This window comes from Micromonospora sp. NPDC048063, assembly GCF_043202855.1.
In the GTDB taxonomy this organism is placed as follows: Bacteria; Actinomycetota; Actinomycetes; order Mycobacteriales; family Micromonosporaceae; genus Micromonospora.
The window spans coordinates 222,583-278,404 of the sequence record NZ_JBIDBG010000009.1; the positions used below are offsets into that span (position 1 = coordinate 222,583).

A 55,822-nucleotide genomic window follows, 5' to 3' on the forward strand; every position below is an offset into this window, starting at 1 on the left:
CCTGGTGGTCGGGGTGCCCGCGATCGGGGTGCTGCGTACCGGCCTGGCGTTGGTCGCCGGGCAACTGGGCGGCGCCCTGCTGCTGGACGCGCTGGTGCCGGGCGGGCCGGGCGTCCGGCTGCCGGTGCTCGCCGGCGCGCTGCTGACCCTGCTGGCCGCGCTGATCGCCGGTTGGGGCTCCGCCCGGTCGCGTACCCGCGCCGAGGTGCCGTCCGCCCGTGTGGCGGCGGACGAGCGGCCCGGAGCGGGTGGCAGACTGGTGGGGTGAGTGAAACCGAGACGATCCGCCTCCGCCCGCGCCGCATCCGGGTGGTCTGCTGGACCTCGGCGGCCGTGCTCCTCGTGGTGTTCAGCCTGGTGGCCACCTCGCTGACCGGGGCAACCGGCAACGGCTACGGCAGCTTCCAACGCGGCGACCAGGTCGCGATGGTCGGTCTCGGCGTGTTCGGTGCCCTCGGCTTCCTGCTCTTCACCCGGCCCCGGGTGGAGGCGGACGGGCGCGGTGTGCGCGTGCGCAACGTCCTCGGCTCGTACGAGCTGCCGTGGGAGGTCGTCCGCGGGGTCCGCTTCGACCGGGGCGCGCCCTGGGCGAGCCTGGAGCTGCACGACGACGATCTGCTGCCGATGGTCGCCCTGCAGGCCGCCGACAAGGAGCTGGCCGTCGAGGGGGTCCGCGCGCTGCGCCGGCTGCACCAGGCGCACCAGGCCCGCCTCGCCGAGGGCGCGACCGGCCGCTGAGCCGCCGCCGGCGAGGCCGCTGGCCCGCCCCCGGGGGTGCCCGGTTTGGGGGCGCTCGGGCGAGGGTGTAGTGTTGTCGAGTCGACCAGGCTGTCTCCGCGTGCGAGCAAGTCGCCCGTGACCAGACAGCCATGAAAGAGGAGCGCCTGCTCCCACCCGAGTCGCCGCCACGGTGGCCGGGTCCGGTCACCGGTTCCGGGCACGTCCCGGCGCCGGATGCGCGATCATGTGATTGTGCCGACCGGTCGAGCGGGCCCTGGCATGCGCCGGGGCCTTCTGCTTTCCGGGTCGGCTCCCATCCGGGAGCCGCGGGGTCGGCCACGCAGGAGACTTTGACTCGAGGAGGCCCCATCAGCGTCGAACCACGCGTGAACGAGCAGATCCGGGCACGTGAGGTCCGACTGGTCGGCCCCGAGGGTGAGCAGGTGGGCATCGTCCCGCTGGAGCGCGCCCTTCAGCTGGCCGCGGACGTAGACCTGGACCTGGTCGAGGTTGCGCCGATGGCGCGCCCTCCGGTGTGCAAGCTCATGGACTTCGGCAAGTTCAAGTACGAGAGCGCACTGAAGGCGCGCGAAGCGCGGCGTAACCAGCAGCAGACCGTCATCAAGGAGATGAAGCTCCGGCCGAAGATCGACCCGCACGACTACGAGACCAAGAAGGGTCACGTGGTGCGGTTCCTCAAGGCCGGCGACAAGGTCAAGGTGACGATCATGTTCCGCGGTCGCGAGCAGAGCCGCCCGGAGCTGGGTTACCGGCTCCTGCGCCGGCTCGAGTCGGAGATCTCGGAGCTGGGGTACGTCGAGGCCGCGCCGAAGCAGGACGGCCGAAACATGATCATGGTGCTTGCGCCGCACCGCGCCACGAAGGCCGCCGCAGTCGCCGCGACGGCCGCCCGGGGCGGGCCGCGGGAGCGGGAAGCCGAGGGCGCCGCCCCGGCCGGCGAGACCGCAGCGGCCGGTGACACCGGCACAGTCGCCGAAACCAGCGGCGAGTAACAGGGGAGAGACGTTCCACATGCCGAAGATGAAGAGCCACACGGGGATGGGCAAGCGGGTCAAGGTGACCGGCAAGGGCAAGATCGTTGCCCAGCAGGCCGGCCTCCGGCACAACCTGGAGAAGAAGCCCTCCACCCAGACCCGTCGGCTGACCGGCACCGTCGTGCTGGCCAAGGCCGATGTCAAGCGCATCAAGAAGCTGCTCGGCCGCTGACGCGCGCCACCTGACGTAAGAAGGAGTTGAGATGGCACGCGTCAAGCGGGCTGTGAACGCCCAGAAGAAGCGCCGTACCCTGCTGGAGACCGCGAGCGGCTACCGCGGTCAGCGCTCCCGCCTCTACCGCAAGGCCAAGGAGCAGGTGCTGCACTCGATGCAGTACGCCTACCGGGACCGTCGCGACCGCAAGGGCGACTTCCGGCAGCTGTGGATCCAGCGGATCAACGCGGGCGCCCGCGCCAACGGGATGACCTACAACCGCCTGATCCAGGGCCTGCGCCTGGCCGGCATCGAGGTCGACCGCAAGATCCTGGCCGACCTGGCCGTCAACGACGCCGCCGCGTTCGCGGCGATCGTCGAGCTGGCCCGGGCCGCGGTCACGGCCGAGGGCACCGGCGGCGCGGCGGCCCAGGCCGCCTGATCCCCGCGCACCAGCAGATCGAGGCGTCTCCCATGCAGTCACCATCGCGCGGGAGACGCCTCGACGCTGTCTCCGGCCCCTTCACCCCGCGTACCCCCAGGGTGGTCGCCGCCCGCCGGCTCCAGCGCCGGCGGGACCGCGAGGCCACCGGCCGGTTCCTCGCCGAGGGGCCGCAGGCGGTCCGCGAGGCCCTGGCCCGCCCGGGGGTGGTCACCGAACTCTTCGGTACGCCCACCGCCCTCGACCGGCACGCCGACCTGGCCGCCGGCGCCGCCCGCGCCGACGTGCCGGTCTCCGAGGTGACCGACGAGGCCCTGGCCGCCCTCGCCGAGACCGTCGCCCCGCAGGGCCTGGTCGCCGTCTGCCGGCACCTCGACGTGCCCCTGGAGCGGGCCCTGGCCGGCGGGCCCCGCCTCGTCGCGGTGCTCGCCGAGATCCGCGACCCGGGCAACGCCGGCACCGTGCTGCGCACCGCCGACGCCGCCGGGGCCGGCGCGGTCGTCTTCGCCGGCGACGCCGTCGACCCGTACAACGGCAAGTGCGTCCGGGCCTCGGCCGGCAGCCTCTTCCACGTCGACGTGGTCCGCGCGCCCGACCCGCTGGACGTGGTCGCCGCGCTGCGCGCCGCCGGCCTCACCGTGCTCGCCACCACCGGCTACGGCGAGGACGACCTCGACGACCTCGCCGACGCCGGCCGGCTCGCCGCCCCCACCGCCTGGCTGTTCGGCTCCGAGGCGCACGGCCTGCCGGAGGCGCTCACCGGCGCCGCCGACGCCCGCGTCCGGGTGCCGCTGCACGGGCGCGCCGAGAGCCTGAACCTGGCTGCGGCCGCCGCCGTCTGCCTGTACGCTTCAGCGAGAGCGCAGCGGTGACCGGACACCGGTCCCGCGAGGCACCCAGCAGAGGAGAGCATCCGCCCGTGAACGCGCCACGGCGTTCGTTTAGCCAGCCCGCCGGTGTCGGCGGGCGGCGGGCCTGACCTGCTTTCCGCGCAACTCCCACCGGCGGGCTGCGGCACAGCCGCGCGTCCGTAGACTCGCTTCGCCGCCCCCGTGAGGGCTGGCGCCGCCGTGAGGGAGTGCCCGTACGCCATGAGCTACCGCAACGATCCGTACGACCCGAAGCAGGTCGCCCTGCTCGACCCGGCCGCCCTGGCCGAGGCTGTCGCCGCCGCCGAGAAGGCGTTCGCCGAGGCCGGTGACCCGGACGCGCTGACCGCGCTGCGTCCGGCGCACCTCGGCGACCGGTCCCCGGTGTCGCTGGCACGCCGGGAGATCGGCGCGCTGCCGCCGGCCGCGAAGTCCGACGCCGGCAAGCGGGTCAACGAGGCCCGCCGCGCCGTCGAGGCCGCCTACGCCGCCCGCCAGGAGGTCCTGGAGCGGGAACAGGCGGAGCGGGTGCTGGTGGAGGAGCGCGTCGACGTGACGCTGCCCCACGACCGGCGGCCCCGGGGTGCCCGGCACCCGATCAGCACCCTGATGGAGCAGATCAGTGACCTGTTCGTCGGGATGGGCTACGAGGTGGCCGAGGGGCCCGAGGTCGAGCTGGAGTGGACCAACTTCGACGCGCTCAACATCCCGGCCGACCACCCGGCCCGCGGCCTGATGGACACCTTCCACATCGCACCCGCCGACGGCACCGCCGGGACGGCCGGCGAGCCGGCGGGTTCCGGCCTTGTCCTGCGCACCCACACCTCGCCGGTGCAGGCGCGCACCATGCTGACCCGCAAGCCGCCGATCTACGTGATCGTGCCGGGGCGGGTCTACCGCACCGACGAGCTGGACGCCACCCACGCCCCGGTCTTCCACCAGGTGGAGGGCCTGGTGGTGGACAAGGGCATCACTATGGCGCACCTGCGCGGCACCCTGGACCACTTCGCCCGGGCGATGTTCGGCGAGGGCGCGAAGACCCGCTTCCGGCCGCACTACTTCCCGTTCACGGAGCCGTCGGCGGAGTTCGACGTCTGGTTCCCGGAGCACCGCGACGGCCCGCGCTGGGTCGAGTGGGGCGGCTGCGGCATGGTCAACCCGCGGGTGCTGCGCGCCTGCGGCATCGACCCCGAGGTCTACTCGGGATTCGCGTTCGGCATGGGCATCGACCGGACGGTGATGTTCCGGCACGGGGTCAGCGACATGCGGGACATGGCCGAGGGCGACGTGCGGTTCACCCGCGCGTTCGGGGCCGGGGCGTAGGCGATGCGGGTACGAGTTACGGAGACGGTGGTCTGAGTCATGCGAGTTTCTGTCAGTTGGCTGCGGGAGTACGTCGACCTCCCCGCCGACCTGCCCGCCGGCGACCTGGAGCAGGCCCTGGTCGACCTCGGCATCGAGGTCGAGTCCGTCGTGGACCTGCGGGAGACCGTCACCGGTCAGCTGGTGGTCGGTGAGGTCCGGGAGATCGAGGAGCTGACCGGCTTCAAGAAGCCGATCCGGTTCTGCCGCGTCGACGTCGGGGACGCCAACGGCACCGGCGAGCCGCAGGAGATCGTCTGCGGGGCCCGCAACTTCGCCCCGGGCGACCGGGTCGTGGTCATCCTGCCCGGCGGCGTGCTGCCCGGCGGCTTCGCCATCGGCGCGCGCAAGACCTACGGGCGCAACTCCAACGGCATGATCTGCTCCGCGAAGGAGCTGGGCCTCGGCGACGACCACTCGGGCATCATCGTGCTGCCCGAGGACACCCCGGCCAAGCCGGGCGACGACGCGCGGCCGGTCGTCGGGCTCGACGACGTCGTGGTCGAGCTGGAGATCACCCCCGACCGGGGGTACGCGATGAGCCTGCGTGGCCTCGCCCGCGAGCTGTCGCACACCCTCGGCGTGCCGTTCCGCGACCCGGGCCTGGCGCCCGCTCCCGGCGGCACGGAGGCCCCGGCGTACCCGGTCGAGGTGCGGGACACGGTCGGCTGCGACCGCTTCGCCGCCCGCCTCGTGCGCGGCGTCGACCCGACGGCGGCCACCCCCGGCTGGATGCAGCGGCGGCTCACCGTCGCCGGCATCCGCAGCATCTCGCTGCCGGTCGACATCACCAACTACGTGATGCTGGAACTGGGCCAGCCGATGCACGCCTTCGACGCCGACCGGATCGCCGGGCCGCTGGTGGTCCGCCGCGCCGAGGCGGGGGAGAAGCTGACCACGCTGGACGGGGTGACCCGCGCGCTCGCGCCCGAGGACATGGTGATCTGCGACGCCGGGCTTCCGAACCCCCTCGTGGGCGAGGGCGCCGGCGTCCCGATCTCGCTCGCCGCCGTGATGGGCGGCGAGACCAGCGAGGTCGTCGCGGGGACGACGAACGTGCTCTTCGAGGCCGCCCACTGGGACCCGGTGATGGTGGGGCGCACGGCCCGCCGGCACAGGCTGTTCAGCGAGGCGGCGAAGCGGTGGGAGCGGGGCGTCGACCCGGCCCTGCCGCTGGTCGCCATCGCGCGGGCGGTCCGGCTGCTCACCGAGCACGCGGGCGGCACGGCCGGGGACGAGATCCTCGACATCGACCACGTCCGGCCGCGTACCCCGGTGGTCCTGCCGGTCGACCTGCCGACCCGGCGGATCGGCGTGACCTACCCGCCGGCGCGGGTGGTGGCCCTGCTGGAGCAGGTCGGCTGCACCGTCGCCCAGGGCGCCGACCGGCTCGGCGAGGACCCGGGCGAGGTCGGCGTCGCCGCCGGCGACGGCGCGGCGCTCACCGTCACCCCGCCGACCTGGCGGCCCGACCTGACCGACCCGGCGGACCTGGTCGAGGAGGTGGTCCGCCTCGACGGGTACGACCGGGTGCCGTCGGTGCTGCCGACGGCGCCGCCCGGCCGCGGCCTGACCTGGCAGCAGCGTCGCCGCCGGGCCGTGGCCCGGTCGCTCGCCGAGCGCGGGTACGTGGAGGTGCTGGCGCACCCGTTCGTCGCCCCGGAGCTGGCCGACCAGCTCGGCCTGCCCGAGGGCGACCCCCGCCGGCAGGCGGTACGGCTGGCCAACCCGCTGTCGGAGGAGGAGCCGCTGCTGCGCACCACGCTCCTCGGCCCGCTGCTCGGCATCGTGAAGCGCAATCTCGGCCGGGGCCAGCGCGACCTCGCCCTGTACGAGATCGGCGCGGTCTTCCACCCGCGTCCCGGCGCCGGCCGCCCGCCGGCGATGGGCGTGGACCGGCGACCCAGCGACGAGGAGTTCGCCGCCGCCGACGCCGTGGTGCCCGACCAGCCCCGGCACGTCGCCGTCGTGCTGACCGGCGACATCGAGCCGGCCGGCTGGTGGGGCGCGGGCCGGGCGGCCGGCTGGGCGGACGCCGTGGAGGCCGGCCGGGACGTGCTCGCCGCCGCCGACATTCCCGCGCACCGGGTCGAGGTCCGGGCCGCCGAGTACGCGCCGTGGCACCCCGGCCGCTGCGCGGAGCTGCTGGTCGACGGAACGGTGGTCGGGCACGCCGGCGAGCTGCACCCGGCGGTCGTGGCGGCGCTGGAGCTGCCCCGGCGGACCAGCGCCCTGGAGCTGGACCTGGACGCGTTGCCGGCGGCCCCGGTGGCGTCCGGGCCGGTCGTCTCCGGCTTCCCGCCGGCGTTGATCGACGTGGCGCTGGTGGTCGACGAGTCGGTCCCGGCGGCGCAGGTGCAGCGCGCCCTGGTCGAGGGCGCCGGCGAGTTGCTGGAGGGGGTGCGCCTGTTCGACGTGTACGCCTCCGAGCAGCTCGGGGCGGGCCGGAAGTCGCTGGCGTACAAGCTCACCTTCCGGGCCCCCGACCGGACGCTGACCGTGGAGGAGGCGGTGGCCGCGCGGGACGCGGCGGTCGCCCGGGCCGCGGAACGCTGCGGCGCCACCCTGCGCGGCGCCTGACGCCTGGACGTCGACGGCCCCCGTCCGGTTTCGCCGGGCGGGGGCCGTCCCCGTGTCCGGCTCCGTCCCGGTCTCCCGTGCCCGGACGCGCCGCTCATCATGCGCATACAGAAGTCTGTATGAACTTGCAGCCGCCGATCATCGCTGCTAACCTTCGCTGCATAGTCATGCGGAGGTGAGTATGGGTATCCGAGTTGCGGTAGCAGGGGCGAGCGGCTACGCCGGGGGCGAGCTGATCCGCCTGGTCGCCGGGCACCCGGAGTTCGACCTGGTCGCCGCCACCGCGCACAGCCAGGCCGGGCACCGGCTCGACGTCGTACACCCGCAGCTCGCCGGCCTGGACCTGGTCCTCGGCGAGACGGACGCGACGGCACTGGCCGACGCGGACCTGGTCTTCCTGGCCCTGCCGCACGGCCAGTCGGCGGCCCTGGCGGCCCAGCTCCCGCCCGAGGTCCGCGTCGTCGACCTCGGCGCCGACCACCGGCTCGCCGACCCCTACGCCTGGGCCAACTACTACGGCGGCCCGCACGCCGGGCAGTGGACCTACGGCCTGCCCGAGCTGCCCGGCCAGCGGGAGCTGATCGCCGGCGCCACCCGGGTCGCCAACACCGGCTGCTACGCCGCCGCCATCACCCTCGCGCTCGCCCCGCTGATCGCCGCCGGCGCCGCCGCCCCGGCCGACGTGGTGGTCGTCGCGGCCTCCGGCACCTCCGGCGCGGGCAAGGCGGCCAAGCCGCACCTGCTCGGCAGCGAGGTGATGGGGGACCTGTCGCCCTACCGCGTCGGCACCCACCAGCACGTGCCGGAGATCAAGCAGGCCACCGGGGCGACCGGCCTGTCGCTCACCCCGGTGCTCGCGCCGATGCCCCGGGGCATCCTGGCCACCGTGACCGCCGTGCCGGCCCGGGGCGTGGACCCGCGGGCGGTGCTCGCCGAGGCGTACGCGCACGCGCCCTTCGTGCACGTGCTGCCCGAGGGGACCTGGCCGCACACCGCCGCCACCCTCGGCTCCAACTCCTGCCATTTGCAGGCCACCGTCGACGTCGACACCCGCCGGACCATCGTGCTCAGCGCGCTGGACAACCTCGGCAAGGGCGCCGCCGGCCAGGCCGTGCAGAACGCCAACCTCATGTTCGGCCTGCCGGAGACGACGGGCCTGTCCGTCTGGGGGATCGCACCATGAGTGTCACGACTCCGCGGGGGTTCCGGGCGGCCGGGGTGGCCGCCGGACTCAAGTCCAGCGGCGCGAGCGACGTCGCGCTGGTCGTCAACGACGGCCCGGACGCCGGGGTCGCCGCCGTGTTCACCGCCAACCGGGTCAAGGCCGCGCCGGTGCTCTGGACCCAGCAGGTGGTCCGCGGCGGCGTCGTCCGCGCCGTGGTGCTCAACTCGGGCGGGGCCAACGCGTGCACCGGTCCGGCCGGCTTCCAGGACACCCACGCCACCGCCGAGCACGCCGCCGCCGCGCTCACCTCGGCCAGCCCCCGGTTGATGCTCGGGGCCAGCGACGTGGCGGTCTGCTCGACCGGCCTGATCGGCGAGCGGCTGCCGATGCAGAAGCTGCTCCCGGGCGTACGCGCCGCGATCCGCGGCCTGTCCCGCGACGGCGGCCCGGCGGCCGCCGAGGCCATCATGACCACGGACACCCGCCCCAAGACCACGGTGGCGCGGGGCAGCGGCTGGACCGTCGGCGGCATGGCCAAGGGCGCCGGCATGCTAGCCCCGGCGATGGCCACCATGCTCTGCGTGCTGACCACCGACGCGGTGGCCGGGCCGGAGGCCCTCGACGCCGCGCTGCGCGAGGCGTGCCGGGTCACCTTCGACCGGGTCGACTCCGACGGCTGCATGTCGACCAACGACACGGTGCTGCTGCTGGCCAGCGGCGCGAGCGGCATCGCGCCGACGCCGGGCGAGCTGACCGCCGCGGTCACCGCCGCCGCGCACGACCTGGCCCAGCAGCTCGTCGCCGACGCCGAGGGCGCCACCAAGCAGATCGCCGTCGACGTGGTCGGCGCGGCGAGCGAGGACGACGCGGTCGAGGTGGGGCGGTCGGTGGCCCGCAACAACCTGGTCAAGACCGCGCTGTTCGGCAACGACCCGAACTGGGGCCGGATCCTCGCCGCCGTCGGCACCACCGCCGCCGCCTTCGAGCCGGACGCGGTCGACGTCGCGGTCAACGGCGTCTGGGTGTGCCGCTCCGGCGCCGCCGCCGAGGACCGGTCGAAGGTCGACCTGACCGGGCGGGACGTCACCATCCGGATCGACCTGCACGCCGGCGACGCCGAGGCCACCATCTGGACCAACGACCTCTCCCACGCGTACGTGCACGAGAACTCGGCCTACTCGACATGAGCCTCACCACCGACCTCACCCGCGCCCAGGCCAAGGCCGCCACGCTGATCGAGGCCCTGCCCTGGCTGGCCCGCTTCTCCGGCTCGACCGTCGTGGTCAAGTACGGCGGCAACGCCATGGTCGACCCCGAACTGCAACGGGCCTTCGCCGCCGACATGGTCTTCCTGCGCTACGCCGGCCTGAAGCCGGTCGTGGTGCACGGCGGCGGCCCGCAGATCTCCGCCATGCTCGGCCGGCTCGGCATCGCCAGCGAGTTCCGGGGCGGCCTGCGGGTCACCACCCCGGAGGCGATGGACGTGGTCCGGATGGTGCTCGTCGGCCAGGTGGGCCGGGAGCTGGTCGGGCTGATCAACGCGCACGGCCCGTTCGCGGTCGGCCTCTCCGGCGAGGACGCGGGCCTGTTCACCGCCGTGCGGCGGCCCGCCTACGTGGACGGGGAGCCGGTCGACGTCGGGCAGGTCGGCGACGTCGAGTCGGTCGACGTCTCGGCGGTCACCGACCTGATCGCGGCCGGGCGGATCCCGGTGATCTCCACCGTCGCGCCGGACGCCGACGGCGTGCTGCACAACCTGAACGCCGACACCGCCGCCGCCGCGCTCGCCGTCGCCCTCGACGCCCGCAAGCTGGTCGTCCTCACCGACGTGCCCGGCCTCTACGCCGACTGGCCGGACACCGGCAGCCTGGTCAGCGAGATCACCACCGACGACCTGGCGAAGCTGCTGCCGTCGTTGTCCAGCGGCATGGTGCCCAAGATGGAGGCCTGCCTGCGGGCCGTGCGGCAGGGGGTGCCCGCCGCGCACGTGGTCGACGGCCGGGTCGCCCACTCCACGTTGCTGGAGGTCTTCACCTCGGAAGGGTTCGGAACGATGGTCGTGAGCGCGAGGAGTGAGCTTGCGAGCCCCGCAGTCGCGAACAAGGAAGGTTCGGTTCCGTCATGAGCACGCTCGTCGAGCGCTGGTCGCAGTCGATGATGGACAACTACGGCACGCCGCCGCTGGCCCTCGTCTCCGGCTCCGGCGCCGTCGTGGTCGACGAGGCCGGCCGGGAGTACGTCGACCTGGTCGGCGGGATCGCGGTCAACGCCCTCGGCCACGCCCACCCGGCCGTGGTGGCCGCCGTGTCGAAGCAGGTCGCCACCCTCGGGCACGTCTCCAACCTCTACGTCGCCGAGCCGCCGGTGGCCCTGGCCGAGCTGTTGCTGGCCCTGGCCGGCCGGTCCGGCCGGGTCTTCTTCGCCAACTCCGGCGCGGAGGCCAACGAGGCGGCGTTCAAGCTGTCCCGGCTCACCGGCCGCACCCACGTGGTCGCCACCCGGGGCGGCTTCCACGGGCGGACCATGGGCGCGCTGGCGCTGACCGGCCAGCCGGCCAAGGCCGACCCGTTCCGCCCGCTGCCCGGCGACGTCAGCCACGTCGACTACGGCGACGTCGCCGCGCTGGAGGCGGCCGTCACCGACGCCACGGCCATGGTGATCCTGGAGCCGGTGCAGGGCGAGAACGGTGTCGTGGTCCCGCCGGCCGGCTACCTGGCCGCCGCCCGGCGGATCACCGCCCGGCACGGCGCGCTGCTGGTGCTCGACGAGGTGCAGACCGGCATCGGCCGCACCGGGCACTGGTTCGCCCACCAGGCCGAGGGCGTCGAGCCCGACGTGGTGACCCTGGCCAAGGGGCTCGGCGGCGGGCTGCCCCTCGGCGCCTGCCTGGCCTTCGGCCGGGCCGCCGACCTGCTCGGCCCCGGCATGCACGGCACCACGTTCGGCGGCAACCCGGTCAGCTGCGCCGCCGCCCTGGCGGTGGTGGGCACCATCGCGCACGAGGGGCTGCTCGACCACGTCAAGCGGATCGGCGAGCGGCTGCGCCGGGGCATCGAGGCGCTCGGCCACCCGCTGGTCGACGGCGTACGCGGCGCGGGCCTGCTGCTCGGCGTGGTGCTCGCCGCGCCCGTGGCGAAGGTGCTCGCCGAGGCGCTGCGGGAGACCGGCTTCCTGGTCAACCCGGTGCAGCCCGGCGTGGTCCGGCTCGCCCCGCCGCTGATCCTGACCGCCGCCCAGGTCGATGCCTTCCTGGCCGCTCTTCCCGCGGCCCTCGACGCGGCCTCCCCGGCCGCCGCCGGCACCACCCCGGCCGCCGCCGGCGAGAGCCCGGCCGCCGCGACCACCGCGACCACGACGGAGACGAGCGCATGATCCGGCACTTCCTGCGGGACGACGACCTGACCCCCGCCGAGCAGTCGGCCGTGCTCGACCTCGCGGCGCGGATGAAGGCCGACCGGTTCGGGCACCGGCCGCTGGCCGGCCCCCGGTCCGTGGCGGTGCTGTTCGACAAGCAGAGCCTGCGCACCCGGTTCTCGTTCGACGTCGGCATCGCCGAACTCGGCGGGCACCCCCTCGTGGTGGACACCCAGGTGACCCACTTCGGGCGGGGCGAGACCCTCGGCGACGCCGGGCGGGTCCTCTCCCGCTACGTCGCGGCGATCGTGCTGCGCACGCACGGCGACGACCGGATCGCCGAGGTCGCCGCCGCCGCGACCGTGCCGGTCGTCAACGCGCTCACCGACGGGTTCCACCCCTGCCAGCTCCTGGCCGACCTGCTCACGGTCCGCGAGCACTGCGGCGGCACCGCCGGCCGGACGCTGGCCTACGTCGGCGACGCCGCCAACAACCTGTCCCACTCGTACCTGCTGGCCGGGGCGACCGCCGGGATGCACGTGCGGGTCGCCGGGCCGGCCAACTTCGGCCCCGATCCGGAGGTGCTCGCCCGGGCCGAGAAGATCGCCGCCGGCACCGGCGGCTCCGTGCAGGCGCTGACCGACCCCGTCGCTGCGGTGGCCGGGGCCGACGTGGTCGCCACCGACACCTGGACCTCGATGGGTCAGGAGTCGGACGGCCTGGACCGGATCACCCCCTTCCTGCCGTACCAGGTCAACGCCGCGCTGCTGGGCCACGCCGCGCCCGACGCGATCGTGCTGCACTGCCTGCCCGCGCACCGGGGCGAGGAGATCACCGACGAGGTGCTCGACGGCCCGCACAGCGCCGTGTTCGACCAGGCGGAGAATCGGCTGCACGCCCAGAAGGCGCTGCTGACGTTCCTCCTCGGGGCCGCGCCCGCCGCCCCGGACGCGGCGGCGCCGGGCGCCGCCGCGACCAGGGAGACTCCATGACCGCCCCGCTGACCCGCGCCGCCCGCCACGCCCGCCTCGTCGAGCTGATCCGCGACAAGGCGATCCACTCGCAGACCGAGCTGGCCGACCTGCTCGCCGGCGACGGCATCCAGGTCACCCAGGCCACCCTGTCCCGCGACCTCAAGGAGCTGGGCGCGGTGACCGTACGCGGCGGCGACGGGCGGGCCGTCTACCTGATCCCCGAGGACGGCCACCGGCCGCTGCGCGACGCCGAGGCGGCGCCGGCCCGGCTGGTCCGGCTGCTGCGGGAGCTGCTCAACGGGGTCGACTCCAGCGGCAACATCGCCGTGCTGCGCACCCCGCCGGGCGCAGCCCACTACCTGGCCAGCGCGTTGGACCGAGCGGGCCTGCCCGAGGTCGTCGGCACCATCGCCGGCGACGACACCATCCTCGTCGTGGCCCGCGAGGCCGTCGGCGGGGCCGCGCTCGGCGACAAGCTCGCCGGCTGGGCCCGCCGGGAAGAGAACGTTGAAGGGAGCACCACACCATGACCGAGCGGGTCGTACTTGCCTACTCCGGAGGGCTCGACACCTCCGTCGCCATCCCGTACCTCGCCGAGCAGACCGGCGCCGAGGTGATCGCGGTCGCGGTCGACGTCGGGCAGGGCGGCGAGGACCTCGACGCCATCCGGCAGCGCGCCCTGGACTGCGGCGCGGTCGAGTCCGAGGTGGTCGACGCGCGCGACGAGTTCGCCGCCGAGTACTGCCTGCCGGCCATCCGCGCCAACGCGCTCTACATGGACCGCTACCCGCTGGTCTCCGCGCTGTCCCGGCCGCTGATCGTCAAGCACCTGGTGGCCGCGGCCCGCAAGCACGGCGGCACCATCGTGTCGCACGGCTGCACCGGCAAGGGCAACGACCAGGTCCGCTTCGAGGTCGGCCTGGGCGCGCTCGCGCCCGACCTGAAGATCATCGCGCCGGCCCGGGACTTCGCCTGGACGCGGGACAAGGCGATCGCCTTCGCCGAGGAGAAGGGGCTGCCGATCGACGTGTCGGCGAAGTCGCCGTACTCCATCGACCAGAACCTGTTCGGGCGCGCCGTCGAGACGGGCTTCCTGGAGGACATCTGGAACGCACCCGTCGAGGACCTGTACTCGTACACCGCCGACCCGGCGCAGGAGCGCGACGCCGACGAGGTCGTGATCACCTTCGACGCCGGCGTCCCGGTGGCGATCGACGGCGAGACCGTCACCCCGTACCAGGCGATCCTGGAGCTCAACCGGCGCGCCGGCGCCCAGGGCGTCGGCCGGCTCGACATGGTCGAGGACCGCCTCGTCGGTATCAAGAGCCGCGAGGTGTACGAGGCGCCGGGCGCGATCGCGCTGATCACCGCCCACCAGGAGTTGGAGGCGGTGACCGTGGAGCGGGACCTGGCCCGGTTCAAGCGCGGCGTCGACCAGCGCTGGGGCGAGCTGGTCTACGACGGCCTCTGGTTCTCCCCGCTGAAGAACAGCCTGGACGCGTTCATCGACGACGCGCAGCGGCACGTCAGCGGCGAGGTGCGGCTCGTCCTGCACGGCGGGCGGGCCACCGTCACCGGCCGGCGCTCCGAGGCCAGCCTCTACGACTTCGGCATGGCCACCTACGACACCGGCGACACGTTCGACCAGTCCCTGGCCAAGGGCTTCGTCCAGCTCTGGGGCCTGCCGAGCAAGATGGCCGCCGCGCGGGACGCCCGGCTGGGCGGCTGAAGATCGTGGGCACCACAATGGGCGGCGTGGACGACAAGAGCCTGACCGAGAACAGCGCCGCCACCAACCGCACCAGCCTCTGGGGCGGCCGGTTCGCCGGCGGCCCCGCCGAGGCCCTGGCACGGCTGTCGGTGAGCGTGCAGTTCGACTGGCGCCTCGCCCCGTACGACATCGCGGGTTCCCGGGCGCACGCCCGGGTCCTCGCGGGCGCGGGCCTGCTCGACCCGGAGGAGCTGGGCCGCATCCTCGCCGCCCTGGACGACCTGGAGGCCGCCTGCGCCTCCGGGCAGTTCCGCCCCACCGTCGACGACGAGGACGTGCACACCGCGCTGGAGCGCGGGCTGCTGGAGCGCCTCGGCAGCCTCGGCGGCAAGCTGCGCGCCGGCCGGTCCCGCAACGACCAGGTCGCCACCGACCTGCGGCTCTACCTGCGCGACCACGCCCGGGGCGTGGCGTCGCGCCTGGTCGAGCTGGCCGAGGCGCTGGTCGAGCAGGCCGGGCGGCACGTGGACACCGCCGCGCCGGGGATGACCCACCTCCAGCACGCCCAGCCGGTCACCTTCGGGCACTGGCTGCTCGCCCACGTGCAGCCGCTGCTGCGCGACCTGGAACGGCTGCGCGACTGGGACCACCGCACGGCGATCAGCCCGCTCGGCGCGGGCGCGCTGGCCGGTTCCGGCCTGCCGCTGGACCCGGTGGCCGTCTCCAAGGAGTTGGGCTTCCGCACGTCCTTCGCCAACTCCATGGACGCCGTGGCCGACCGGGACTTCGTCGCCGAGTTCCTCTTCGTCACCGCGATGGTCGGGGTGCACCTGTCCCGCCTCGGCGAGGAGGTGGTGCTCTGGACGTCGCAGGAGTTCGGCTGGGTGGAGCTGGACGACGCCTTCGCCACCGGCTCGTCGATCATGCCGCAGAAGAAGAACGCGGACATCGCCGAGCTGGCCCGGGGCAAGTCCGGCCGCCTCGTCGGCGGGCTGATGAGCGTGCTCACCATGCTCAAGGGCCTGCCGATGACCTACGACCGGGACATGCAGGAGGACAAGGAGCCGGCCTTCGACGCGGTCGACACCCTGGAGCTGCTGCTGCCGGCCCTGGCTGGGATGATCTCCACGATGACGGTCCGGGTGGACCGCCTCGTCGCCGCCGCGCCGGTGGGCTTCTCGCTGGCCACCGAGGTGGCCGACTGGCTCGTCCGCCGGGGCGTGCCGTTCCGCGACGCGCACGAGATCACCGGGAAGCTGGTGGCGCTCTGCGTGGCCCGGGACTGCGCCCTCGACGAGGTCTCCGACGCCGACCTCGCGGCGGTCAGCGAGCACCTCGACCCGTCCGTGCGGGACGTGCTCTCGGTCCGGTCGGCGCTCGCCGCCCGGACCACCCCCGGCTCGACCGGCCCCGGCCCGGTCGCCGACCAGCTCGCCGCCGCCGCGGACAAGCTGGCCGGCTGGCGGGAGTGGGCCGCCGAGCGGGTCGTGCCGCGCTGAGTGCGTGACCCCGCGCGGCGCGACATGCGTCGCGCGGGGTCAGGCCGTCGGCCGCTCCCGCTTCGGCAGCTTCGCCACCACCGCGTCGTACGACGCGTCGACCGCCTCGGTCAGCTCCTCGTCGTCGATCCCGCCGGCAAGGCGCAGCGTGTTCCAGCCGGAGCGCCCGATGTACGGCGAGGCTCGCGCGTCGCCCGGGTGCCGGTGCAGCCACTCGTCGGCGATCTCCCGGCTCGGGCCGCACTTCACCCCGACCGTCGGGTCGTCGCCGCCGGCGGAGCCGAGGAAGGCGAAGATCCGGCTGCCGACCTTCACCACCTCGTCGCCCTCCCACGGCTGGTCCAGCCAGGCGCCCGGCTTGCCCAGGCAGTACGCCAGCATCTCCTCGCGCGTCATCGCGTCCTCCTCGACACCGATCCCGCGCCCAGTCTGGCCCATCGGGGGCGTCAGTCGGTGGCGGCGGTGCGGGCGGAGAGGCGCTCGAAGCGCTGCTTGGCGGCCTGCGCGCTGCCCAGCCCGAGTCCGTACGCGATCTGCTGCCAGGTCAGCCCGCGGCCGCGGGCCAGCGTCAGCAGCCCCGCCTCCATGGCGTCGACCTCGGCGCGCAGGTGCGGCACGAGGGTGAGGGCCGCGACGAGGTCCGCGTCGTCGACCCGCTCCTCCCCGGGCTCCACCTCCGCCCCGCCGGCGGCGAGCGCCGTGACCAGCGCGACCGCCTCGTAGGTGTCCGGGACGTAGGGGTTGGTGTGGCGGCGGCGGCGCGTCTCGGTGCCGGCGTGCCGCTCGGTGATGCGGTGCAGCGCGTCGTACGTGCGGTGCGCCCGGGCCCGGCCGGCGTCGGGTGTGGTGAAGGAGTCGGTCATGGTCCGACCCCATCATGTCAACGATTGGTTGTCAACGGATAGTTGAAATGCCGAGCCGCCGAGCGTCGGAACGAGGCGGTGCCGGGGCCGGATAGGGTCGGGTCCGTGGTGGCGTCCTCCGACCGCCGTCCCGCCGACCTCGCGGGGCTGGCCGACCTGCTCTCCGGGCCCGTGGTGCCGGCCGCGCGCGGCCTGCTCGGCTGCCTGCTCGCCGCTGGCGGCGTCACCGTCCGGATCACCGAGGTCGAGGCGTACGCCGGCACGGCCGGCGACCCCGCGTCGCACGCCCACCGGGGCCGCACCCCGCGCAACGCGGTGATGTTCGGGCCGGCCGGGCACGCCTACGTCTACTTCACCTACGGCATGCACTGGTGCATGAACGTGGTCACCGGGCCGGACGGGGAGGCGTCGGCCGTGCTGCTGCGCGCCGGCGAGGTGGTCGACGGGCTCGACGTCGCCCGGGCCCGGCGCACCGCCGTACGCCGGGACGTCGACCTCGCGCGGGGGCCCGCCCGGCTCTGCGCGGCGCTGGGCATCGACAAGGGCGTCTACGGCCGCTACCTGCTCGGCGACGGCCCCGTCCGGCTGCGTCCGGCCGACCGGCCGGTGCCGGCGGACTCGGTGGCCGCCGGCCCCAGGGTGGGCGTGACGGGGGCACACGACGTCCCCTGGCGGTTCTGGATCGCCGGTGACCCCACGGTGAGCGCCTACCGCCGGCACGTCCCGCGCAGCCGCTGAGCCTCCGCTCGCCCCGCCTGCCGGCGTGACGGCGCCCACCACGGTCGCCTCCGCGCGTGGAATAGTTGACTCGTCAAATATGTTGTGCGGTGCGAAACGGGAACGCACCGGCCCCGGCCGGACAACGCGAGGAGCTGGTCATGCAGTTCGGAGTCTTCACCGTCGGCGACGTCACGGTCGACCCGACCAACGGTCGCGAGCCGACCGAGCATGAGCGGATCAAGGCGATGGTCACCATCGCGCTGAAGGCCGAGGAGGTCGGCCTGGACGTCTTCGCCACCGGCGAGCACCACAACCCGCCGTTCGTGCCGTCGTCGCCCACCACCATGCTGGGACACATCGCGGCCCGCACCGAGCGCCTGCTGCTGTCCACCTCGACCACGCTGATCACCACCAACGACCCGGTGAAGATCGCCGAGGACTACGCGATGCTCCAGCATCTCGCCGACGGCCGGGTGGACCTGATGATGGGGCGCGGCAACACCGGGCCCGTCTACCCGTGGTTCGGCCAGGACATCCGCAACGGCATCCCGCTCGCCATCGAGAACTACGACCTGCTGCGCCGGCTCTGGCGCGAGGACGTGGTCGACTGGAAGGGCCGCTTCCGCACCCCGCTGCAGTCGTTCACCTCGACGCCGCGCCCGCTCGACGGCGTGCCGCCGTTCGTCTGGCACGGCTCGATCCGCAGCCCCGAGATCGCCGAGCAGGCGGCCTACTACGGCGACGGCTTCTTCGCCAACCACATCTTCTGGCCGAAGGAGCACACCCAGCGGATGGTCGGGCTCTACCGGGAGCGGTTCGCGCACTACGGCCACGGCTCCGCCGACCAGGCCATCGTCGGGCTGGGCGGGCAGGTGTTCATGCGGCGCAACTCGCAGGACGCCGTGCGGGAGTTCCGGCCGTACTTCGACAACGCCCCCGTCTACGGGCACGGCCCGTCGCTCGAGGAGTTCAGCGCGCAGACCCCGCTGACCGTGGGCAGCCCGCAGCAGGTCATCGACCGTACGCTGGGCTTCCGCGACTACGTCGGCGACTACCAGCGCCAGCTGTTCCTCATGGACCACGCCGGCCTGCCGCTGAAGACCGTGTTGGAGCAGCTCGACCTGCTCGGCGAGGAGGTCGTCCCGGTGCTGCGCAAGGAGTTCGACTCGCTGCGCCCGGCGCACGTGCCCGAGGCGCCGACGCACGCGTCGCTGCGGGCCGCCGCCGAGCAGGCCGGGGCGGGCACGGAGGCCGGCCGATGACCCGCCGCACCCTCGCCGTGGTGTCGGCCGGGCTCGGTCAGCCCTCGTCGACGCGACTGCTCGCCGACCAGCTCGCCGCGGCCACCCGCGACGAGCTGGCCCGGCGGGGCGACGACGTGGACGTGCGCCCCGTCGAGCTGCGCGAGCACGCCCACGACATCGTCAACCACCTGCTCACCGGCTTCCCGCCGCCCGCCCTGCGGGAGGTGCTCGACACGGTCACCGGCGCGGACGGGCTGATCGCCGTCACGCCGATCTTCAACGCGTCGTACAACGGGCTGTTCAAGTCCTTCTTCGACCTGGTCGACTCGGGCGCGCTGGCGGACCGGCCGGTGCTGGTCGGCGCCACCGGCGGCACCGCCCGGCACTCGCTCGCCCTGGAGCACGCCCTGCGGCCGATGTTCGCCTACCTGCGGTCGGTCGTGGTGCCCACGGCGGTCTTCGCCGCGCCCGAGGACTGGTCCGACGGTGGCGCCGACGGTGCGCTGCGCGCGCGGATCGCCCGCGCCGGGGGCGAGCTGGCCGACCAGATCCACCGACGCCCGCCGGCCGCCGGCCCCGCCGACCCGTTCGCCCTCACCACCAGCTTCGAGGAGCTGCTCGGGGGCCGGGACCACTGACCGCCGCCGACCCGCCGGCCCGTCGTGGGCCGGCGGGTCCGCGCCGGCTCAGCGGGCGTGGCCGTACGGGTGGGCGACCAGCACCGGGCAGTGCGCGTGCTGCACCAGGGCCTGGCTGACCGAGCCGAGCAGCATCCCGGCGAACCCGCCCCGGCCCCGCGAGCCGACCACCACCAGCGCCGCCTCGCCGCTCGCCTCAATCAGCGCCTGCTCCGGCTTCTCCGCCCGGAGCACCCGCTCCTCGACGGCCAGCCCGGGGTGGCTGCCGCGCACCGCCGCCCCGGCGGTGGCCAGCAGCTCGGCGGACTCCGCGTGCGTGGCGGCCTGCGTCCCGGCCACCTCGTCCGGCGCCCGGTGCTCCCCGCCCGGCGGCCGGACGTGCGCCAGCACCAGCCCGACCCCGCGCCGGGTCGCCTCGTCGGCGGCGTACCCGACGGCCAGTTCGGCGGGCTCCGAGCCGTCCACCCCGACCAGCACCGGCCCGTCGACCGGGATCGGATCCTCGGCCGGGCGGACCACCAGCACCGGGCAGTGTGCGTGCGCGGCCACCTGCGCACCGACCGAGCCGAGCAGCAGCCCCGTGAAACCGCCCAGGCCGCGGCTGCCCACCACCACCAGCTCCGCCCGCCGGGACTCCTCGACGAGCGTCGCGCCCGGCCCGCCGGCGACCTGGCGTACCTCCACGGCCAGCCCCGGCCAGCGTTCCACGAGGTCGGCGGCCGTCTGCTCCAGCATCTTCTGCCCCTGCTCGGTCGGCGCCGGCAACCCCAGGTCGTACGGGTTGACCGGCACGCCGTAGCCGAGCGGATGCAGGTAGCCGTGCACCAGGTGCAGGGGGCGGGACCGCAGCACGGCGGCCCGGGCGGCCTGCTCCGCCGCCACCAGGCTCGACGGCGATCCGTCCACACCCACCACGACGGGTCGATTCATCAGCTCTCCCAGAGGTCGATCAGGTCATTGTCGACGCGGCTCCACCGGCGCACCCGGATTTCCCCGACGCGCCACCCGCCGAACCGGACCTGTCACCGCGCCAGCCGGCCACCCGGCGAGGCCCGGCGCGTCGGCTGTCGACGCTGCGCCGGCGCACCGGCCTTCCACCGGGTCCCGTCGCGGCGGCCGGGGGAGCGGCCGACGCGACGGGAAGGGGGGTGGCCGGGAAGGTCAGGACGCGTCGGCCCGCTTCGGGTGCCGCACGATCGCCAGCGGGGAGTGCGCGTGGTGCAGCACGGCGTGGCTGACGGAGCCGAGCAGCAGCCCGCTCAGTGGGCCCCGCCCGCGCGCCCCGACGACCACCAGCTGGGCCGCCTTCGACTCGTCGACCAGCACCCGGGCCGGGGAGCCCCGGACCAGCCGGTGCCGCACCGGCACGTCCGGGTAGCGCTCGGCGAAGCCGGCGACGGACTCGGCGAGCACGCGCTCCTCCTCCGCGGCGTAGGCGTCCAGGTCGTACACCAGGGGCAGGATGTCGCCCGGACCGACCGGTGAGGGGAAGAGCCAGGCCTGCACCGCGAGCAGCGGGGCGCCCCGGCGGGACGCCTCCTCGAAGGCGAACGCGACGGCCTCGGTGGAGTTCGCGGAGCCGTCGACGCCCACCACCACCGGACCGTCGGCGCGCGGCTCGCCGCGCACCACGAGGACCGGGCACAGCGCGTGGGCGGAGACCTGCACGGTCACCGAGCCGATCAGCAGCCCGGCGAAGCCGCCCAGACCGCGGTGCCCGAGCACCACCAGCGCGGCGTCCCGGGACTCGTCGAGCAGGACCGGGGTCGCCGCGCCGTCGACCACCGCGCCGGTGACCGCCACCTCGGGGGCGGCCTTGCCGGCCTCGGCGACCGCCTCGGCGACGTACCGCTCGGCCTGGTTGCGCAGGCCGGCACCGGTCGGCGCGCCCGGCACCGGGTCGACCGGGACGCGGGTCAACGGCCAGATGAAGGCGTGCACCACGCGCAGCGGGCGCTGCCGCTGCGCCGCCTCCCGCGCCGCCGCCCGGACCGCGTCGAGTGCGGCGGCCGAACCGTCCACACCCACCACGACGGGGGCACCGGTGTTGCTGGTCATGATTCCTCCTTGTTCACCTTCATCCTGCTCTGCCCGAACGCTACCGGTCAGAGGCGCCCGTCCCGGCCGTCGGGACCTTGGTCCCGATCCGCCGCTCCGACGGTCACGGCCGGGTCGCCCGCCGCCCGCGTGCCCTGGCCGGGCCCGCCCACCACGGCTGGTGTGACCGCGCCGTGCGGCTCGGTGCGCGACGACCCGGTGGCGGGGTCGACCGGTCGGCGGGCCAGCCGCAGCACCAGCCCGGGCAGCACGCTGACAGCGGCGCAGGCCAGCAGCTCCACCGCGCCGAGCGGCTCCGTGCCGAGCAGTTCCCGCAGCGGGGGCAGCAGCACCCCGGCGATCTGGAGCAGCGCCGAGACCGCCACCGCGACCGGCAGCGCGCGGTTGCCACGCCGGGCGCCGCCCGCCCGGGGTGCCCGGACCGCGAGCGCCACCCCGAGCTGGGCCAGGCCGAGGACCACGAAGACCACCGACTGCCACGGCCGGTCCGCGTGCGCGGCGGCCACGCCGGCGCCGAGCACCACGGCGGCGATCAGGGCGCCGGTGACCAGCACGTCCCGGCCCAGGCCGGCCCCGAGCACCGACTCGGAGGGGGAGCGGGGCGCCCGGCGCAGCGTGCCCGGCTCCGCCGGCTCCGCGCCCAGCGCCACACCCGGCACGCCGTGGGTGAGCAGGTTCACCCAGAGGATCTGGGCCGGCAGCAGCGGCACGGCCAGCCCGAACAGCGGCCCGAGCAGCATCACCGCGATCTCGGCGACGCCCCCGGAGAGGGCGTAGCGCAGGAACCGCCGGATGTTGTCGTAGATGCGGCGGCCCTCGCCGATCGCCGCGGCCACGGTGGACAGGTCGTCGTCGACGAGCACCAGGTCGGCGGCCTGCCGGGCGACCTCCGTGCCGCCGCCCATCGCCACGCCGATGTCGGCGCGGCGCAGTGCCGGAGCGTCGTTCACCCCGTCGCCGGTCATCGCCACCACGTGGCCCTGGGACTGCAGCCCGGCGATGATGTCGAGCTTCTGGTCCGGCTGCGTACGCGCGAACACCCGCGCCTGCGGGTGCGCCCGCGCCGGGTCGCCGTCGTCCCCGCGTACCAGCGGGTCGCCCTCGCGCCACAGCCCGAGCTGGCCGCCGATGGCCGCGGCGGTCGCGGGGTGGTCGCCGGTGACCAGCACCAGCCGGACCCCGGCGTCGTCGAAGCTGCCGGCGATGTCGGCCGCCCCCGCGCGCAGCGGGTCGCCGACGGCGACCAGCCCGACCGGCCGCAGCCCGGTCGGCCGGGCGGGGTCCGCCGGCGGCGCGTCGGCCACGGCGGACGCGACCGCGAGCACCCGCAGCCCCTCGGCGGCCAGCCGGTGCGCGGCGGCCGACAGCTCGGCGATCTCCTCGGCGGAGGCGTCGAGCAGCGGCGCGACCAGCACGTTCTCCGGCGCGCCCTTGCACACCACCAGGTACCGGCGGTCGCAGGAGCGGTGCACCGTGGTCATCCGGCGCAGCTCCTGGTCGAAGGGGTGCTCGGCGACCCGGGGCCAGGCGGCGCGGGTGGTCTCCGGCTCCAGCCCGCAGCGGGCGGCGAACGTGACCAGCGCCGCCTCCAGCGGGTCGCCCACCGCGGCCCACTCCGGCCGCTCGTCGGTGGGCGGCGCCAGCGTGGCGTCGTTGCAGAGCAGCCCGGCCCGCGCCAGGCGGCGCAGCTCGTCCGGTACGGCCACCGGCTCGCCCCCGTGGTGCACGGCCCCCCGGGGCGCGTAGCCGGTGCCGGTGACGCCGTAGCGGGAGCCGTCGGCCGTGACGGCGTGCTGCACCGCCATCCTGCCCTCGGTGAGGGTGCCGGTCTTGTCGGAGGCGATCACGGTGACGGAGCCGAGCGTCTCCACCGCGTGCAGCCGCCGGGGGATCGCCCGCGCCCCGGCCATCCGGCGGGCGCCGAGGGCCAGGGCGAGGGTGACGACCGCCGGCAGCGACTCGGGCACGGCCGCCACCACGAGGCTCACCGCGGTGACCGCCATGTCGACCACCGGCCGCCCGCCGACCACGCCCACGACGAACACCAGCCCGGAGAGCACCACCGCGGCGAAGCCGAGGATCCGGCCGAGCCCGGCGAGACGGCGCTGCAACGGGGTGGCGGCGGGCCGGGTGGACGCCACCAGGGCCGTGATCCGGCCGAGCGCGCTCGCGGCGCCGGTGCGCACCACCGTGCCGGTGGCCCGCCCGGTGGTGACCACCGTTCCCGCGCTGGCCTCCTCGCCGGCGGCCCGGCCCACCGGCACCGACTCGCCGGTCAGCGCCGACTCGTCGAGGGCCAGCCGGGCGGCCTCGGCCAGGAGCAGGTCGGCGGGGACCACGTCGCCGGCCTCGACCCGCACCAGGTCGCCCCGGACCAGGTCGGCGGCGGGCAGGACCAGGTCCCGCCCGTCGCGGACGACCCGGGCGGTGGGCGCCGCGAGCTGGTCCAGCGCGGCGATCGCCCGGTCGGCGCGGACCTCCTGCACCACGCCGATGGCGGTGTTCACCAGCACGACCAGCACGATCACGGCGGTGTCCGGGTAGTCCCGCAGCACGGTGGTGACCACGGCGGCGGCCAGCAGCAGCGCCACCAGCGGGTCGGTGAGCTGGTGCAGGACCCGGGTGGCCAGGTGCCGGCGGGGCGGGGCGACCGCCGCGTTCGGGCCGTCGGCCCGCAGGCGGGCGGCGGCCTCCGCCGAACTGAGCCCGGTCGCCGGCCTGGTCGAGGTGTCAACGGCCACCGCTGGGCCCCCGTCCTCGCCGTTCCCCGGACGTTCCCACGTCACCCCTCCGCCCTGCCGCGGCGCCGTTCCGGCGCATCGTCCCGGTTCCACCCTCGCTCCGTCGGGGACGGGCCGACCAGGGCGGTTCGTCCGCGCGGGCCGGGACCAACGGCCCTGTCGCCAAGGGACACGGCGCGGTGTACTGGGAGGCAGGACGACCGACCGTCGCAGGGACCGCGCCACCGCCGCGTCCTCCCGACGAAAGGGGCACCCGCATGACGACACTCGACGTGCTCCGCGCGCACCCGTTCCTCGCCGGCCTGCCCGAGCCGTGGCTGCCCCGGCTGGCCGGATACGCCCGGCCGGTGGTGTGGCACCCCGGACACCGGCTGTTCCGGGCCGATCAACCGGCGGAGCGTTTCTGGCTGGTCCGCGCCGGCCAGGTGGCGCTCGACTTCCCGGTGCCCGGCCGGGGCGACGTGGAGATCGAGACGATCGGTCCGGGCGGGGTGCTCGGCTGGTCGTGGCTGTTCCCGCCGTACCGCTGGCAGTTCGGGGCGGTGGCGGCGCAGCGCAGCACGGCGGTGGAGTTCACCGCCCCGGGGGTGCGCCGGCTGATGGAGTCCGACGACGCGCTCGGCCGGCAGCTCACCACCCGCTTCATGAGCGTGGTGGTGGACCGGCTGCACGCGGCCCGGGGCCGGCTGCTCGACCTGTACGGCTACCCCGCGGTCGCCCCGCCCGCCGCCTGATCACCCTTCGACGGCCGCCGCCCTACCTGTCGGGCCAGTGCGCGGCCGTGGCGGCGGCGAGGAACGCCCGGGCGCGGCGCCGCAACGCCGCCCAGTCGCCGGCGGCGACCTCGGCGGCGTTGACCAGGGCCCCGCCCGCACCGACGGCGACCGCTCCGGCCGCCGCCCACTCGGCCACAGAGTCCGGCGTCACGCCGCCGGTCGGTACGAGAGGCACGTCGGGCAGCGGGGCGAGCAGCTCCCGGACGTACGGCGGGCCGGCGACGCCGGCCGGGAAGAGCTTGACCAGGGCGGCACCCGACGACCAGGCGACGTCGACCTCGGTCGGGGTGAACGCGCCGCAGACCACCGGTGTCCCGGCCGCCTTCGCCTGCGCGAGCACCTCGGCCCGGGTGGTGGGCGTGACGAGGAACTCCGCGCCGGCGTCCGTGGCCGCGCTCGCCTCGGCGGGGGTACGCACGCTGCCGACGCCGACCCGGCACGAGCCGGCCAACTCCCCCCGGAGCGTCGCGACGGCGTCGAGCGCCCGGGGTGTGGTGAGCGTGACCTCGACGCTGTCCAGGCCCACCTCGGCCAACTCCCGGCCGGCGCGGACCGCCGCGTCGGGCTCGGACAGCCGGATGATGGCGATCACCCGGCCGAGAGGGATGGCGTCCCGCGTCTCGTGCCCTGATGCCATGCCGATCCTCTTCTCTCTGGAAGCGTCTCCCGGGATGTGGCAACGTATCCCGCATTATGCATGACGATAGCCATAGTGCCGCTGGGGCGGCCTCGGAACGCAGCGGCCCGGTGGCCGCCGGGAATCAGTCTTCGGCCTCGGCGCCCGGGCTGGAGATCGTCGGGTTGGGCGAGGCGATGGCCCTGTTCCAGCCGCCACCCGGCCAACCGCTCGCCGACACCGTGACCCTCGAAGTGCACGTCGCGGGAGCCGAACTGAACCTCTGCACGGCCGCCGCACGGCTCGGCGTCCGTGCGGCCTTCTGCAGCCGGGTCGGCGCGGACCCGCTCGGCACCCGGGTGCTCACGGCGGCAGCGGCCGCCGGCGTGGACACCTCGCTGGTGACCGTCGACCCGGGGCACCCGACCGGCCTGTACCTCAAGGACGTCCGGCCGGACGGGCGTCGACGGGTCTACTACTACCGGGGCGGATCGGCGGCTGCGCACCTCGACGCGTCCGACGCGGCGAGGCTGCTCGCCGCCCGGCCGCGGCTCGTCGCCGTCTCGGGGATCACCCTCGCCCTCGGTGCGGCTCCCCGGGCGGCGGTCGGGGCGGTGCTGCACCCCGCCCGGGGTCGGGGCGTCGCGGTGGCGCTCGACCCCAACCTGCGTCCCGCTCTCGGCGACGTCGACCGGCAGGCCGGTGCGGTGCGGGCGCTGCTGCGGTACGTGGATGTCCTGCTGCTCGGCACCGACGAGGCCGGGCCGGTCCTGGGCGTACGCGACCCGGACGACGCGGAGGAGGTCTTCGCCGCCGCGGCCGCCGCGGGCGTCGGCGAGACGGTGCTCAAGGCCGGCGCGGACGGTTGCCACCACGCCGGTCCGACCGGAGCCCCGGTGCACCTGCCGAGTGCGGCGACCACGGTGGTGGATCCGGTCGGGGCCGGCGACGCCTTCGCCGGCGGCTACCTGGCCGGCCGGCTGCGCGGCGCCTCGCCGGCCGCCGCGGCCGGGTTGGGCAGCGCCCTCGCCGCCGGTGTGGTGGCCCGGGCCGGCGACACCGCCGGCCTTCCGGACCGCATGGCCGCGGCCGAACTGCTGCGCCGGACGCTCGCGGCTGATGCCGCTGGGCCGGGCCTTGCCTCGACCATTCCGAGCATCCGGACGGGGGTTTGACGAACATGCAACCCGTAGTGTGGAATCTACTTCCGTAATGTGGCAGACAAGGGTGAGGGGTGGAGTGGCGATGACTCGGCCACGGATCGCAGCGGTGGACTGTTTCGTCCTCAAACTCCCGAACCCCGAGCGGTATCTCGGCCCCACCGACGAATCCTCCGACCCGGACCCTCCCGGGTACGCGGTGCGCCCCCCGTGGCGCAGCCTCTACTCGCCCCGCTTCGAGACGCTGCTGGTCCGGCTCACCACCGAGTCGGGTGTCAGCGGCTGGGGCGAGGCCCTCGCGCCGGTCGCCCCGGAGGTCCCCGCGGAGGTGGTGCGCCGGCTCCTGGCGCCGACGCTCGTCGGGGCCGACCCGCGACGGGTGCGACCGCTCAGCGCGCGGCTGCGCGATCTGATGCGGGAGCGGGGACACCTCGGCGGGCACCAGGGCGACGCGCTCGCCGCCGTCGACATCGCGCTCTGGGACCTGACGGGGCGGCTGGCCGGGCTGCCCGTGCACGAGCTGCTCGGCGGCGCGTTCCGCGAGCACGTCCCGACGTACGTCTCCGGGCTGCCCAAGCGGGACGACCCGGGCCGAGCGGCGCTGGCCGCCGAGTGGGCGGCGAAGGGCGTCGAGTGGATCAAGCTGCACCTCGGCAAGGGGGTGGCGGCCGACCTGGCCAGCGTGGCGGCGGTGCGGGCCGCCGCGCCGCAGGTGCGGTTCGCGGTGGACGCGCACTGGACGTACGACCTGGCCGCCGCGATCCGGTTGGCGCGCGGACTGACCGCCATCGGCGGGGTCGAGTTCCTGGAGGCGCCCCTGGCGCCGGAGGACCTGGCCGGCCACGCCGACCTCGCCCGCCGCACGGACCTGCCGGTCGCCGTCGGCGAGGCGATGCGTCACCGGTACGAGTTCCTGCCCTGGCTGCGGGAGCGGGCCGTCGGCCTGGTCCAGCCGGACGTCGCCCGCACCGGCATCACCGAGGCGATGGCGATCGCCGAGCTGGCCGCGGCGCACCACGTACCGACCGCGCCGCACCACTCGGTGGGGCTCGGTGTCGCGCTCGCCGCCGGCCTGCACGTCAGCGCCGCCGCGGAGAACCTCAGCTGTTTCGAGTACCAACCCACCACGACCGACGTCGGGCAGCGGATCCTCACCGCACCGCTGCCGGGCGGGCCGGACGGGTTCGCCGTACCGGCCGGACCCGGTCTCGGCGTCGAGGTGGACGTTTCCACTGTCAGCGCCCTCGCGGAGGAAAGTTGAGCACCCTCGAGCCCCGGGCCCGCGTACGCGGGCTGGTCCCCATCCTCGCCACCCCGTTCGACGACGCCGGCGCACTGGACGTGCCGGGCCTGCGCCGGCTGGTGGAGTTCCAACTCGCGGCCGGCGCGGACGGGCTCGCCGTCTTCGGCATGGCCAGCGAAGGGTTCGCGCTCACCGCTGCCGAGCGGGCCACGATCCTGACCGAGACCCGGGCGGTCGCCGGCCCGGACGTGCCGCTGGTCGCCGGGATCAACGGCACCAGCACGGCCACCGCCGTCGAACTGGCGTTGGCGGCGCGGGACGGGGGTGCGGACGCCCTGATGGTCCTGCCCCCGTACCTGGCCAAGCCCGCGGGCGGGCAACTCGTCGACTTCTATGGCGGGGTCGCCGAGGCGAGCGGGTTGCACGTGATGGTGCAGGACGCGCCGGCGGCGACCGGAGTGACGATGCCGGTCGCCCTGGTCGTGGAGCTGAGCAAGCTGCCCGGCGTCGAGTCGGTGAAGGTGGAGACCCCGCCCACCGCGCCGAAGGTGGGGGAGGTGGTGACCGCGACCGACGGCGAGTTCGACGTGCTCGGCGGCCAGAACGCCTTCTTCGTGCTCGAGGAGTACGCCCGCGGCGCCGTCGGCACGATGCCGGCCTGCGAGTTCACCGACGTGCTCGCGCCGATCCTGGCCGACTGGCGGGCCGGCCGGCAGGAGGTGGCCCACGCCGCGTTCAACAGGCTGCTGCCGCTGGTCCGCTTCGGCATGCAGCCCCGCCTGGCCTGGGCGGTGCACAAGGAGGTGCTGGTGCGCCGGGGCATCATCGAGTCCGCCTTCGTGCGCGACCCCGCCGTGCCGCTGGACGCCGGCAGCCGCGCCGCGCTCGACGCGATACTGCGGCACGCCCCGCTACCGGCCTGGCGGCCGTGAGAGGCTGATCGCCATGACGAAGATCGTTTCGGTGGACGTCTACCCCCTGGCGCTGGGCCGCCCGGACGGCGCGCCCCGCGCCTACGCCACGCGACCGCCCTGGCCCAGCGTCTACGGCAACCAGCGGGAGACCCTCGTGGTCCGGCTGACCGCCGACGACGGCACGACCGGCTGGGGGGAGGCACTCGCCCCGGTCGCCCCCGAGGTGCCCGGCGAGATCGTCCGCCGGCTCCTGGCGCCGGTGCTGCTCGGCGCGGATCCGCGTCGGGTGCGCCCGCTGCGGCACCGGCTCGGCGAGCTGATGCGCGAGCGGGGGCACCTCGGCGGCCACCAGGCCGACGCGATCGCGGCCGTGGACATCGCGTTGTGGGACCTCGCCGGCAAGCTGGCCGGCCGCCCCGTCGTCGAGCTGCTCGGTGGCGCGTTCCACGACGCGGTTCCGACGTACGTCTCCGGGCTGCCCGGCCGCACCGACGCCGACCGGGTCGCGCAGGCCCGGGACTGGGTCGGGCAGGGGGTCCGGCGGGTCAAGCTCGGTCTCGGGTACGGCGTGGACGCCGACCTGGCGACCGTGGCGGCGCTGCGCCAGGTCCACCCCGACCTGCAGGTCGCCGTGGACGTCCACGGTGTCTACGGCCTGGCCGACGCGGTCCGGCTCGGCCGTGGCCTGGCCGACCGGGACGGCTGGTTCCTGGAGATGCCACTGGCCTTCGAGGACGTCGCCGGCCACGCCGACCTGGCCGCCCGCGTCGACGTGCCGGTGGCGCTGGGGGAGAGCCTGCGGCACCGCTGGGAGTTCCAGCCGTTCGTGACGGCCCGGGCCGCGGGCCTGCTGCAACCGGACATCGGACGGACCGGGATCACCGAGGGGCTGGCGATCGCCCAGTACGCCGAGACCCACCACCTGCCGGTGGCCCCGCACCACTCGGCCGGGCTCGGGCTGGCCCTCGCCGCGGGTCTGCACGTCGCCGCCGCCTGCGTGAACCTGGTCGCCTTCGAGTGGCACCCGACCCTCTTCGACCGGGTCAACGACATCCTCACCGTGCCGATCGAGCCGACGCCGACCGCGATCCCACTGCCCACCGGCCCCGGGCTGGGGGTCTCGGTGGACGCCGAGGCGGTCGCCCGACACAGCACGTGGGGCTCGCGGTGAGGCGCGTACTGCTGGTCGGCGCGTCGACCCCGATCGGCCGGGCCATCGCGGCGCGCTTCGCCGCCGCCGGTGACCGGGTCGTCGGCTACGGCCTGGAGCCGGCGGGCGAACCGAGCCTGGTCGCCGACCTCACCGGCGACTGTTCCACCGCCGACGGGGCCGCCGCCGCCGTCGAGGCGGCGCGGGAGCGGTTGGGTGGGCTGGACGTGCTGGTCGCCGCCGCCGGGGCGATGCCCGTCGCGCCGGCCCACCGCACCAGCGACGAGCAGTGGCGGGCCGCCCTGACGGGCTGCCTGGACACGCTCTTCTTCCCGCTGCGCGCGGCGTTGCCGCTGCTGCCGGCCGGCGGGGCGGTGGTCGCCGTCTCCTCGGTGAACGCGTTCCTGGCCGCCCCCTGGGTGGCCGCCTACGCCGCGGCCAAGGGCGCGGTGGAGGCCCTGGTGCGCCAGGTCGCGCTGGACTACGGCGCCCGTGGGATCCGGGTCAACGCGGTGGCGCCGGGCATCGTCGGTGCCGAGTGGCTGCCCGACGCCGCCGGGGGTTACCCGATCGGGCGGACGCTGCGCCCCGAGGAGGTCGCCGCGGCGGTGCACTTCCTCGCCTCCGACGCCGCCAGCGGCATCACCGGGGTGGTGCTGCCGGTCGACGGCGGACTGTCGATCGCGTCGCCCGCCGCCTACGCCCGGGCCGACCTGCGGCAGCGCCTGGCCGAGTTGGCGCCGTGACCACTCCGCCCGTGCCGGTCGGCGGGCGGTACGCCCGCCTCTACCGGCTGCTCGACTGGCCGCCGAGGCTGGCCGGGCTGAACCTGCTGTGGCTGGCCGGGGTGCTCGCCGGCGGGGTGGTCGCCGGCCTGTCACCGGCCACCGTGGCGCTCTTCGCGTTGTTGCGGGACTACCAGCGGGGCGGGCATCCGCGGCTGTGGCGCGACTTCTGGCGGCACTGGCGGGCGGAGTTCGGGCGCTCGCAGGTCCGGCTGGGCCTGCCGCTGCTGACCGTGTGGGTGTTCGTGTTCTATCTGTTCGCCGTGCGGGGCACGCCGCTCGCCGGCGCGGTGGCCGTGCTCGGGCTGGTGTATCTGGTGGTGCTGGCGTACCTGCCCCCGGTGCTGGCGCACTTCGACGTGCCGGCCACCACCGCCTGGCGGCTCGCCGCCCTGACGGCGGCGCGCACTCCGCTGTGGACGCTCGGCCTGGGTGCGACGGTGGCGTTGCTGGTCCTGGCGATGCTCGTCGCCGTACCCGTCGCCATCCCCTTCTTCCTGCCCAGCGCCCCGGCGGCGCTGGTCGCCCTGGTCGCCGCGCGAGGCTTCGCCTCGTTGCCGCCGGCCGTCGGCGGCGCCGAACCCCGGTGAGAGGGTTCCACCGTCGCCGTGTGGACGGGCTCCCGCCGTCAGACGACGGCGGAGAGCGGGGCGGCGCTGGCGTGGTAGCCGAGTCCGGTGGAGATCTGGTCGGCCTGTTCGATGACCTTCATGGCCAGTTCGTCCTGGCGCCTCGGTAGGTCCATCGCCGAGAGCGGGCCGGAGACCGACAGGGCCGCCACGGCCTTGCCCGAGCGGTCCCGAATCGGCGCGGCCAGGCAGGCCCGGCCGAAGGCAAGTTCCTCCAGTTCGGTGGCGTAGCCGCGCCGTCGCCCCTCGCCGATCGCGGCGAGCAGCCCGTCGAGGTCGGCGACGGTCTTCGGGGTGTACGCCGGATAGCGCGTCCCGATCAGGGACTCGATCTCCTCGGCGGTGAGGTCCGACAGGAGCGCCTTGCCCAGGGCGGTCGCGTGCAGCGGGGCCCGGCGGCCGACCAGGGTGAACGAGCGGGGGGCGAGCCGGCCTTCGAAGTTGCAGAGGTAGAACAGCTCGCTGCCGTGGCGCTCGGCGATGTTCGCACCGAGACCCAACTCGCCGGCGAGGTCCTGGGTGATCTGCCGGGACTGGCGGTGCACCGCCGACTGGTTGAGCGCGACGCCCGCCAGCCCCACCACCGTCGGCCCGATCCGGTAGAGCCCGCTGCGCTGGTCGTGGGTGACGAACCCGAGCGCCTCCAGCGTCCCGACCAGCCGGGAGACCGTCGACTGGCCCAGCCCGGTGAGCTGGACCAGTTCGGAGACGCGCCGCTCCGGGTGCTCCTCGGTGAACGCGCACAGCAGCGACAGCGCGCGCTCGACACTCTGCGTGCCGCCGCCGACCTCGCGGGTGGTGGAGCGTGGCATTCTGCCCATCCCTCAAAGCGTAGGAGTGTAATCCAGATTACGGATCATACATCGCGTGGCGTGCGGGCCGCCGACCGTCACGACCGGCGGCCCGCACCCTGGTCAGCAGCCGGGCGTCCGCGCCGGGACGACCGGTTCGAACCGGACGGCGTCGGCCCTGTGATGGCCGACCTGCTGCGCCGACAGGCTCACCGTGGCGGTCGCCGGGTCGAGGTGCCACGCGCCCAGCACCCGCCACTGCCCGGCGTCCTTGGTCTGGTCGACTGTCCGGGCGTCGGTGCCGGCGGTGTGCGCCACCCGGTAGGTGGCCGCGGTGGTGGTGGTGGAGTTCGTCGGATACCACACGCTGACCCGGTAGGCGCCGGCCGACAGCGTGGGCCGCCAGGTGGCGACGGCGCCCGTGCCGCCGCCGGCGACGCGGGTGGTGCTGTCGGCGTACCCCTTGAGCGTGCTGGCGGTCCAGCCGCCCGTTTCGGTGTAGCCGTCCTGGCCGTCGTCGACGACGACCGCCGCCGCCGGGTCCGGCGTCCCGACGGGTACCGCCGTCCGCCCGACCGCCCCGGCCACGTGCAGGGCCACCTCGTGCAGCGCGCCGACCCTCGCGCCGGGCGGAGCCGTGATCGTGAAGTTCACCTGTTGTGCGGCGTTCGGTGCCAGCGCGACCGGGATGGACGCCGGGGTGCTGGTCCAACCCTCCGGCAGGCCGAGGGCGGCGCAGCCGCTCGCGCCTGCCATCGCGGTCGCGGTGATGGTGGCCGTGACCGTGGTGCTGCCCCCCGGTGCCGCCACCGCGTCGGCGGAGAGCCCGGTGATCCGGGGCTGCACCACGGCCGGATCCACCGGGCGGAACCGGACGGCGCTGACCCGGTGGAAGGCCGGGTCGTCGACGGTGATCCGGACGAACCCGTCCTCGCCGGCGGCGAACGGGAAGGTCCCGAGGACCCGCCAGGTGCGCGCGTCCTGCTGCTGGTCGACCCGCACCGGCGTCTCCCCGTCGCGGTGCCGCACCAGGTAGTCGGCCTCCCTGGTGGTGTCGGCGTTGGACGGGTACCAGACGGCGACCTCGTACCACCCGGCCTCGGTCAGGGCCGGCCGCCAGGTGGCGGTGCCGCCGAGCTTGCCCTCCGCGCTGAAGCGCGACGGGAGCCCCTTGTATCCGGCCAGGCCGCTGGCGAGCCACTCACCGGTCTCCGTGTACCGGGGACGGATGTCCTGCGTGGTGACGATGACGTCCTCGCTGGCGATCCGTACCTGCGCCGTGGTCGCGGCGCCGCCGTCGATCGCCGCGGTCACCTGGTACGCCCGGTCGCGTTCCGCGCTGGACGGTGAGGTGAGGGTGAAGGTGTACGCGCGTTCCCCGCGGGCGGCGACCTCGTACGACACGCTCGCCGGCGAGATCGTCCAGCCGGCCGGCGGCGTCAGGCGCAGCGTGCCCCGGGCGGTGGCCGGGCCGACGTTGAGCACGCTGGCGGTGACCGTGGTCGCGTCACCCGGCTCGGCCAGTTCCGCCGGTGCCGCGACGAGGGCACTCACCCTGGTCGGCGGCCGGACGGTGAGCCGTCCGGCCGCGAGCGTCACCTCGCCGCCGCTCCACCTCACCGTCCCCTTGAGCGCCACGGTGCCGGCGGCGTCGGGCGGGGCGGAGAGTTCGTAGCGCCAGGTCGTCGTGGCCCCGGCCGGCACGGTGGATGGCTGCGCCCCCGTCGGCCGGGCCGACCAGCCGGCCGGCAGGTCCAGCGCGACGACCGGGTCCGGGAGGGCGGCGGAACCGTCGTTTCGGACGGTCACCGTGAGCCCCACGGTGTCGCCGGGCGTGGTGTCGGGCGAGGCGGGGGTCACCGCGCCGCAGACCGGCGCCGCGGCCGTGCAGCGGCCGGTCACCGCGGGCGGCAGGCGCAGCGTCGCCTCGTCGGTCCCCGCCGCGGCGGTGCTGATCCGATAGGTGAATGGCGTGTCGAGGTCCTCGACCGGGATCGTCCACTCGTTCGGGTAGATCCGGTCGGCCTGCTCGTGCCAGGTGGCGCCGCCGTCGGTCGACCAGTGCAGGGTCGTCGGCGCCTCGGTCGCCGCCTGCAGGTAGGCGTCGTAGCCGGTGCCGTCCGGCCGGGGGAGCAGCATCCCCCGTGCGGTCCCGATCGGGCTCGCGTCGTCGAAGTGGTAGCTGTCCGGTCCGGCGTCGGGCTGCCCGCCGCCGACCTGGTGGGCGACGTCCGGCACCGATACGTCGCGGACGACCAGCGCGGTGATGCCCCGACCGGAGACGGTGACCGGCAGGGTCGCCCCGTGCATCGTGGTGACGGTCCGGGAGCCGTTGTCCCGGATCACCTCGACCTTGTACGCCCGGTCCGGCCGCACCCCGCTGACCTTCGGGTCGAAGCGCACGACGCTGCGGGAGGTGCCCGTCGCCTCGTTGGTCAGGCTGAGGTAGAGGCTCTTGTTGCCGTGCCCGGTGACCCAGTTGAGCTGCGGGTCGGCGACGTCGACGATGCCCTTCGGCAGGTACGGCCAGACGCCGTCCTCACCGTAGAACGTGCCGGGCTGGTGGCCGTAGACGTGGGACTTGAAGTAGACGTAGTTGGTCTCGAACACGGCCGGGAAGCTGATCTTGCCGCGCGAACGGTACGTCTGCTCGGAGATCAGGTAGTCCATGGCCAGCCCGAGCTGTGCCGGGATGTGGTGGTAGTAGATGGAGGTGAGTCCGGCGGGGCCGGTCAGCGGGAAGTCCGGGCGCATCTGGGCCGCGGTGAACTCACGGTAGTAGTAGCCGGGGTAGTTGGTGAAGCGGCCGACGACGAGGTTGTGCGCCACGTCGGCGAGCAGCCGGTCGTCGGTGTGCGCGGCGAGCCGCAGCAGGAACGGCGCCCAGATCGGGTTCATCACCAGGCCGCCGCCGGGGTTCTCCCGACCCGCTGCGATCTTGTAGGTGCTGAGCTGTTCGAAGGTCATGCCGTTGGTGGAGACCATCCAGGCCGGCACCTCCTCGGCCGGCACGTCCTTCTTCGGGTAGTCGTAGGTCACGGCGGGGTTCCAGCGGTCCACCTGCGCGTCGATCCAGCCGTCGGCGTTGACGGTGATGGTGCCCTCGGGCACCGGGCGCACCATCGTCTGCGTGACGAACCGCTTCGCCTCGGTGTAGGCGGCGTTCAGGTAACGCTTGTCGCCGGTCTCCTCGTACAGTTCCAGCAACTCGATCCAGCCCTTGGAGTAGTTGAACTGGAAGCCGTTCTCGGCGACGTTCGTCGTGTACGGCGGGTCGATCTGGGCGGTGATGTAGCGGTCCGCCTCGGCCTTCGCCTCGGCCAGGTACGCCGGGTTGCCGGTGAGTCGCCACGCCGCGAGCGGGGTGCTGACCGGCGTCCGGCTGTCCTTGCGGACGCGCTCCTCGATCGACTTCAGGGCCAGTTCGTGCAGGCCGGCCACCTGGCCGCGGGTCTGCTGGTAGAGCGGCACGAGGGTGGAGGCATCCCCGGCCACGCTGCCGACGCGCCAGGCGTTGGTGTCGCCGTACACCGGGTTCTGCTTGATCGGGGTCCAGCCGATCCCGTTACGGGACACCTGGTACTCCAGTGACGGTCGCGCCCGTTTGTCGTAGAGCTCCCGGTCACCGGTCAGGTAGTAGGCGCCGAGCAGGACGCCGCTGGTGGCGGTGCGCACCGCCCGGTCGTTCTCCGTGTCCACGAAGCCCTTCGCCCGGTCCCACCAGCCCGACAGGGAACGCTGGTAGGTCTCGCTGTCGTCGGCCTCGGTGTCCCGCATGGTCAGGTCGACCAGGTTGTGCACCGTCTCGGTCAGCGAGGTGTCGTAGATGTTGCGCCGGTAGGCGGAGTAGTCGTACTCGTCGCGCGTCAACTGCGTGTACGCCTGGTACATCGTCGTGGGCCGAGCGTAGACGCCGAACGTGAACCGGTGCTGCTGCCCGGTCTCAAGTGGCGAGAGCCGGCCGACCTGCGGCGCGAAGGCGACCGGCTGGATGCCGCCGTTCTCGTTGCGCAGGCTCATCCCGAACGGTTGCCCGTCCGCGCCGGCCTCGCGCTGGTGCTCGAAGGGGATCACCTCGGCCGGTGCGTAGACCCCGCTGGTCACCTGCTGCCCGGCGACGGTGCGTTCCATCAGGCAGGCCGGGGTCATCAGCTCCCACGCGCTGAGCGCCTCCGCGCCGTAGACGACCCGGGCATGCTGACGGCTGCCGCAGAGCACCTCGTCGACGTCGCCGAAGGAGGTGACGTCGAGGGACTGGTAGCCGACGACGAAGTTGTCGGCGCGGCGGGCGGTCAGGGTCCACGACGCCTCGGGGTTGTCGCCCGCGACCGACCAGCGGACGTTCAGTTCGTACGCCCCGGGCGCCCCGGTCCGCAGCTCGACGGTGCGACTGTCGACGGTGCGGAGTCCGGTGAAGCCGACCCAGCCGGGGTTCATGGAGCTGTAGTAGTCGGTCGGGGTGCCGTCGGCTCCGCTGAGCACGAGCCACTGCTCGTCGAAGCGTCGCTCGGTGTCGGTGACGGGCAGCCAGCCGCCGGGGGTGCGGACCCGGATGTCCCGCAGGTACGTCTGCCCGCCGCGCCAGGTGGCGTGGTGGAAGATCATCCGGTGGTGGTCGCCCTCGATGGTGGCCACCTGCCGGATCCGTAGGTCGGGCTTGTCGGTCTCGCGCAACGGGGTGGCGAACGGAGCCTGGTCCTGGGTGGTCGGCGCCGCGACGGCCGCCCCGGAGGGCAGCACCAGGGCCGCGAGGACGAGGAAGAGGGTGAGTAAAGAACGATGCCGCCTCGATACTGTGGGCTTCACATCCATGAAATGGATAGTTAATGCAATCAATTCCGGTGTCAAGGGTGTCTGTTGGCGGGAGTATGCATGCTCGGCCCCCTTGGAGCCCCTGCAGGAGCGCTCCTGGCCCGAGGGAGTCCGGGTGTGGTCGCGCGACGGCCGCGAGGGCGGCGACGTCCGGCGGAAGGTCGAGCGGATCCGGCACGTCGCCGCGGTGTCGGCCGGGCGGACCGCGCCCTCGTCCTGGGCAGCTCCCGGCCTTCATGCGTTGCTGACCCACATGGCGGATGCCTATTGCACAAGGTGGTGGGTGAAGCTACTGTCCTCAACACGCTCTTCACCGCGACGAAACACAGACCGAAGCCTCGCCCTCGTTGGCCGAGCGGCTCCGCCAACCGGTGATCGAACAGGAGTAGGACATGAAGCAACCAGAGCTCACCCGCCGGTCCTTGCTGCGGATCCTGGGCGTGGGTGCGGCCGCGACCGCGGCGGGCGGGCTGACCACCGCGTGCAACCTGGTCGGCAGTGGCGACGGGTCCAGCGGGGACACGGTGACGATCAAGGTCATGCTGGTGCCCGACCCCTCCGGCGCCTCCCAGTTCTATCGCGAACAGTTCGACCTGTTCGAGGAGAAGAACCCGGGTATCAAGGTCCAGGTCATCGAGAACCCGAGCGACCAGCAGATCAACGCCATCGAGCTCAGCTTCCAGCAGGGCAACGCGCCGGACGTCTTCCGCGCCCAGGACCAGGGCTTCGACCGCATCTTCGAACGCGGCTGGATCGCGCCGCTCGACCAGTACGTCACCGACGAGTTCAAGGCCCGGTTCCCCGAGGGCAGCCTCGACCCCGCCACGTCCGGACTGCACCGCGACGGCAAGCTCTACACGCTGCCGCTGGTCTGGGGAAAGTGGTCCGTGGTGCGGTTCCTCCTGGTGAACAACACCGCCGCGAAGACGGGCGGGGTCACCGCCGCCCCGAAGACGTGGGAGGAGTTGGAGCAGGCCGCCGCCGCGATCACCCGCGCCGGCGGGGGCAGGACGTTCGGCTTCGCGGGCCCGTGGAGCAAGAGCGTCCTGGCCCGCATGCTCCAGCACACCGCCGGACCGGCCTCGATCGACAACGGCATCGACCTGCGCACCGGCCGGGCGGCCGTCACCCACCCGTCGCTCGCCGCGGCGGTCGACCTGCTCAGGCGGATGCACGCCGCGAAGAGCATGACCCCGGGCTGGGAGACCTGGACGGACGCGGGCAAGGTGCACACCGCGTTCGCCAAGGGCGAGCTGGCGATGTTCCTCGCCTCTCCGTTCCAGATCAACGAGGTCCGCAAGCTGAACCCGCAGCTCGACATGACCATCGCGGCCGTGCCCGTGCCGGCGGCCGGGCGTGGCGGCTACTCGGGACAGACGGCGAGCTTCAGCCCGCTGTGGTCCATGTCGGCCCAGTCCAAGCACCCCGAGCAGGCGTGGAAGGTGATGGACTTCCTCGCCTCCAAGGAGTTCCACCGGGCGTACTACGAGAAGTTCGGCACCCTCACCGCGCTGGAGAGCGCCTGGCAGGACAAGGCGGCGAACAACGCGGACCAGAAGGCGATCATGGACGTCGCCGCGCAGACCGTGCGGCTCATCCCCAACCCGGTCCTCGCCAGCAAGGGCGGCGCGCAGCTGATGGCGGCCATCCGCGGCAAGCAGGATCTCCAGTGGTCCGAGATCGCCCTGCCGGCCATCCTGCGCAACCAGCCCTTCGGTCCGGCCGCCGCGAACCTCAACGGCAAGCTCGACGCCTTCATCGACGAGCAGATCAAGACCCTGGCGGGCAAGGGAGTGCAGGCCTCGCGCGCCGACCTCACCTTCCCGGGTTGGGACCCGCTGCAGCCGTTCACCCCGAGCCAGAAGTGACCAGCACCCCCACCGTCGCCCCGGGTGGCGCCGCCGAACCGGCGGCGGCGCCACCCCGGCGCGCTCCCGCCGCCGCCCGGCGCCGCCGCCCCGGCAAGCTGCGCCGACACGCCTGGCAGTACGTCTTCCTCGCCCCGATGCTGCTGCTCTTCGTGGCCTTCACACTCTGGCCGATGGTCGCGAGCTGGTGGTACTCGTTCTTCGACTGGGACGGGGTGGGCCCGGCCACCGAGTGGGTCGGCTTCGCCAACTTCACCGAGGTGCTCGGCAACGAGCGTTTCTGGCACGCCTTCCGCAACTCGTTCCTCTTCTCCCTGGCCGCGATCTGCGTCGAGATGCCGCTGGCGCTGCTCGTGGCGATCCTGCTCAACAGCCGCCGGCTGCGCGGGCGAAACCTCTACCGGTTGTTCCTGTTCCTGCCGGTGGTGACCACCACGGCGGTGGTCGGCATCGTCTTCGCGGTCCTGCTGGACCCGGCCGGCGGGTTCGTCAACGAGGTGCTGCGCTCCGCCGGGATCGTCGACTCGCCGGTGACCTTCCTGTCCGAGTCGTCGGCCCTGCCGACGGTCATGGCGGTCGACGTGTGGAAGGGCTTCGGCATCACCCTCGTCTACTGGCTCGCCGCGCTGCAGACCGTCCCCGAGGACCTGTACGAGGCGGCGAAGGTCGACGGTGCGAACGGGCGCCAGACGCTGCGGCACGTCACCCTCCCGGTGATCGCCCCGATCGGCGTGGTGATCCTGCTGCTCACCTTCCAGAAGAGCATGAACCCGTTCGACCTGGTGCAGGCGATGACGCAGGCCGGCCCCAACTACGCCACCGACGTGGTCGCCACCTACATCTACCGGTACGCCTTCAACCCCGAACTCAACGCGCCCCGCTACGGCTTCGCCTGCGCCGCCGGCGTGGTCTTCGGGGTCATCACGCTGGTGATGACGGCGCTGCAGGCACCGCTGCTGCGCCGGCAGTACCTGAAGGGGAGCCGCTGATGCGTCGGATGCACCTCTGGCACCTGCTGCTGGTGCCGCTCTGCCTGATCTGGATCTACCCCTTCGTCTGGATGGTCTCCACGGCCTTCAAGTCGGAGCGGGAGGTCTTCCTCGGCGGGCTCTCGGTGCTGCCGAAGGAGTGGAGTTTCGACAACTTCAGTCGGGCCTGGGACACGGCGCACTTCGGCACCTACCTGTCTAACACGGTCGTCTTCTCCCTCACGACCGTGGCCATCGTCCTGCTGGTCTCCGCCACCTCCGGCTACGCCCTCGGCCGCGGCGACCTGCCCGGCAAGAAGGTGATCGTCGGGCTGCTCATCGCCACCATGTTCATCCCGCACGGCTACACGATCATTCCGATCTTCAAGCTGGTCGACGGGCTCGGGCTGAGCAACGGGCTGCTCGGCGCGGTGCTGGCCACCGCCGGGCCGGCGCACGTCGTACCCATCCTGCTGTTCATGGGGTACTTCGCCGGCATGCCGCAGGAGTTGGAGGACGCGGCCCGGATCGACGGCGCCGGCTACCCGCGCATCTTCTTCCGGATCATGTTGCCGCTGGCCAAGCCGGTGATCGGCACCGTGGCGCTGTTCAACTTCATGGCGGCGTGGAACGCCTTCTTCATCCCGCTGGTGTTCACCCTGGGCCGGCCGGAGCTGCGCACGCTCGGCGTCGGCATGTACAGCTTCTTCGGTCAGGAGGCCACCGACTGGGGCGGACTGGCCGCCGCGGCGACCATCAGCCTGCTGCCGATCATCGCGATCTTCCTGTTCCTGCAGCGTACGTTCGTGGAGGGGATCGCCGGTGCCGTCAAGTCCTGACACCCTGCTCGCACACCCGGTGTCCGCCGAGCGCTACGAACTCGGCGAGGGGCCGCGGCTGGATCCGCGCACCGGTGAACTGCTCTGGGTGGACATCCGCGCCGGTCGGCTGTGGCGGGGGCGGTTCGGCGGCGACCGGATCGAGGTGCTGGCCGGGTACGACGTCGGGGCGGCGACCGGGGCCGTGGCGCCGCTCGCCGCCGCCGGCAAGGGCTGGGTCGTGGCGGCCGGGCGGGGGTTCCGGCACGTCGCGGCCGACGGCACGGTGCGCCCGCTCGGTGGTGACGTCGCCGCGCCGCGCACCCAGATGAACGACGGCGGCTGCGACCCGTACGGCCGGTTCCTCGCCGGCAGCCAGATCCTGGGCGGCGCGGACCCCTGGTCCGGCGCGCTCTACCGGCTGGAGCCGGACGGCTCGGTGGCGACGGTGCTGGACGGCATCGGCTGCGCGAACGGGCTCGGGTTCGACCCGGCGGGGGAGACGCTGTACCACGTGGACAGCCGGCGTCGGCGGCTCACCGGCTACCGCTACGACCCGGCAACCGGCGAGGCCGGCGACCCGCGGATCCTCGTCGACTGCGACGACGCCACCCCCGACGGGCTCTGCGTCGACGCCGAGGGCTGCCTCTGGGTGGCCATGTGGGACGGCTGGTGCGTCCGCCGCTTCGCCCCGGACGGCACCCCGCTGGCCCGGGTGCGGCTGCCGGTGCCCCGGCCGACCGCCGTCTGCCTGGTCGCCGGCACCCTCGTGGTGACCACGGCCTGGCTCGGGCTGGACGAGGCGACCCGGCGGGCGGCGCCGGACAGCGGCCGGATCTTCGCCGTCGAGGTCGGGATCGACGGGCCGCCGACGAACACCTGGGGGACGAAGTGAAGATCACCCACCTGGAGCTGCTGACCGTGCCGCAGGACACGAGCGCCATGCTGCTGGTGGTCGTGCACACCGACTCCGGCGAGTACGGCGTCGGCGAGGTCGGCATGCGCTCCCGCTGGCGGGCCGTCCGCGGCGCGGTCGAGGACTTCGCCGAACAACTGGAGGGCGCCGATCCGAGCCGGATCGAACACCTCTGGCAGTTCCTCTCCCGGTCGGGGTTCTTCCCGGCGACCGGCGTGCTCGCCTCCGTGCTCGCCGCGATCGACGTGGCGCTGTGGGACCTGCGGGGCAAGACGCTCGGCGTCCCGCTCCACCAACTGCTCGGCGGCGCCTCCCGGGACCACGTCGAATGCTATGTGCACGTCCGCGTCGGCGAGGCCAGGGACCCGGCCGCGACGGTGGCCGAGGCCGAGCGGCTCGTGGCGGCCGGATGGCGCCACCTGCGGGTGCCGGCGAACAGCCCGGACGCCGGCGGCGAGTACGACCAGCGGAGCGCCCTGCGGCACACCGTCGCCACCATGGAACGGCTCCGCGCCGCGCTGGGCGACGACGTCGAGCTGCTGCTCGACGTACACACCCGGTTGGAGCCCCCGCAGGCCGTGACGCTGTGCCGGGAGTTGGAGCCGTTGCGGCCGTACTTCATCGAGGACCCGCTGCGCAGCGAACACCTCGACGGCTACCGGATGCTGCGCCAACGCAGCGCGGTCCCGCTCGCGGCGGGTGAACAGCTCGGCACGAAGTGGGAGTTCCGGCCGCTGATCGAGGGTGAGCTGATCGACCACGCCCGCGTCGACGTGGCCAACACGGGGCTCACGGAGGCCCGCAAGATCGCGGCGATGGCCGAGGTCCACCACATCAACCTGGCCACCCACAACCCGCTCGGCCCGGTCACCGCCGCCGCCTCCGCCCACCTGAACCTGGTCCTGCCCAACGTCTCCGTCCAGGAGCAGCCGTGGCCCGAGTTCCCGCCCTCGCCGGTGCTGACCGCCGGTCCCGTGCTGACTGCCGGCCGGATCACGCCGGCGGAGCGGCCCGGCCTCGGCATCGAGCTCGACCTCGCCGCCGCCCGCCGGCTCGACCACCGCGGTCCGGCCCCGCTGCCGGTCTACCACCGCCGCGACGGCTCCTTCGCGAACTGGTGACCGGGATGCGGGTACTGGTGACCGGCGCGGCCGGCGGGGTGGCCGGGCTGCTCGTGCCCGAACTCGCCGGGGAACACGAGCTGCGGCTGACCGACCTGCGCGCCCCGCAGCCGGTCGGGCCGGCGGAGGTGCTGCCCGGCGACCTCGCCGACCGGGGGTTCGCCGAGCGGCTCTGCGCCGGGGTGGACGCGGTCGTGCACCTGGCCGGGAACCCGCGGCCGGGCGAGGACTGGGACCGGCTGCACGGCCCCAACGTCGAGGTGCCGACCCGGGTCCTGGCGGCGGCGGCGGAGGCGGGCGTACGCCGGGTGGTGCTCGCCAGCTCCGTCCACGTCCTCGGCGGCTACCACCCACCGGCCGCCCGGCCCGCGGCCGGTCCGATACGCGACTCGTGGCCACCCCACCCGTGCTGCCGCTACGGCGCCACCAAGGTCTTCGGCGAGGCCGCCGCCCGGGTGTACGCGGACTCGGGTGCCCTCTCCGTGGTCTGTCTGCGCCTCGGCGGCTGCCGTCCCGTGCCGCCGACGCAGGGCTGGTTCGACACCTGGCTCGGCCCGGCGGACCTGGGCCAGGCGGTACGCCGCGCGCTGCGGGCCGACGTCGGCTTCGGGGCGTACACGATCACCTCGGCGAACACCCGGGCGGTCTTCGACCTCGACGCGGCCCGGCGCGACCTGGGTTACGCGCCGGTCCTGGACTCGGAGGCGTACCGGGACAGCGCGCCCGACGGCCCGTCGACCCTGTGCCGGGGCGGGCAGGGCTGAGCCCCCCGCGGGTCAGCCCACCCGGTCGAGGAACTGCCGCGATCGCCGCACCACCAGCGCCGTCGCCTCCGCGTCGTACGACGGCAGCGAGCTGTCGGCGAACAGGTGCTGGTCGCCCGGGTAGACGCACAGCTCGCCCAGGTCGGCTCCGACCGTCGCGACCAGTTCGCGTGCGGCGTCGATGTCGCCCTCCAGCGCGAAGAACGGGTCCTTGTCCATGCCGTGGATCTGCACCGGGACCCCGGTGGGCCACGGCCCGACGGCCCACTCGCCGGTGACCGGAAGGCAGGCTTCGTAGAGCAGCGCGCCGCGCGCGCCGGGCCGGGTCTGGGCCATCCGCTGGGCCGTGGCGGCACCGAGGGAGAAGCCGGCATAGACCAGCGTCCCGGGGAGGTCGGCCACGGCTCGGTCGGCGCGCTCGTCGAGCACCTCACCCCCGATGCGCCGGGTCAGCGCGAGCCCGTCCTCGAGGGTCGCCGGTCGTTCGCCGTCGAACAGGTCCGGCGTGTGCACCGTGTGGCCGCCGGCGCGCAACTGCTCGGCGAACGCGCGCATCCCGTCGGTGAGCCCCTGCACGTGGTGGAACAGCACGACTTCGGCCATCTCTACACTCCTGACATCGGACGGCGAGGATCAAACGATCCACAATTTTAGAACGGTCGAGAAATGTCGGTCAATGAGCGGATCCCGGATTACGACCTCGACGAGATGCTCGTGGTCACCGCGCCCGAGCAGCTGCGTGCGCTGGCCGACCCGCTGCGCGACACCCTCCTGGAGCTGCTCCTCGAGCGCGCCGCCACGGTCACCGAGATGGCCCGGGCGGTCGACCGCCCCAAGAGCAGCGTCGCCTACCACGTGAACCTGCTCGTCGACGTCGGTCTCCTGCGCGTGGTCCGCACCCGCCGCGTGCGGGCGATCGAGGAGCGGTACTACGGCCGGGTCGCCCGTACGTTCTACGTCGGCGCGCTCAGCCGCAGTGAGGACAAGCAGGTCGTGGCCGCCATCAACGGGCTCGCGCAGGCGACCGCCGAGTCGGCTGCCGCCCACGCGGCCGACGACCTGCGGTGCACACTCGTGCACGCCCGTATTCCCGTCGAGGAGGTACGCAACTTCTGGGCGCAGGTCCAGGAACTCGCCCGCCGGTTCGCCCAGATCCCCCGGTCCGGCGACCAGGTGTACGGCTTCGTCGCCGGCCTCTACCCCACCGACGCTCCCACCCTCCCCGACGCCGAGCCATCGGATGCTGTCAATCGTGCCGTGCCGGCCGATCCGTCCGATGTACCCTGACCGGCAGGCCCTCCGGTCGGACGTCACACCCTTCTGACCTGCCCCGGGTGACCTGCACTTCCCCTCGACCGGCGCGCCGGACTAGGCCGTCGACGTGCGGCACAGGACCGGACAGGCCAACCCACCCGGCATGCATGTCGCCGCAGTGGTTGCGGAGAGCGGGAGGCGCGGGTGTTCGACATGCGTCGGCGTGAGCCAGGCCGACGGCGGCGCGGCGCACGGTACGACTGATGGCAGGCTGCGCAGAACCGACGGAACGGGCGTGCCGATGACCGCCGGCAACCCGCGCGACCTCCTGAGGGATCACGCCGAGCCCCAGCGCGCCACCTACGTCGAGCTCTTCTTCGACGTGATCTTCGTCTTCGCGCTGACCCGGCTGTCCCACACCCTGTTCAGCGACCTCACCTGGCTCGGCGCGCTGCACACCGGGATCCTGCTCGCCGCGTTCTGGTGGGTCTGGGTCTTCACCGCCTGGACCACCAACCGCCTCAACCCCGCCCAGCCCGCGATCCAGCTCGTGATCATCCCGATCATGCTCGGCACCCTGATCATGGCGGGCGCGGCGCCCGAGGCGTTCGCCGAGAACGGCATGATCTTCGCCGCCGCCTACGTCCTCATCCAGGTCGGCCGCGCCCTGTTCGTCACGGTCGCGATGCACGGCCAGGAGGTGACGATCGGCTCCCTGCAGCAGTTCATCTGGTCCTGCATCTCCGGAGTGCTGTGGATCGCGGGCGCGCTCACCGACGGCAACACCCGGGTGGTCATCTGGCTCGTCGCCGCCGTCCTCGGGTACGTCATGAGTCGGCTGGACTTCCGGCTGCCCAAGCTCGGTCCGGCCCGGATCACCACGCAGGCGGTCTCCGCGGAGCATCTCGCCGAGCGCTACCAGCAGATCATGATCGTCGCGTTCGGTGAGTCGATCCTGGCGGCGGGCGGACAGTTCGCCGGGCTCGGCTTCGAGCGGGACCGGGTGATCGCGTTCATCCTGACGTTCGCCATCACCACGCTGCTGTGGCGGATCTACTTCTACCGGGCCGGGGTGCTGCTCCCGGCCGTGATCGCGGCGAGCACCACGCCGGCGGTGTTCAGCCGGTCCGCCTCGTACGCCCACCTGCTCATGGCCGGCGGCATCGTGCTCAGCTCGGTCGGCGACGAAATCATCATCACCCACCCGTTCGCCGGGCCCAACCTCGCCTGGTCCGCCGTCATCCTCTGCGGACCGGCGATCTACCTGGCCGGCCGGGCCCGACTCGACTACCTGTCCTTCAGCCGGGTCGCCCTGTCCCGGGTGATCGGACTGCTCCTGCTGGTCGCGCTGGCGCCCGTGGTCGCGTTCCTTCCGCCGATCCTGATCGCCGTGGTGGCCGTCGTCATCCTCGCCGGGATCGCCGCGACGGACGCCGTCTCCTGGCGGGTCCGCCCCAGCGAACCGACCCCGCCACCGCCGCCCCGCGGGCGGGATCCACGCCCTTAGCGCCCCGCCGCGCCGGTCGTCGGCGCGCCAGCCGACGGTGGTCACGGGGCGGTAGCGATGTATGTGCACCCTCCGATCGGCTGTGGCGGCGACCTGACATGTCCAGTGTTCGCCAGGCGCAGCCGTAGCGCGGTCGCCCCGCCTTCACGAAGCTTTGCCCCACCGGTACGGACCTCAGGTACCGGCAGAAGGAGGGGCCAGGTCAATGCGAACCAGAAGATCGACGCTGCTCGGCGTCGCGCTCGCCGCGACACTCGTCGCGACCGTCGGCGCAGGCGCGCACGGCAAGCCGCCGGCGCCTGCCGGCGAGGTAACCGCCGCCGTACCTCCGTCGTCGAAGGCGGCACGGGTCACCCTCGTCACCGGTGACGTGGTCACGGTGACGACGCAGGGCGGCAAGCCGGCGATCACCGTCACCCCGCACGACGGCCCGGTCGGCAACTTCCGCACCTACTCGGTCGGCACCGACGTCTACGTCGTACCGTTGGCGGTCGAGCCGCTCATCGCGTCCGGCCAGGTGGACAGGCGCCTGTTCAACGTCACGGGCCTGATCGCGCAGGGCTACGACGACGCGCACGCCACGGCGATCCCGCTGATCGTGCGGTACCCCGCCGGGACGGCCAAGGCAGCCGTACGGTCGGCCCCCGCCGGCAGCCGGATGAAGCGGAGCCTGCCCAGCGTCCGGGGCGCCGCCATCGCCGCTGACAAGAAGCAGGCCGCCACCTTCTGGGAGGCGGTCGACGACGACACCGCCAAGGCCCGTACCCCCAGGGCCCGGCTCGCCGGGGGCATCGAGCGGCTCTGGCTGGACGGCAAGGTGCACGCCCTGCTCGACGAGAGCGTGCCGCAGATCGGCGCGCCGGCCGCGTGGGCCGCCGGATACGACGGCACCGGCGTGAAGGTCGCCGTGCTGGACACCGGCGCGGACCTGAACCACCCGGACCTGGCTGGCAAGATCGCTGAGAGCCAGAGCTTCGTGCCGGGTGAGTCCGTCCAGGACGGGCACGGACACGGCACCCACGTCGCCGCCACGATCGCCGGCACGGGCGCGGCCTCCGGCGGCAGATACAAGGGCGTCGCGCCCGGCGCGCAACTCCTCGTCGGCAAGGTGCTCAGCGACGCGGGCGGCGGCGAGGAGTCGTGGATCATCGCCGGGATGGACTGGGCGGCCCACTCGGGTGCGAAGGTCGTCTCGATGAGCCTGGGCGGCACGGCCGGCGACGGAGCCGACCCGATGGCCGAGGCGGTCGACCAGCTGACGGCCGAGACGGGCGTGCTGTTCACCATCGCGTCCGGGAACTCCGGGCCCGGGGCGACGACTGTCGGCTCGCCCGGCATCGCCGCGTCGGCGCTGACCGTCGGCGCCGTGGACCGCACCGACGCGGTCACCTCCTTCTCCAGCCGTGGCCCGCTCGCCAGCGGCGCCCTCAAGCCGGAGATCACCGCCCCCGGCTCGAACATCGTCGCCGCCCGGGCGGCCGGCACCAGCATGGGCACCCCCGCGGGCGACCACTACACCGCCGCCAGCGGCACCTCCATGGCCACCCCGCACGTGGCGGGTGCGGCCGCGATCCTGGCCCAGCAGCACCCGGACTGGACTCCGGCGCGGCTGAAGGGCCAGCTGGTCAGCACGGCGAAGACCACGGCGGACACCTCGGTGTACGCCCAGGGCGCCGGCCGCACCGACGTGAGCCGCGCCGTGCGGCAGACCGTGTCCGGGCCCGGCGTGGTCGACTTCGGCCTGCAGGCGTGGGAATCGACCGCCCCGGTCGCCAAGCAGATCACCTACGTCAACGACGGCGACCAGCCGGTCACCCTCGCGCTGACGACCAAGGGCGTCGGGCAGTTGCCGGCCGGAGCGCTGACCTTGGGCGCCGACACGGTGACCGTGCCGGCCCGCGGCACGGCCGACGTGACGGTCACCGCCAACAGCGGCGTGGTGCCGGTCGGGACGTACGGCGCGCACGTCACTGCCGCCTCCGCCGACGGCGGGACGGTCGTGACGACGGCGGTCGGCTTCGTCCGGGACCCGGAGCGCTTCAACGTGAGCGTGAAGCTGACGGACCTGGACGGCAAGGCGCCGGCGTCCACCTACAGCAGCATCTGGGTCTTCGATCTCGACAATCCCGGGCCCGTCGACATCCACTTCATCCTCGGCGCCGAGGGCACCCTGGAGCTGAGGCTGCCCCGCGGCGAGTACGCCTTCGCGTCGGGGACCTACCGGTTCACCCCCGACTACCAGCAGGTCCGGGACCACGTCTACGGCGCGGAATCGGGCGTGCTCGTCGACTCCGACCGCACCATCACCTTTGACGGAAGCAAGTCGAGCCAGGTCGGCATCCAGACGCCCAAGCCGAGCCAGCCGCAGCGGGTCCGGTTGGGGATGTCGCTGCTGAAGGACGACAAGTCGCGCATGTACGGGCTCCAGACCGAATTCAACGGCCACACGAAGCTGCACGCCATCCCGTCGCAGCTCAAGGACGAAAACCTCGAGCACCGGCTGGCCTGGACGCTGACCGCACCGTCGTTGGAGGCGCAGCTGGTCGGTCCCGGAGCCTTCCCGATCACGCCGGAGTACGCCGGCGGCTGGGTCGGCTCCGCCCGCTTCGACGGCACACAGGTCCTGCGCGTGGTGGACGCCGGCATCGGACGACCGCAGGACTACGCGGGCAAGTCCGTGAAGGGCACGTTGGCGCTGGTACGGCGCAGCGACGACGTCACCCCGTCGCAGCAGATCGCGAACGCGGCGGCGGCCGGCGCTGGCATGATCATCATCTACAACGACGTCCCCGCCCAGTGGGGTACCGACGTCTACCGGACGGCGCCGACCGCCATCCCGGCCATGACCCTCTCCGGCGAGCAGGGCGCTCGACTGGCCGGTCTCGCCCGCCGAGGCGACGTCATGATCCAGCTCAAGGGGACGGCGGTGAGCCCGTACTCCTACGAGCTGCTCAAGTACCAGCACGGCATCTCGGCCGACCAGCGCTACCAGGTCAGCGCCGAGGAACTTGCCACGGTCGACACGTCCTTCCACGCCTCGACGCCCGGCACCGAAGCCGGATACGCGCGGCTCCTCACCTCGCCGCTGCAGCCCTTCATCGTCATGACCTTCATCCGGACGACCATGCCGAGGTCCCTCACCGAATACGTCACCGCCGGCCGGCCGACGTGGGAGATCATGGCACCGGCCGGCGTGTGGGAGTCGATCCCCGGCTTCCAGCAGACGCTCCCGTCGGTGTTCGAGCCCAGGCAGCGGCTGACCCGGGCATGGAACAAGCCGGTCGTCCGGTCCGCCATACCCGCCGACCACCCGGAGGGAGCCGCCCGGATCGGCGACGTGGGCGTCGTGCTGAACACCGGCCTCCTGGACGCGGCGACCGGCCAGTTGTGGACGGTCCCCAACAACACCGACAAGGTACTGACCGCCGTGTACCGCGACGGCCAGTTGCTCGGGTCCGCTCCGGCCGCGGCGGTGGCCTTCCCGATGACGCCGGAGCGTGCCGAGTACCGCGTGGTGACAGACGTACGGCGGGACCAGCCGTGGTGGACGACCTCCACCACGGTGAAGACCGCCTGGACGTTCCACTCCCAGCGGGACGGCGACCGGGCGCTTCTGCCGGTGCTGTCGGTCGGTTACGACGTCGACGTCGATCTCGACAACAGCGTGCAGGCGCAGTCGACGACCGACATCAGCCTCGACTTCTGGTACCCGAAGGGCCTGGCCGGCCCGCGGATCCGTGAGGCGAAGCTGTGGGCCTCCTACGACGACGGCGCCACCTGGCAGCAGGTGACCGTCACCGCCGCGGGCGGCGCCACCGTCAAGGGCACCGTCAAGAGCCCGGCGCTGGCCGACACCAACGGTTTCGTCTCCCTGCGGGTGCAGGCCACCGACGCTGACGGCAACACCGTCGAGCAGACCGTGACCCGCGCCTACAAGCTGCGGGGATAACCGTCCCACGGTCGTCCCCGCCCGCGGCGCGGGCGGGGACGACCGGCATTCCCGGTCAGGGCGAGATGAGCCCCGACCGGGCGGCGTACCAGGCCAACTGCATGCGGCTGTCGGTCCCGGCCAGCTTCATCAGCCGCTGGATCCGGCGCTGCACCGTGCGTTCGCTGGTCCCGAGCCGGCTGGCCACCGTTTTGTCCGGCATCCCGGAGAGCAGGTACGTCAGCAGCGCGACGTCGACGTCGTCCCACGCGGGAGACCCCTCGGCGAGACCCGTGGCGGTGAGCCGCAACGGCGTGGCCGCCTGCCAGACCCGCTCGAAGAGCGCCACCAGCAGGTGCACCAGTGCCTGACCCCGCACAAGGAGGAATCCGGGATGGACGCTCATCTGGTCGGGCAGCATCGGCAGCAGCACCGTCTCCCGGTCCACGATGATCATCTTGCTGGGCAGCTCGGCAGCGATCCTGATCTCGTACCCGCTCTTGAGGAACCTGCCGATCTCGGCGGGGGTACGCGGATCGTCGAGGGCGGCGCGCTCGTACACGTAACGGTAGGCGGGCACGTCGGTGGAGACATCGAGGTCGCCGTCCAGCACGTACGGAGGCCGGAAGAACGCCATGATCTCCCGTTTGGCGCCCCGCTCCATGTTGTCGATCCAGGTGGCGAGCTCCTCCGGGGTGGTGAGCGCCTCCACCTCACCCACCGTGGAGGTCGCCCCGGTCCGGTACACCTGCACCAGTTCCCCCAGCCGGCCCTGGACCTGTTGCAGTGCGGCCTGACGCTGGACGATGAGGGTGCCGAGCCCGACGTCGGGCGGTACGACGGTGTGCAGGCCGCCGTCGTCACCGGTGACCAGGCCGAGCGCGACCAGTCGCGCCATCGCGGCTGTCACCGCCGGCGCCGCCATCTGCACCGCCTCCGTGAGATCCGCGACGGTCGCCCGGCGGCGGCGCAGCAGCTCCACGTAGACCGCTTCGTCCTGCTCGCCGATCCCGAGCCCACGCAGCATTCTCATCCCACTTCCCGCCCCCGCCCTCCGGGCGCCGGCCACGTAAGGACCGGCCAGCCAGTATTGCCCTGACCCCGCCGGGCCGTCCAGACCCTTCGTCCGCCACCCCCGCCCAGCGTGCCGCCGGGGGAAGGAGGCGGATCGGGTTGTCATGCGGGCGTGACGGTTCGCCCTGCGGCGGGACGGTCGGCGCTGTCCGGCATGGTGATGTGCCGGGGGAGCCGTGCGGCATCACCGGCCCTGGCTTCCGCGCCCGCCGGGCCGATGGACGAGCGTGTCCAGGGACGGTAGGAGCGCCGGCCCGCTCGCACGAGAGAGCCGGCGCTCCTACCTGACGTCCTGGTCGGCCTCGGACCGGTCCAGGCCGGACACCGGCCGGCGGCCTCAGCCTCCGCAGCCGGTGCTGATGTCGAACTCTGTGATGATCCAGCCGCCGTCCTGCTTCTTCCAGGTCACCGCGGCGAAGTTCGGCTGGAAGTCGCCGTTCGCGTCCGTCGGGCAGTTCTCCAGCATGGCGAAGAACTGGTTGGGGTACTCGACCTTGCCGTACATCGTGGGCCCCCACTCCTTCGGCGGCGGACCCGACTGCTGGCTGGCGAAGGAGTCCACCACCCCCTCGCAGGTCGTGCCCTCGGCGTCCTTCCACCGCCTCATCTCCCTGATGAACTTGTCGGCGGCGTCGGGAGTCATCAGTGAGCACACCCGAGGCCCGTCGGCGGCGTAGATGGCCTTCATGATCGCCGCGTACGAATCTTCCGGGGACTTCGGGATGCCGGTGCCACTGTCGTCACCAGTTTCGGCCTGGCCACCGCCGCAGGCGGACAGCAGCGCGACGGCGACGAGCGGCAGCGCGACCCTTGCAACGCGAAGACGCAAGAGGGATTCTCCTTCGTGGTGCGTGATGATGTGGGGACGCAGGCATGCCCGCCGTGCGCCCGCCGACGTGAACCAAGTCCAAGATCATATTGCAATGATCTTGCGGGTTCGCCACCGCGTCCGTCGAGTGAGGATGGACGGGTTGAGCGGGTTCAAGGTCGAGGTGGACGTGTTGCGATCCGTGGCGACGCGGATCGGAGGCATCAAGGGCGACATCAACGCAGCCCGTCAGCGACTCGAGTCGGGGAACGCCGATCAAGACCCGTCCGGGCACCGGCGGGGAACTGCGCCCTGTGCCCGGAGCACGAGGTGTCGTGGTTGCCGACGGGGTCAACCTGGGAACGGCGAGGGTTGCCCGGGGTCAGCGAGCGCCGGAATTCCTGAGCAGCCGCAGTGCCAGGCTGGTCAGCTCCGGACCGGCCTTGTCGGGGCTGCCCGTGTCGAACGGCGGTTGAGGGTCGTATTCCACGACCAGTTGTAGGGCCTGTGCGATCCGGTCACCGGCGAGCTTGGCGGCGAGATGCAGCGACATGTCGATCCCAGCGGACATGCCGGCCGCGGTCATGATCCGACCTGCCTCGACGAACCGGCCCGGGACGAACGTCGCGCCGAACCGGGCGAGTTCGGTCTTGAGAGCCCAGTACGTGGTGGCCGGCAGCCCGCGCAACAGGCCGGCCGCGCCGAGCACCAGGGAGCCGGTACAGACCGAGACGGTCCACGTCGTGTGCCGATGGAGCCGCTGGATCCAGCGCATCGTCTCGGGGTCCGCCTGCACGTCGCGGACGTTTCCCCCGGGCACCAGCAGCACGTCGGCCGTGCGCACCTGGCTCAGCGTGTGATCCACGCCGAGCGTGAGCACCCCGGTGTCCGTCCGCACCCGGCCGGCCTGCCTGCCGACGGTCATCACGTCGGCGCCCGGGATCCGGCACAGCACCTCGTACGGGCCGATCGCGTCCACCGCCGTGACCCCGTCGAAGAGCAGGATCGCGATACGCAGCTTCCGGGCCGGGTCGGTGAAGTCGGTGCGCTGCCCGGCTGAGGCCGGGGCGGCCGGGCCGGACGTGACCAGGCCGGTGCCGGCCAGGCCCACGCCCGCCCCGCCAGCGGCCGCGACCCGCAGAACCGTCCGTCGGCTGACATCTATCGTCAACATTCATGGCCTCCTCATGGCTCGACCTGGACCGATCGAATACGTCTCCGGCTGATGTCTGTGCGTGTGGCACTGGTCGGCCTGGTCACCGCTGCGGTTCCCGGTTCTGTTCGGCTGGTCCGGATCCGAGGGGATCCGGTCCGCATCAGGCGTGTCCGCTGCCGCTGCCGGCCTACGGGACGGCGCGAGAAGCCCGGTCCGGGAACCAGCCGGCCGGCGCATCGGACCTGTGGGTATGGCGGCAGATGACGGGCGTGAGGTGTTCCTCGTCGTGTACGACGGTGCGGTCCTGATGGACGTGGCGGGGCCGCTCCAGGTCCTGAGCGGCTCCGGCGGCTACCGGACGCGGCTCGTATCGCCTGACGGGCGGCCGGTGCGTACCGACGTCGGCGTGCGGATGGGGGTCGACCTGGCCCTGCCCGAGGTCCGTACTCCGGTCGACACGCTGATGGTCGCGGGCTGTCCGACGACGGCCGGCAACCGCCCACCCACCACCGTGGTCGAGCAGGTACGGCGGATCGGCCGGTCGGCACGGCGGGTGGCGTCGGTCCGTACGGGGGCGTTGGTGTTGGCCGAGGCGGGCCTGCTGGAGGGCCGGCGGGCGAGGACCCACTGGGCCGCCTGCGGCGATCTGGCGGCACGGTTTCCTAGCGTCGTGGTGCGGCCCGATGCCGTCTGTGTCCGCGACGGCCCGCACCTGACCTCGGCCGGGATGACCGCGGGCATCGACCTCGCGCTCGCCCTCGTGGCCGAGGACTTCGGCGTCGACCGGGCGCGCACGGTCGCCAGACACCTGGTCGGGTCTCTCCACCGGCCCGGTAGCCAGGCGCAACGTGACTCAGCCGGCGTCGGGCCCGCGCCGGGCGGGCCGGTCCTGCGCCGGGTGCTCGACGCGATCGAGACGCAACCGTCGGCCGAACACACCCTCGCCACCATGGCGGCCCGCGCGGCGGTCAGCGAGCGCCAGCTGACCCGACTGTTCCGCCGCGAGCTCGGCACCACCCCGGCCCGGTACGTCGAGCTGATCCGGGTGCACGCGGCCCGGGAACTCCTCGAAACCGGAGATGCCGGCGTCACCTCCGTCGCGCGTCTTTGCGGTTTCGGCTCGGCCGAGACGATGCGTCGTGCCTTCCTGAGGGTCGCCGGCGTCACCCCGACCACGTACCGCCGTCGGTTCCGTGGCCAGGAGGTGCACGGGGCCGGCGTGCGGCGACGGCAGCCGTGACACCGGGATCAGCGCGAGGCGTGGAGCATCCCGGACCGGTCGGCCCTCCGCGTGCTCGCCCGGGGCAGCAGGGTGTGGGGCGCCACCACGTCGACCGGGGCGGCGTGCGGCTCGGCGATGCGGGCGACGATCCGGGCCACGGCCTGGCGGGCGATGAACCCGGTGTCGGCGGAGACGGTGCTGAGCGCCGGCCGAGTCCAACGCCCCTCCTCGCTGCCGCCGACGCCGATGACCGCGAGGTCTTCCGGGACGCGCACGCCGGCGTCGAACGCGGCGCACAGGGTGCCGACCGCCAGGGCGTCCGAGGCGCAGACGACGGCGTCCGGGCGCAGGTGCTGGGCCAGCAGCGTACGGGCGGCCCGGTAGCCGTCGGCGCGCTGGTGGGACGGCGCCTGGAGAAGGTGGCCAGGGAGCGGGGCGAGGCCCGCGGCGCGGAGGCCGTCGGCGTACCCCTGGATGCCCGGCGGTGTCGGAAACGGCCCGCCCGGCCCGGCGTCGATGGCGGCGATGCGCCGCCGGCCGGTGCCCAGGAGGTGGACGGTGGCGTCCCGGCTGGCCCGGGCGTGGTCGATGCCGACCCGGTCCACGTGACCGCCGGGGGCGGGCCGGCCGAGCCGGACGAGGGGCAGCCCGCCGACGCCCGGCGCGGCCGGAAGGTCGGCGAGCAGGAGGCAGCCGTCGACAGGTAGCGGAGGGTTCGCGATGGCGGCGCGTGCGGGGTCGGAGTCGACCGGGTTGACGACGACGCGGTAGCCGCGCCCTGCCGCGGCGCGGACGACCGCCCGCGCGAGCCCGCCGATCCCGGGCAGATCCGCCGCCGGCACGATCAGGGCGAGCATTCCGGTCCGCCCGGTCCGCAGGGTCCGGGCGGAGCGGTTCGGACGGTAGCCGATTGCCTCGACGGCCGCCTCGACGCGGCGGCGCATCCCGGCGCTGACGTGCGGGTAACCGTTCACCACGTTGGAGACCGTCTTCACCGACACCTGGGCCAACTGCGCCACGTCGCGGAGCGTGGTGGGCATCGGGCCTTCCCCGCCTTCGTCGCGTCCCTGCTACACCAGCGAAACCACTTTGATGGTGTACAGACGTGGTGACACCTGTCAAGGCACTACGCTGGTGTGAACCGAGGGGGGTGCGATGAGCGAGGAGGACGTGATCCCGCCCGCCGCCCGTCTGGTCCGGGACTTCGTCAACACCTTCGAGCCGCAGGTCGACGAGGAGTCGCTCACCGCCCCCGACCGGCTCCGGGACTGGTTCGCGCAACGTCGGCTGCTCCGACCCGACGCCCGGTTGCGGGCGGCCGACCTCGCCGTCGCCGTGACCGTCCGCGAGGGCCTGCGCGCGGTGCTGCTCGGCCACGCCGGCCATCCCGCCG

Annotated in this window: 50 protein-coding genes (2 of these 50 running past the window's edge); 37 read left to right on the forward strand and 13 right to left on the reverse strand. The window is 73.8% G+C overall.

Annotation, left to right across the window (positions count from 1 at the left end):
- The 16 genes from ACGFZ2_RS22635 to argH form a co-directional block, all read left to right on the forward strand.
- Nucleotides 1-268, forward strand: partial view of a DMT family transporter gene (locus ACGFZ2_RS22635; protein ID WP_393263750.1) — the 3' portion only. The gene continues 767 nt to the left of window position 1, outside the view; 268 of the gene's 1,035 nt are visible here — the last part of the coding sequence; the start codon falls outside the window, past its left edge; its stop codon occupies nt 266-268.
- On the forward strand, nt 265-738 hold the full coding sequence (locus tag ACGFZ2_RS22640; protein WP_393263749.1) for a PH domain-containing protein: 474 nt from the start codon (nt 265-267) through the stop codon (nt 736-738). The genes ACGFZ2_RS22635 and ACGFZ2_RS22640 overlap by 4 nt, the downstream gene beginning before the upstream one ends.
- Before the next feature lie 368 nt (nt 739-1,106).
- On the forward strand, nt 1,107-1,733 hold the full coding sequence (gene infC, locus ACGFZ2_RS22645) for a translation initiation factor IF-3 (RefSeq protein WP_357457708.1): 627 nt from the start codon (nt 1,107-1,109) through the stop codon (nt 1,731-1,733).
- Between the two features lie 19 nt (nt 1,734-1,752).
- Nucleotides 1,753-1,947: a 50S ribosomal protein L35 gene (gene rpmI, locus ACGFZ2_RS22650; protein ID WP_007458415.1), complete on the forward strand. Its 195-nt coding sequence runs from the start codon at nt 1,753-1,755 to the stop codon at nt 1,945-1,947.
- Between the two features lie 31 nt (nt 1,948-1,978).
- Nucleotides 1,979-2,371, forward strand: a complete 393-nt coding sequence (rplT, locus tag ACGFZ2_RS22655) for a 50S ribosomal protein L20 (protein WP_184184750.1) — start codon at nt 1,979-1,981, stop codon at nt 2,369-2,371.
- Between the two features lie 32 nt (nt 2,372-2,403).
- Nucleotides 2,404-3,243 (forward strand): TrmH family RNA methyltransferase, encoded by an 840-nt coding sequence (locus ACGFZ2_RS22660; protein ID WP_393263748.1) that lies wholly within the window; start codon nt 2,404-2,406, stop codon nt 3,241-3,243.
- Nucleotides 3,244-3,462: 219 nt separating this feature from the next.
- Nucleotides 3,463-4,563 (forward strand): phenylalanine--tRNA ligase subunit alpha, encoded by a 1,101-nt coding sequence (gene pheS, locus ACGFZ2_RS22665; protein WP_393263746.1) that lies wholly within the window; start codon nt 3,463-3,465, stop codon nt 4,561-4,563.
- Nucleotides 4,564-4,602: 39 nt separating this feature from the next.
- Entirely contained in the window at nt 4,603-7,182 is a 2,580-nt protein-coding gene (gene pheT, locus ACGFZ2_RS22670) for a phenylalanine--tRNA ligase subunit beta (protein WP_393456504.1), read from the forward strand.
- A gap of 181 nt (nt 7,183-7,363) precedes the next feature.
- Nucleotides 7,364-8,365: an N-acetyl-gamma-glutamyl-phosphate reductase gene (gene argC, locus ACGFZ2_RS22675; protein ID WP_393456507.1), complete on the forward strand. Its 1,002-nt coding sequence runs from the start codon at nt 7,364-7,366 to the stop codon at nt 8,363-8,365.
- Nucleotides 8,362-9,534, forward strand: coding sequence for a bifunctional glutamate N-acetyltransferase/amino-acid acetyltransferase ArgJ (argJ, locus tag ACGFZ2_RS22680; protein ID WP_393456510.1), 1,173 nt, complete (start codon nt 8,362-8,364; stop codon nt 9,532-9,534). The genes argC and argJ overlap by 4 nt, the downstream gene beginning before the upstream one ends.
- Nucleotides 9,531-10,472, forward strand: a complete 942-nt coding sequence (argB, locus tag ACGFZ2_RS22685) for an acetylglutamate kinase (RefSeq protein WP_393456513.1) — start codon at nt 9,531-9,533, stop codon at nt 10,470-10,472. The genes argJ and argB overlap by 4 nt, the downstream gene beginning before the upstream one ends.
- The gene (locus tag ACGFZ2_RS22690) at nt 10,469-11,719 is read left to right on the forward strand and encodes an acetylornithine transaminase (RefSeq protein ID WP_357700632.1); all 1,251 of its coding nucleotides are present in this window, start codon (nt 10,469-10,471) and stop codon (nt 11,717-11,719) included. Before argB ends, ACGFZ2_RS22690 begins: the two co-directional genes overlap by 4 nt.
- Complete coding sequence (gene argF, locus ACGFZ2_RS22695) at nt 11,716-12,693, forward strand: ornithine carbamoyltransferase (RefSeq protein ID WP_393456517.1); 978 nt, start codon at nt 11,716-11,718, stop codon at nt 12,691-12,693. Before ACGFZ2_RS22690 ends, argF begins: the two co-directional genes overlap by 4 nt.
- On the forward strand, nt 12,690-13,205 hold the full coding sequence (locus ACGFZ2_RS22700; protein WP_350708881.1) for an arginine repressor: 516 nt from the start codon (nt 12,690-12,692) through the stop codon (nt 13,203-13,205). Before argF ends, ACGFZ2_RS22700 begins: the two co-directional genes overlap by 4 nt.
- Nucleotides 13,202-14,404, forward strand: coding sequence for an argininosuccinate synthase (locus ACGFZ2_RS22705; protein WP_393263736.1), 1,203 nt, complete (start codon nt 13,202-13,204; stop codon nt 14,402-14,404). The genes ACGFZ2_RS22700 and ACGFZ2_RS22705 overlap by 4 nt, the downstream gene beginning before the upstream one ends.
- 17 nt (nt 14,405-14,421) lie before the next feature.
- The gene (argH, locus tag ACGFZ2_RS22710) at nt 14,422-15,885 is read left to right on the forward strand and encodes an argininosuccinate lyase (RefSeq protein WP_350709060.1); all 1,464 of its coding nucleotides are present in this window, start codon (nt 14,422-14,424) and stop codon (nt 15,883-15,885) included.
- A gap of 39 nt (nt 15,886-15,924) precedes the next feature.
- On the opposite strand, the gene ACGFZ2_RS22715 is transcribed toward argH, so the two are convergent.
- Both ACGFZ2_RS22715 and ACGFZ2_RS22720 read right to left on the reverse strand, forming a co-directional pair.
- Entirely contained in the window at nt 15,925-16,281 is a 357-nt protein-coding gene (locus ACGFZ2_RS22715; RefSeq protein WP_357700640.1) for an MmcQ/YjbR family DNA-binding protein, read from the reverse strand.
- Nucleotides 16,282-16,331: 50 nt separating this feature from the next.
- On the reverse strand, nt 16,332-16,748 hold the full coding sequence (locus tag ACGFZ2_RS22720) for a DNA-binding protein (protein WP_393263732.1): 417 nt from the start codon (nt 16,746-16,748) through the stop codon (nt 16,332-16,334).
- A 108-nt stretch (nt 16,749-16,856) separates the two neighbouring features.
- Between ACGFZ2_RS22720 and ACGFZ2_RS22725 the strand changes: the two genes are divergently transcribed.
- The 3 genes from ACGFZ2_RS22725 to ACGFZ2_RS22735 all read left to right on the forward strand — a co-directional run bounded on the left by ACGFZ2_RS22725 (nt 16,857) and on the right by ACGFZ2_RS22735 (nt 19,350).
- Nucleotides 16,857-17,486, forward strand: a complete 630-nt coding sequence (locus ACGFZ2_RS22725; protein ID WP_393263846.1) for a DNA-3-methyladenine glycosylase — start codon at nt 16,857-16,859, stop codon at nt 17,484-17,486.
- A 140-nt stretch (nt 17,487-17,626) separates the two neighbouring features.
- The gene (locus tag ACGFZ2_RS22730; protein WP_393263730.1) at nt 17,627-18,730 is read left to right on the forward strand and encodes an LLM class flavin-dependent oxidoreductase; all 1,104 of its coding nucleotides are present in this window, start codon (nt 17,627-17,629) and stop codon (nt 18,728-18,730) included.
- Entirely contained in the window at nt 18,727-19,350 is a 624-nt protein-coding gene (locus ACGFZ2_RS22735) for an FMN reductase (RefSeq protein ID WP_350686777.1), read from the forward strand. Before ACGFZ2_RS22730 ends, ACGFZ2_RS22735 begins: the two co-directional genes overlap by 4 nt.
- Before the next feature lie 48 nt (nt 19,351-19,398).
- On the opposite strand, the gene ACGFZ2_RS22740 is transcribed toward ACGFZ2_RS22735, so the two are convergent.
- The 3 genes from ACGFZ2_RS22740 to ACGFZ2_RS22750 form a co-directional block, all read right to left on the reverse strand.
- The gene (locus tag ACGFZ2_RS22740; RefSeq protein WP_393263728.1) at nt 19,399-20,280 is read right to left on the reverse strand and encodes a universal stress protein; all 882 of its coding nucleotides are present in this window, start codon (nt 20,278-20,280) and stop codon (nt 19,399-19,401) included.
- A gap of 231 nt (nt 20,281-20,511) precedes the next feature.
- Nucleotides 20,512-21,408 carry a universal stress protein gene (locus ACGFZ2_RS22745; protein WP_393456520.1) on the reverse strand — a complete coding sequence of 299 codons (897 nt, stop codon included), beginning with the start codon at nt 21,406-21,408 and terminating at the stop codon, nt 20,512-20,514.
- A gap of 47 nt (nt 21,409-21,455) precedes the next feature.
- A complete protein-coding gene (locus ACGFZ2_RS22750) occupies nt 21,456-24,149 on the reverse strand; it encodes a cation-translocating P-type ATPase (RefSeq protein ID WP_393456523.1) in 2,694 nt (897 codons plus the stop codon).
- A 257-nt stretch (nt 24,150-24,406) separates the two neighbouring features.
- On the opposite strand from ACGFZ2_RS22750, the gene ACGFZ2_RS22755 reads away from it, so the two are divergent.
- Nucleotides 24,407-24,883 carry a cyclic nucleotide-binding domain-containing protein gene (locus tag ACGFZ2_RS22755; RefSeq protein WP_350708868.1) on the forward strand — a complete coding sequence of 159 codons (477 nt, stop codon included), beginning with the start codon at nt 24,407-24,409 and terminating at the stop codon, nt 24,881-24,883.
- Nucleotides 24,884-24,905: 22 nt separating this feature from the next.
- Here ACGFZ2_RS22755 and ACGFZ2_RS22760 read toward each other — a convergent pair whose 3' ends face one another.
- The gene (locus ACGFZ2_RS22760; protein ID WP_393263722.1) at nt 24,906-25,562 is read right to left on the reverse strand and encodes a bifunctional 4-hydroxy-2-oxoglutarate aldolase/2-dehydro-3-deoxy-phosphogluconate aldolase; all 657 of its coding nucleotides are present in this window, start codon (nt 25,560-25,562) and stop codon (nt 24,906-24,908) included.
- Between the two features lie 110 nt (nt 25,563-25,672).
- Here ACGFZ2_RS22760 and ACGFZ2_RS22765 point away from each other — a divergent pair, with 110 nt between their 5' ends.
- From ACGFZ2_RS22765 to ACGFZ2_RS22790, 6 genes are all read left to right on the forward strand, one after another.
- Nucleotides 25,673-26,716: a sugar kinase gene (locus ACGFZ2_RS22765; protein WP_393456526.1), complete on the forward strand. Its 1,044-nt coding sequence runs from the start codon at nt 25,673-25,675 to the stop codon at nt 26,714-26,716.
- A 70-nt stretch (nt 26,717-26,786) separates the two neighbouring features.
- Complete coding sequence (locus tag ACGFZ2_RS22770) at nt 26,787-27,962, forward strand: mandelate racemase/muconate lactonizing enzyme family protein (RefSeq protein ID WP_393456528.1); 1,176 nt, start codon at nt 26,787-26,789, stop codon at nt 27,960-27,962.
- Entirely contained in the window at nt 27,959-28,876 is a 918-nt protein-coding gene (locus tag ACGFZ2_RS22775) for a dihydrodipicolinate synthase family protein (RefSeq protein ID WP_393456530.1), read from the forward strand. Before ACGFZ2_RS22770 ends, ACGFZ2_RS22775 begins: the two co-directional genes overlap by 4 nt.
- A gap of 13 nt (nt 28,877-28,889) precedes the next feature.
- Nucleotides 28,890-30,029 (forward strand): mandelate racemase/muconate lactonizing enzyme family protein, encoded by a 1,140-nt coding sequence (locus ACGFZ2_RS22780; protein WP_393456533.1) that lies wholly within the window; start codon nt 28,890-28,892, stop codon nt 30,027-30,029.
- Nucleotides 30,026-30,754: an SDR family NAD(P)-dependent oxidoreductase gene (locus ACGFZ2_RS22785; protein ID WP_393456536.1), complete on the forward strand. Its 729-nt coding sequence runs from the start codon at nt 30,026-30,028 to the stop codon at nt 30,752-30,754. Before ACGFZ2_RS22780 ends, ACGFZ2_RS22785 begins: the two co-directional genes overlap by 4 nt.
- On the forward strand, nt 30,751-31,383 hold the full coding sequence (locus ACGFZ2_RS22790) for a YesL family protein (RefSeq protein ID WP_393456539.1): 633 nt from the start codon (nt 30,751-30,753) through the stop codon (nt 31,381-31,383). The genes ACGFZ2_RS22785 and ACGFZ2_RS22790 overlap by 4 nt, the downstream gene beginning before the upstream one ends.
- Before the next feature lie 38 nt (nt 31,384-31,421).
- On the opposite strand, the gene ACGFZ2_RS22795 is transcribed toward ACGFZ2_RS22790, so the two are convergent.
- Together ACGFZ2_RS22795 and ACGFZ2_RS22800 are read right to left on the reverse strand one after the other, a co-directional pair.
- Entirely contained in the window at nt 31,422-32,243 is an 822-nt protein-coding gene (locus ACGFZ2_RS22795) for an IclR family transcriptional regulator (RefSeq protein ID WP_393263710.1), read from the reverse strand.
- A gap of 93 nt (nt 32,244-32,336) precedes the next feature.
- Entirely contained in the window at nt 32,337-37,025 is a 4,689-nt protein-coding gene (locus ACGFZ2_RS22800) for an NEW3 domain-containing protein (protein WP_393456542.1), read from the reverse strand.
- Nucleotides 37,026-37,417: 392 nt separating this feature from the next.
- Between ACGFZ2_RS22800 and ACGFZ2_RS22805 the strand changes: the two genes are divergently transcribed.
- Genes ACGFZ2_RS22805 through ACGFZ2_RS22830 form a run of 6 tightly spaced genes read left to right on the forward strand, consistent with a single transcriptional unit; the run spans nt 37,418 to nt 43,480 of the window.
- The gene (locus tag ACGFZ2_RS22805; protein WP_393456545.1) at nt 37,418-38,893 is read left to right on the forward strand and encodes an ABC transporter substrate-binding protein; all 1,476 of its coding nucleotides are present in this window, start codon (nt 37,418-37,420) and stop codon (nt 38,891-38,893) included.
- Complete coding sequence (locus ACGFZ2_RS22810; RefSeq protein ID WP_393263705.1) at nt 38,890-39,882, forward strand: carbohydrate ABC transporter permease; 993 nt, start codon at nt 38,890-38,892, stop codon at nt 39,880-39,882. The genes ACGFZ2_RS22805 and ACGFZ2_RS22810 overlap by 4 nt, the downstream gene beginning before the upstream one ends.
- Nucleotides 39,882-40,700, forward strand: coding sequence for a carbohydrate ABC transporter permease (locus ACGFZ2_RS22815; RefSeq protein ID WP_393456548.1), 819 nt, complete (start codon nt 39,882-39,884; stop codon nt 40,698-40,700). The genes ACGFZ2_RS22810 and ACGFZ2_RS22815 overlap by 1 nt, the downstream gene beginning before the upstream one ends.
- Nucleotides 40,684-41,574 (forward strand): SMP-30/gluconolactonase/LRE family protein, encoded by an 891-nt coding sequence (locus tag ACGFZ2_RS22820; RefSeq protein ID WP_393456551.1) that lies wholly within the window; start codon nt 40,684-40,686, stop codon nt 41,572-41,574. The genes ACGFZ2_RS22815 and ACGFZ2_RS22820 overlap by 17 nt, the downstream gene beginning before the upstream one ends.
- On the forward strand, nt 41,571-42,716 hold the full coding sequence (locus ACGFZ2_RS22825) for a mandelate racemase/muconate lactonizing enzyme family protein (RefSeq protein ID WP_393456554.1): 1,146 nt from the start codon (nt 41,571-41,573) through the stop codon (nt 42,714-42,716). The genes ACGFZ2_RS22820 and ACGFZ2_RS22825 overlap by 4 nt, the downstream gene beginning before the upstream one ends.
- Nucleotides 42,717-42,721: 5 nt before the next feature.
- Complete coding sequence (locus ACGFZ2_RS22830; RefSeq protein ID WP_393456557.1) at nt 42,722-43,480, forward strand: NAD-dependent epimerase/dehydratase family protein; 759 nt, start codon at nt 42,722-42,724, stop codon at nt 43,478-43,480.
- 12 nt (nt 43,481-43,492) lie between these two features.
- Here ACGFZ2_RS22830 and ACGFZ2_RS22835 read toward each other — a convergent pair whose 3' ends face one another.
- Nucleotides 43,493-44,083 carry a dienelactone hydrolase family protein gene (locus ACGFZ2_RS22835; RefSeq protein ID WP_393456560.1) on the reverse strand — a complete coding sequence of 197 codons (591 nt, stop codon included), beginning with the start codon at nt 44,081-44,083 and terminating at the stop codon, nt 43,493-43,495.
- 63 nt (nt 44,084-44,146) lie between these two features.
- On the opposite strand from ACGFZ2_RS22835, the gene ACGFZ2_RS22840 reads away from it, so the two are divergent.
- The 3 genes from ACGFZ2_RS22840 to ACGFZ2_RS22850 all read left to right on the forward strand — a co-directional run bounded on the left by ACGFZ2_RS22840 (nt 44,147) and on the right by ACGFZ2_RS22850 (nt 50,190).
- On the forward strand, nt 44,147-44,767 hold the full coding sequence (locus ACGFZ2_RS22840; RefSeq protein WP_393456563.1) for a helix-turn-helix domain-containing protein: 621 nt from the start codon (nt 44,147-44,149) through the stop codon (nt 44,765-44,767).
- Between the two features lie 268 nt (nt 44,768-45,035).
- Entirely contained in the window at nt 45,036-46,241 is a 1,206-nt protein-coding gene (locus ACGFZ2_RS22845; protein WP_393263844.1) for a low temperature requirement protein A, read from the forward strand.
- A gap of 205 nt (nt 46,242-46,446) precedes the next feature.
- Nucleotides 46,447-50,190 (forward strand): S8 family serine peptidase, encoded by a 3,744-nt coding sequence (locus tag ACGFZ2_RS22850; RefSeq protein ID WP_393456566.1) that lies wholly within the window; start codon nt 46,447-46,449, stop codon nt 50,188-50,190.
- A gap of 55 nt (nt 50,191-50,245) precedes the next feature.
- Here ACGFZ2_RS22850 and ACGFZ2_RS22855 read toward each other — a convergent pair whose 3' ends face one another.
- From ACGFZ2_RS22855 to ACGFZ2_RS22865, 3 genes are all read right to left on the reverse strand, one after another.
- Complete coding sequence (locus ACGFZ2_RS22855) at nt 50,246-51,202, reverse strand: helix-turn-helix domain-containing protein (protein WP_393456569.1); 957 nt, start codon at nt 51,200-51,202, stop codon at nt 50,246-50,248.
- Between the two features lie 378 nt (nt 51,203-51,580).
- Nucleotides 51,581-52,072, reverse strand: a complete 492-nt coding sequence (locus ACGFZ2_RS22860; protein WP_393263688.1) for a hypothetical protein — start codon at nt 52,070-52,072, stop codon at nt 51,581-51,583.
- Nucleotides 52,073-52,433: 361 nt separating this feature from the next.
- Nucleotides 52,434-53,225 (reverse strand): DJ-1/PfpI family protein, encoded by a 792-nt coding sequence (locus tag ACGFZ2_RS22865; RefSeq protein WP_393456572.1) that lies wholly within the window; start codon nt 53,223-53,225, stop codon nt 52,434-52,436.
- A gap of 232 nt (nt 53,226-53,457) precedes the next feature.
- On the opposite strand from ACGFZ2_RS22865, the gene ACGFZ2_RS22870 reads away from it, so the two are divergent.
- A complete protein-coding gene (locus ACGFZ2_RS22870; RefSeq protein WP_393456575.1) occupies nt 53,458-54,447 on the forward strand; it encodes a GlxA family transcriptional regulator in 990 nt (329 codons plus the stop codon).
- An 8-nt stretch (nt 54,448-54,455) separates the two neighbouring features.
- Here ACGFZ2_RS22870 and ACGFZ2_RS22875 read toward each other — a convergent pair whose 3' ends face one another.
- Complete coding sequence (locus ACGFZ2_RS22875; RefSeq protein ID WP_393456578.1) at nt 54,456-55,469, reverse strand: LacI family DNA-binding transcriptional regulator; 1,014 nt, start codon at nt 55,467-55,469, stop codon at nt 54,456-54,458.
- A gap of 115 nt (nt 55,470-55,584) precedes the next feature.
- On the opposite strand from ACGFZ2_RS22875, the gene ACGFZ2_RS22880 reads away from it, so the two are divergent.
- Nucleotides 55,585-55,822: the 5' portion of a CGNR zinc finger domain-containing protein gene (locus ACGFZ2_RS22880; RefSeq protein ID WP_393456581.1), read on the forward strand. Its footprint extends 347 nt past the window's final position; only the first 238 of its 585 coding nucleotides appear in the window; it begins with the start codon at nt 55,585-55,587; its stop codon lies beyond the right edge, outside the window.

What these genes read in the sequence shown, in the direction of transcription:
- rpmI (WP_007458415.1), top strand. Translation starts at nt 1,753, where the DNA reads ATGCCGAAGATGAAGAGCCACACGGGGATGGGCAAGCGGGTCAAGGTG.
- rplT (WP_184184750.1), top strand. Translation starts at nt 1,979, where the DNA reads ATGGCACGCGTCAAGCGGGCTGTGAACGCCCAGAAGAAGCGCCGTACC.
- ACGFZ2_RS22660 (WP_393263748.1), top strand. Translation starts at nt 2,404, where the DNA reads ATGCAGTCACCATCGCGCGGGAGACGCCTCGACGCTGTCTCCGGCCCC.
- pheS (WP_393263746.1), top strand. Translation starts at nt 3,463, where the DNA reads ATGAGCTACCGCAACGATCCGTACGACCCGAAGCAGGTCGCCCTGCTC.
- pheT (WP_393456504.1), top strand. Translation starts at nt 4,603, where the DNA reads ATGCGAGTTTCTGTCAGTTGGCTGCGGGAGTACGTCGACCTCCCCGCC.
- argC (WP_393456507.1), top strand. Translation starts at nt 7,364, where the DNA reads ATGGGTATCCGAGTTGCGGTAGCAGGGGCGAGCGGCTACGCCGGGGGC.
- argJ (WP_393456510.1), top strand. Translation starts at nt 8,362, where the DNA reads ATGAGTGTCACGACTCCGCGGGGGTTCCGGGCGGCCGGGGTGGCCGCC.
- argB (WP_393456513.1), top strand. Translation starts at nt 9,531, where the DNA reads ATGAGCCTCACCACCGACCTCACCCGCGCCCAGGCCAAGGCCGCCACG.
- ACGFZ2_RS22690 (WP_357700632.1), top strand. Translation starts at nt 10,469, where the DNA reads ATGAGCACGCTCGTCGAGCGCTGGTCGCAGTCGATGATGGACAACTAC.
- argF (WP_393456517.1), top strand. Translation starts at nt 11,716, where the DNA reads ATGATCCGGCACTTCCTGCGGGACGACGACCTGACCCCCGCCGAGCAG.
- ACGFZ2_RS22700 (WP_350708881.1), top strand. Translation starts at nt 12,690, where the DNA reads ATGACCGCCCCGCTGACCCGCGCCGCCCGCCACGCCCGCCTCGTCGAG.
- ACGFZ2_RS22705 (WP_393263736.1), top strand. Translation starts at nt 13,202, where the DNA reads ATGACCGAGCGGGTCGTACTTGCCTACTCCGGAGGGCTCGACACCTCC.
- argH (WP_350709060.1), top strand. Translation starts at nt 14,422, where the DNA reads ATGGGCGGCGTGGACGACAAGAGCCTGACCGAGAACAGCGCCGCCACC.
- ACGFZ2_RS22715 (WP_357700640.1), bottom strand. Translation starts at nt 16,281, where the DNA reads ATGACGCGCGAGGAGATGCTGGCGTACTGCCTGGGCAAGCCGGGCGCC.
- ACGFZ2_RS22720 (WP_393263732.1), bottom strand. Translation starts at nt 16,748, where the DNA reads ATGACCGACTCCTTCACCACACCCGACGCCGGCCGGGCCCGGGCGCAC.
- ACGFZ2_RS22730 (WP_393263730.1), top strand. Translation starts at nt 17,627, where the DNA reads ATGCAGTTCGGAGTCTTCACCGTCGGCGACGTCACGGTCGACCCGACC.
- ACGFZ2_RS22735 (WP_350686777.1), top strand. Translation starts at nt 18,727, where the DNA reads ATGACCCGCCGCACCCTCGCCGTGGTGTCGGCCGGGCTCGGTCAGCCC.
- ACGFZ2_RS22740 (WP_393263728.1), bottom strand. Translation starts at nt 20,280, where the DNA reads ATGAATCGACCCGTCGTGGTGGGTGTGGACGGATCGCCGTCGAGCCTG.
- ACGFZ2_RS22745 (WP_393456520.1), bottom strand. Translation starts at nt 21,408, where the DNA reads ATGACCAGCAACACCGGTGCCCCCGTCGTGGTGGGTGTGGACGGTTCG.
- ACGFZ2_RS22755 (WP_350708868.1), top strand. Translation starts at nt 24,407, where the DNA reads ATGACGACACTCGACGTGCTCCGCGCGCACCCGTTCCTCGCCGGCCTG.
- ACGFZ2_RS22760 (WP_393263722.1), bottom strand. Translation starts at nt 25,562, where the DNA reads ATGGCATCAGGGCACGAGACGCGGGACGCCATCCCTCTCGGCCGGGTG.
- ACGFZ2_RS22770 (WP_393456528.1), top strand. Translation starts at nt 26,787, where the DNA reads ATGACTCGGCCACGGATCGCAGCGGTGGACTGTTTCGTCCTCAAACTC.
- ACGFZ2_RS22780 (WP_393456533.1), top strand. Translation starts at nt 28,890, where the DNA reads ATGACGAAGATCGTTTCGGTGGACGTCTACCCCCTGGCGCTGGGCCGC.
- ACGFZ2_RS22795 (WP_393263710.1), bottom strand. Translation starts at nt 32,243, where the DNA reads ATGGGCAGAATGCCACGCTCCACCACCCGCGAGGTCGGCGGCGGCACG.
- ACGFZ2_RS22800 (WP_393456542.1), bottom strand. Translation starts at nt 37,025, where the DNA reads ATGGATGTGAAGCCCACAGTATCGAGGCGGCATCGTTCTTTACTCACC.
- ACGFZ2_RS22805 (WP_393456545.1), top strand. Translation starts at nt 37,418, where the DNA reads ATGAAGCAACCAGAGCTCACCCGCCGGTCCTTGCTGCGGATCCTGGGC.
- ACGFZ2_RS22815 (WP_393456548.1), top strand. Translation starts at nt 39,882, where the DNA reads ATGCGTCGGATGCACCTCTGGCACCTGCTGCTGGTGCCGCTCTGCCTG.
- ACGFZ2_RS22830 (WP_393456557.1), top strand. Translation starts at nt 42,722, where the DNA reads ATGCGGGTACTGGTGACCGGCGCGGCCGGCGGGGTGGCCGGGCTGCTC.
- ACGFZ2_RS22835 (WP_393456560.1), bottom strand. Translation starts at nt 44,083, where the DNA reads ATGGCCGAAGTCGTGCTGTTCCACCACGTGCAGGGGCTCACCGACGGG.
- ACGFZ2_RS22840 (WP_393456563.1), top strand. Translation starts at nt 44,147, where the DNA reads ATGTCGGTCAATGAGCGGATCCCGGATTACGACCTCGACGAGATGCTC.
- ACGFZ2_RS22845 (WP_393263844.1), top strand. Translation starts at nt 45,036, where the DNA reads ATGACCGCCGGCAACCCGCGCGACCTCCTGAGGGATCACGCCGAGCCC.
- ACGFZ2_RS22850 (WP_393456566.1), top strand. Translation starts at nt 46,447, where the DNA reads ATGCGAACCAGAAGATCGACGCTGCTCGGCGTCGCGCTCGCCGCGACA.
- ACGFZ2_RS22855 (WP_393456569.1), bottom strand. Translation starts at nt 51,202, where the DNA reads ATGAGAATGCTGCGTGGGCTCGGGATCGGCGAGCAGGACGAAGCGGTC.
- ACGFZ2_RS22865 (WP_393456572.1), bottom strand. Translation starts at nt 53,225, where the DNA reads ATGTTGACGATAGATGTCAGCCGACGGACGGTTCTGCGGGTCGCGGCC.
- ACGFZ2_RS22870 (WP_393456575.1), top strand. Translation starts at nt 53,458, where the DNA reads ATGGCGGCAGATGACGGGCGTGAGGTGTTCCTCGTCGTGTACGACGGT.
- ACGFZ2_RS22875 (WP_393456578.1), bottom strand. Translation starts at nt 55,469, where the DNA reads ATGCCCACCACGCTCCGCGACGTGGCGCAGTTGGCCCAGGTGTCGGTG.